The organism is Xanthocytophaga agilis (assembly GCF_030068605.1).
GTDB classification, from domain to species: domain Bacteria; phylum Bacteroidota; class Bacteroidia; order Cytophagales; family 172606-1; genus Xanthocytophaga; species Xanthocytophaga agilis.
Genome location: NZ_JASJOU010000013.1, coordinates 1 through 56,674, shown reverse-complemented (window position 1 = coordinate 56,674; position 56,674 = coordinate 1). Strand labels below are relative to the sequence as shown.

The following is a 56,674-nucleotide window of genomic DNA, read 5'->3' as shown; positions in this document are numbered from 1 at the left end:
GAGCTAAAACGAGGAAATTATGAGTTTGTTGAGCAGATTAGAAAAGACCAGTTTACCTATGCAGAAGCACAAGCACGAGTAGCTCATTTAAGAAAAGGATGAAGTAAAAATGGACAGTCTTTTGTCTTGGTTACAGTTATAACATTAATATCTCACAAATCTGGATTATATCTTGTTCATTAACGAGAGCTCATACATCATACAATTGAGGTGAATCGGCTATGTAAAGTTCAATGAATTCAGATAGTGAATCAGTTATAGGCTTAAATTCATCTCTATGTGGTATGATTCCTATAGTATACTTGTTATCCGCCTTTACTTCAACTCCATACCACCAACTTGCAGTCAAATAATCTGCGAATACATATAGAGACTTTTTCTCAGCCAGAATATGACCTGGAAATTTCATAGTAGAAGAAATAATGTCTTCAATAGGATAAAAGGAGAACCCTTGCTCATCATAGTCTATGGAGTAACGAATATCCATACCGTTTACTCTAGAATAAAGTTTTTTTAAATCGTCAGGAAGAACTATTTTATTAGTTTTTTCTATGTCCTCGATTTCAGCTATTGTTCGAGGTATAATTCGAATATTTTGTTTTTTCCAATAATCTATAAGAAGATTGATATGTATGTCTAGTGCATTCATATGCTAGCCTTGTACTTTGTTTGGTGTTTTTATGGAGTATCTTGTCTTTCAGAAAAGTAATCTGGTGACGTCAAATAGATAGTTGTAGGCTTGGTGAACTTACAAGTTCGATAAAATGGAAAAATGTACAAACATGATTACTTAAAAGCCAAATTTTCCAGATACACTAGTTTATACATTTCAGATGTGTCATTTATATATCGTTGATCGTCGTAAGGGGCTGGATAGGGGAGATTTACCAGATACTCATAGTCTATATGTTTTTTGGCTTCTTCCAGTAATTCCTTCTTTATTCTTTTATAGTTTTCCCGAAAAAATATCGAGATCGCTTCATATAACAAATCAACAAAATCTCGGACGAGGTTCTGCGATCCAAGAATATCTGCATAAGACAAAAAGAGTGTATATAATTTAACTCCTTGTATAGTGGATGAAGGTAATACTTCAATTGTACCTTTTTTTTCTTTTTTAAGAACAATACATAACATCACATCCGTTTTGGCATTCACAATTATATTTTTGGGAAACAGAATATGCTTTTCGATAAATTCCTCAAGATATTCTCTGATTTTATAAGAGACCCTGGGTCTGTCATATAAGTCATATGAGGACAATTCAATTTTAAATTTCATAAAAGTAGTTTATTATCTGGTAAAACATTTACTTCAGAGCTATCTCCCATCTAATGTCACTATAAGCTAATATTAATGATTTGAGCCTATAGGTACAAATCATCAATGTATTGTTGTTCTTCAAATGGAACTGGGTAACCGAAAGAATCTATATATTCAAAATCCATTTTATCTCGTAACTGATTCAAATCCTCTGGCGATACACTTTTATATTTTTTGGTGAAAAATAATGTAATAGCCTCAAATACAGATTCAGCGAATTTTACATTTGGCTTGCTTGAATTTATTATGTCTCCAAAAGGAATGAAAACGATTGTACTTTCGGCCTGTTCATTATATTCTTTGATGGATGGTAGTAATATATCAATTACATTACCAAGTGTATCTTCTTCAAAACAAAGCGTCAATACCACTTTCCACTTACTTTTAAGTATAATTCGTTTTGGGATAAGAATAGTTTGAATTGTTAATTGCTCAAGGTATTTGCATATTTTATGTGATACCTGAGGTCGATTGGGTGATTCTGCAAACTGTTCAATTTTAAATTCCATTTTTGAATAGATAGGTTAGTGGGAAAGGTCACTGAAAATAGTATAAAATAAAGATCCTGGCAAGTAACTTTGTTAGTTGTTTTCTAATGGGTTTATAAATAGCTGAGATACTGGTTATTCTATAAATAGTATGAAAAAGTTCTTTTGGAAATTAATTTTGAGGCTTTTTGCTGAATAGAATATCCTTACGGAGAATGAGTTGAGTGATTAAAGATTGCAGAAGTAAGCTTGCTGGATCGGTGTTTGTTTTGTATTTTTAAGGCCTGGTGTAAATAGCATTGGCTATTGTTTGTAAAGTCTTTTAAACAGCATTAGGTGCGTTTTAATGCATTTAAACAGGTGTCGATGAAGTATCCCACGGTTAATCTGTGATAGCGTTAAAAACGCTCTTATGTGTTTTGTGAAGGTCTCTTATTGTTTAATTCATTGTTCGTATATATTCCTTTTGATCCATGTCGTATTCCGATCCACTGTCTCAATCTCATGATGAATATCACAATAGTTACAGGTCTGCCTATCACCTTTTCCTGAAGATGCCAGAGCAATATGTAACAGCTTACAATCGCTTCTTACGTTGGTTACAGGCTCATCCGGATGGCGACCGGGTCAGGATGGTTGAATCCATGCGGGGTGTTGACAGACGCTATAGTAATATGCTCTACGACTTTTTTGTATACAGAGGCATTGTGGTCAACATTACAGGAGTACTCCAGAACAAGCAAGTGACCTACAGCTATCATCTGGCGCAGGACCGCAACCGCAACTACCAGATTTCCTCTGAAAGTGTAGATGAACTCAGTGGAGAAGGTTTTCAGACTCGGCTTGATGCGGAAGCGGCAGCTTTTCAGCATGCCTTTGCCTTACTTGAGCAATGGATAGCCGACCAGGCACATTTTGGTATTAACATGTAAGATGAATGCATTGTAATAGGAGTTTCTGAAATATACCTTGACAGGTGCGAAAATATACTAACAAAACAGCCGACTTTACTAGAGTCGGCTGTTTTGTTAGTAGGTTGGTTGTTTAGTTTATGCTCTTTCCAGTTCAAATAATGTAATTTCAGGGCGTACATTAAACCGAATCTGCCATAGGTTGCCCAGTGCTCTGTTGATGTATACTACTCGGTCATTACCCAGTTCAATTTTACCAGCTGTATATTTTTTGTTTTTTACAGGTAGGACAGGTGGTGGTAAAAAGGGTGGTTTACATTGACCTCCATGTGTATGGCCGGATAAAATCCAGCCTGCATAATTGTTCCATACATCCAGATCACATACATCCGGGTTATGACATAACACAATGGTAGGTTTGTTGCTATCATACTCTTTCATTGCACGTTTGGGAAGAAAGTTAAGGCCCCAGTAATCATCAATGCCGATAAAGGTAAGACCAGCAGTTTCTGTTTGTGCATTCCTCAAAACATATACACCATTCTGTTCCAGCATTTCTGAAATGTTATCAGCTACATTTTGCTGAGACCAGTTTTTTCCATAATCGTGATTACCAAGAATGCCCACTGTACCATGTTTTCCTTTTACACAATGTGTAAGTACCTCGCTTAATTCCTGATAAAGAACCTGGTCTTTGTGTGTGCTTACATAGTCGCCTGTATATACAACAAAGTCAGGATTAAATGCCTGTGCTTTCTGAAAAGAATCAATCACAAAACGATGATCAAACCTTTTGCCTATATGAATGTCACTGATCTGCATGACGGTTTTACCAACCAGATTATTGGGTAAATTGCGGACAGGCATTTTCAGTTTTACAAACTCCAGCCAGAAAGGCTCAACCTGCCAGGTATATAAGCCACCCAGAATCCCAGCTCCTGTCAGATACATAAACTTTCGTCTTTTCATAAGATGCATAATGGGCAACGTGTTTCTATCTATTTGTCTGCTATATACCAGTATTTGTAACTTTATATACCTCAATAATCTGAAAAGTGAATGATAGGTATTCGCTTACAATGCACCAACATGAATCATCTCGAATTTTGAGTAAAAGCTGTCATGGAGAAAGTAATAACAAATGTCATAAAGAGAGTTATGATGACTTCAATCGTGGCAGGTGATGTAGGTGCGCTGGCGATCTTTTCTCCGCGAGGTTGGCTCTTGGCCTGCGGGCAGAAGGATCGGAGAAAAGTGTCCTTTTTGGGGTACTTTTTTGGACAAGCAAAAAAGTACCATGCCACAAGTAAAAGAAAGTTAGGGAATTTACGGAAAGAAAGGAAGAAAGCTGAACCAATAAAGGTAAAGGTCAATCAGACATAAACGCACAGTTGAAATTAAGAATGATTTGTATTCAGGACTAGTCTTCCTTGCGAAATAACTTCGCATCAGCCCAAAAGGTGCCAAACGGAATAATAGAAGCTACCAGTGCCAGTCCTGTTTTTCGGAAATTCCATCGGTGTTCAATTGCAACCATAATGACCAGAATCACATAGGCAATAAAGAGAAGTCCGTGAGCCATACCACATATTTTGTTGGCTTCCGGCATATGAAATATATATTTCAATGGCATGGTAACAAATAAGATCACAAGAAAGGATACACCCTCTATAAATCCGATTACACGAAGTCTTCCCAGAGAGGTAGATAATAAATCTGTCATAAAACAGTGATAGAAGAATAGAATGAAATAAAACGATAAAGACGGTTGCGAAAATATACAACAGTACGTTGACTGCCTACATTGTGTTCATTTCTTTTTCAGTTCAAACGGAGTAGCTGGCAGTCCTTCTTTGTTGATCAGATTGGCAGTTGCCGGATTGTCTGCCCATGCATAGCGAACTATAGTTGGGTTGCTTATCGTCTTATTAGATACTACCACAGTATTGCCTTTTATCTCCGCGTCTGCCCATACAAAGTTTTTTCCATCGCTGGAAATAGCAAACCCATTCAGCTTAGCATTCTTTCTGGTAAGTAATCCATTACCTGTATTTTGAAAAGTAATTGTAACTTGATTTGGTTTAAATATAGCCTGTTTTGCTGTGGGGCCGGAAGCTACCAGATTTTTCTCTCCATACGCTATTTTTCGGGCCTGTAAGGCCAATCGCTTGCCGACATCCTGTTTGTTTAATGGATGAATATCATTCCACTCACCAAGGTCTATGGTAACTGCCATGCCTGTATTGGGGAGTGATAACGTCTGATCCTGAGATTGTCTGAGTTTGGCCCAGTCGCTTTCCTGTGGAGTAGACCTTTCTTCCATGAAATTCGCAAGTTGTACGAATAGAAAGGGGAAGTTGCCCTGATGCCATTTGTCTCTCCAGTTTTTGATCATTGCAGGAAACGTTTGGGCGTATTCCTGAGGTGCACTGGCATTGGCTTCACCCTGATACCAGATCACCCCTTTGATGGAGAGGTTTAGTAAGGGGGCTATCATGTTGTTGTATAATCCGGCAGGCTTCCATCGGATAAATGTCTGACTTTGCAGGGGAGGTATAGATGTTCCCAATTTATATTTCCAGGTGCCTTTCAAGTCAATCGTGTCTGCTCCAACTGCCAGGTAGTATGGTTTGTCAGCAATAAACCCACCCCGGTCTGCATTGTTGATGACACGAACTACAATCGTATTCTGACCTTCTTTCAGAATTCCTGGTTTGATCTCATACCGGCGGGGAGGATATTGATAGCCAGTTGTACCTACAAACTGCCCGTTGACAAACACAGAATCCTGATCTACAATGCGTCCCATCCATAGTTTGACAGGTTTGCCCACAAACGAAGAGGGTATTGTGACTGTTTTGCGAAACCATACTGCTCCATTCTTTTTTCCCATTGGCCCGTCTGCCCAATAGCCAGGGATTGACATCTCTGCCCAGTCACTGTCATTTAGTTCAGGGGCTGTCCAGCGTGGTTGACTGGTAATACCCATGTCTGTTTGATTGAGTGACTGATACCAGGCAGCCGTTCTGGATCTGTCGCTGGCTTCAATTGCCTGAATAAGGCTGTCATTTTTAAATTTTTGTAATTCCTCATACGCTTTCGGAAATGGTTTTAAGGCATCTTCACTTATCCAGGCTTCTACGGGGGAGCCTCCTAAAGCGGAATTGACCAAGCCAATAGGAACATTGTGATAAGTTTGTAGTTCTCTGGCAAAAAAATAGGCTACTGCTGAAAAAGAAAGTACATTTTGTGGTGTAGCGGCTACCCAGGAACCAGATTCCAGATCTGTATGCGTTTTTTTGAAATCATATTTATCAGGTACCAGAAACTGCCGGATGGTTGGCTGGTTTGCTGTCGGAATAATCGAGCTATACTTTTCTTTTACCCGCTCCATGGGCAGTTCCATATTCGATTGTCCGGAACAAATCCATACATCCCCAAACAGCACATCCTGAATCTTCACCTCATTGCTTCCTTTGAATACCATCTCAAAAGGACCACCTGCCGAATGGGCTGGAAGTTGAAGCTGCCAATTGCCCGTTTGATCGGCTTTGGTTGGGTAGGATTTACCTTTAAAGGTAAGAGTGATAGCTTCACCCGCAGATGCCCAACCCCAAAGTTTTACTGGTTTATCCCGTTGTAAAACAAGTCCGTCACTAATGAGTCGGGGCAGTCGTATCTGGCCAAATACAGGAGTAGCTAATAATAGGAAAATGAGAGCGGTGTATCTATTCATTGACAAAGAGATATAGAGTCAATGCAAGGTAGATAATTCTGAAAGTCACCGCAAGTGGAATCAAACATGTAATAAGTAGGATGCGATCAATATAGTAGACAGAAGAGTTTCTCTAGTTTCCCTCTTGTCTGTTTTATTGTCTAATATACTCTCTCTGTCCTCCTGAAAGGATCTTTTGGCAAATAGAGATGCGTTTGGTGTCTGAGAGAAAAAATACACTTCAAAAGTAAAGACCGACAATCTTGTCACACCTGTCCCATAGTAGTGGGAGGTTCCTTTCAGGAGGACAAAAAAAGACTGGGAAAAAAGAGCCGTTCTTCAATTGACAATAGGAGGAAGTCATATGATTCACTTCCTGTCAGGTTAGATAAAACCTCTTATGAACAAACACAAGACTGTACACCCATTCCATTACCCGGCTTTTCTGCATAGACAGTAAGATAGAGCAAATCAGTTATTTCTTTTGGAATAGCCACTATTTCCTGTTCAGATAAATATCCATTCAACGTCAAATCTGTAAGAGAAACAGCCTGTTGCTGCTTGACCTGTATATTTTCAAATCCCAGCTTCTCAATAGCTACCAGATAATCAGACAGCTCTGCATGCTGAATAATCGCTGTAATAGCCGATCGACCTCCTGGTTTAAGTACGCGAAAGATTTCAGCAAAGACTTTTTCTGTGTTGTGTGCTAGATTCAGTACCTGACTGTTGGTAACAACATGTGCAGAAGATCCAGCGAGTGGCAATTCTTCTGGATTGCCCTGACGAAATTCGACACTTACAAAGCCCGTTGTTTGGCGTGTAACATCTGTTGTGGCAGATAGGGTTGTTGGTACAATTCCGATTACTTTGCCATAGGGAGCTACGATATCCTTGAAAACAACTATATTGGTATCCATATCACTAGTCAGATCAACCAAGATATCATTTTCTTCAATCTGGGCATATTTTGCAAGCAAACGTCCATCAATGGATTTTTTTTGAATTTCAGCACTTACTGTGTGTATAGCATTCATAAGATAAAGCATTTTGTATATAGAAGTGGGGATCTAGCCTTTATAAGATACCAGAAAAATCCCCAAAGCTATCTAGTATGATAACCTATCCAGATAGAGAGAAGTTCGTAAATTGTGGAAATTGCTCTTTGAAGTAAACGAATGGGGAGGAAAGGCATAGAATTTTTACATTTGTAACCATACTGCTGTATTATACGTTGTATTCAGCACATACATAGTACACTATACACTTATCCTTATACCGATATGAAAACATTGGTTGCTTATCTGAAATATGCTACATGCATAACACTTGTGTCCGGATTATTGCTTTCCTGTAATGAGGACAGAGACAAAACACGTACAGAAATGGCTTTAGAAGAAACGGGAGAGGCGATTCAGGAAGATGCCAAAGATCTGGCTAATGAAATAGAAGGGAAAACGGATTCTGTTGGTGACAGACTGGAAGAAAACAAAGATGAGTTTGTGGCAACCATGCAGAAAAAATCCAGAGAGCTGGATAATGAAATTGACGAGTTAGAAGCGAAGATTGATAGACAGGGTAAGAAGGCTGACAGAAAAGTAAAAGCAGAGATCGCAGCACTGGAAGTAAAACGGGATGAATTAAACAGAGATATTGAGAAATTACGCAGATCCTCGGGAAATGCCTGGCAGGATATGAAGGCAGGTATCCGAAAAGCGGTAGACGAACTCGACAGAGGCTTTGAAGAGGCCAAAGAAAACTTTGAGAAAGATTCTGACAACTAATTAAAGCCTTATTGAAATTTCTATAGATCTCCGTGAAGTATGATCAATATGATCATACTTCACGGAGATCTTCTAATTCTATACAGTTGAGCACAAAGCAAAAGTAGCCACTTGTGCTAGCACTTACAGGTAAAAATAGACTATAAAGAAAATATTGTTACCTGTAAGTGTGAGATAAATCTCTGGTAACTAATCAGGCATTAAAGCCTCCATCAATAGTTACCCATGAGCCCGTGATTTGTTTCCCCTCTTCGCTTGCCAAAAATGCTACCAGGCCTGCCACATCTTCCACTGTACCATACTTGGGTAGAGCCATCCGGCTGCGTGCATAGTCGGCGTGCTCAGTATCTGCTGGGTTCATATCCGTATTGGTTGGACCGGGCTGCACCAGTGTAACAGTAATCCCTTTTGGGCCTAGATCACGTGCCAGTCCACGGGTAAAACCTTGTAAGGCTGATTTACTCATCGTATAGAGTGTGGTTTGCGTTCCTATAGCGTTATCGGCCATGTTACTTCCTATGGTGATGATTCGTCCACCGGTTTTCAGGTGTTTTACAGCTTCCAATGTGGCTACATACACCGCTTTTACATTTACATCCATTATCTGGTCGTATTCATCAATAGTATGCTGGTGAAAGTCTTTACCAATGTAGATGCCCGCATTATTCACCAATATATCAAGGCCTCCAAATTCAGCAACAGTTTGGCTTACTGCCTGGATAATATCGGCTGATCGGGCACTATCTGCTCCTATGGCGATGGCATGACCACCGGCAGCATTGATTTCATTGGCTATGGTTTGGGCTTTCTCTGCTGACTGACTATATGTAAAAGCTACACTTGCTCCTTCGGCCGCTAAACGACGTACAATTGCAGCCCCTATTCCACGGCTTCCGCCAGTTACTAATGCTATTTTGTTTGCTAACTTTTTCATGATGATTTTTATTTATTTTCAACTCATGACACAAACGTAAGCGCATTACGTTACCTTTGCTAGTAAGCAACAAATTGTTAGGTACTAACAAAAAAGTAAGAAATGAGAAAAGAGAACTCAACCAACGCTTTGAATGAAAAACGCATTATAGACACGTGCGGTATGGCGGTTTCTTTACGGGTAATCGGTGGCAGATGGAAGCCAGCCATTTTGTGTCGGCTGGTGTATGGTACTATGCGTTACAGTGAGTTGAAAAAATCGATAGAAGGGATTTCTGAGCGAATGCTCGTGGCTCAACTGCGTGAACTGGAGCAGGATGGGATAGTGCGCAGAGTAGTATATGCCGAAGTTCCGCCAAGAGTGGAATATGAGATCACTGAGTTAGGGAATACCATGAAACCTATGCTGGGCGCGATGTCTGACTGGGGCAATGCTCATCGCAGTTTAACCGAACAAAAATCCACTTCCGATTCTGAATTGACAGAAGCTTAACTAGTGATAAGTATCCTCAGTCGCTACTAGTACAAGCTTGCTTTGAATTATTTATTCTAAATTTCTATTTTCGAGATATATCATCGTGAATGACATACTTTCGGTCAGTGACCTGACTCATGTGATTAAAGCCATTCTGGAAGAAGATCCGGACTTACAACAGATTTCAGTAAAAGGAGAAGTCTCTAACCTGACAATCCACTCTTCCGGACATGCCTATTTTACCCTGAAAGATGAAGAGTCGCAAATTTCCTGCGTGATGTTTCGCGGGCAGATTAGTCCACTGATACGACCTTTGCTCAAAGCAGGAGCCAAACTGGTGGTAGAGGGTGATGTGACTGTCTATGTATCTCGTGGTCAATACCAGATGCAGGTAACGAGTATCCGGGATGCAGGAATTGGCGACTTATTTCAACAGTTTTTATTACTCAAAGAAAAACTCAAAGAAGAAGGGCTGTTTGAATGGGAGCATAAAAAGCCCTTGCCTGCCTTTCCTCAGAAAATAGGTATAGTGACTTCGCCAACCGGAGCGGTGATACAAGACATGTTGCGGGTATTTGAACGCCGTTATCCCTGTGTTGAGGTGATACTGTCTCCCTCTCTGGTTCAGGGCGACTTAGCCGCCGAGTCTGTGATCCGGGCTTTTCGGCGACTTCAGGAAGAACCTGATCTGGATGTGATAATTATTGCCAGGGGTGGGGGTTCTACGGAAGATTTGTGGGGGTTCAATGATGAACGTCTTGCCCGAACCATTTTTGATTCGGCTATTCCTGTAGTGTCAGCGATTGGACACGAAACTGATTTTACCATTCTCGATTTTGTAGCCGATGTTCGGGCTGCTACACCTACAGCGGCTGCCGAACTCACCACGCCTGACCGGGCTGAATTACTGAATGCACTGGATAGTACCAAGATCTATTTTCTGGAACTATTGCAAAAGCAACTGAATGAAAGCGAACAGTTTTTGGATGACTTTACTGAACGGTTAGGGTGGCAGATGAGTCGTTTATTGCAAAACAACAAAAGCCAGCTGGATTTACTTGAAGCCCAGCTTCAGATATTAAATCCCAAAGCCTTCCTGACCCAGGGATATTCCATTACATTGAAGGATGGCAAGAAGATACTTTCTTCTGAGGAACTGCAGAAAGGGGATGAGATTGAAACCGTCTTACAGGATGGCCGTGTGACATCGATAGTGAAGTGATCATATTAAACGTTTGAATTAACATTTATTTCACTATGTATTATAGGTGAAATTATAATCTGGAATGAGGAGAGAATTATACGAAGCGTATTTTCTTAAAATACGTGAATATTTGATAGCTATTGATTTTGAGACAAACCCTGAAGGGTCTTCAAGCATTCAAATTGATTTGCTTCAGTCTGCCATTGGAAAACCTTTACCTATAGCTTACAGAGTATGGCTTCAGTATTTCGGGAATAGTATGTCTCATATACTATTTGAGGGAGACAAACTTACTGTCAGTGATTGTAAGAGTGCAAATGAAGAATTAAATAAAAGAAATTATGATCTTATCAACTATGATCTATTTCTTGCCATTAAGTATAGGAGCTATGCTCATGTATTTACTCTTATTAAATCAGAGAGTGAAGATCCTGAAGTAATTACGTTTGAAGCAAGTGATGTGTTATTGGATACAGAAAGTCACTTTACTATATGGATTAGAGAGGAAATCATCATTTTGTTAAAGCTTAAAGCAAGTTTAAAAGGGAAAGAGTGGGTAGAAAAAAAGCAATGGTTATCTATAGATACATTAGATTATAACAAGGGAAATGGTAATACAAGTACTTATCATGACTATGTTACTCGTCGGCAAGCCTTTTCAAACATAATTTATGAACAAGATCTGCAAAGAGGTGAGCTAACCTTGCCTGACGAGTTTGAAGATAAGTGGATTGCCTATATGAGAGCTAATCAGCTTTCCCATTATTTGAAGCTACCTGATTAGTACTTTTCCAATTGAATGACAACGCAACAATTGTCTCACTTCTCTGAATTACCTATCCGCAATACATCCAAAAGTTTTATACTTTTGCAGTGACCCGTTTTACTGGGTCACTGCAAACATCCTGATCTTAAAAAACCATACAGAATGGAACTCACTATACGCGATGCTACATCGGACGATGTACCTGCTATTCTTGCTATTATCAACCATGCTATAGCACATACTACGGCTGTGTATGATTATCAACCTCGGTTGCTGGATGTTCAGCAAGCCTGGTTTGATAAGAAACAAGTAGATAACATGCCTGTACTGGTGGCTGATTACAATGGAAAAGTAATAGGATTTGGGAGTTATGGTATTTTCAGACCCTGGGAAGGCTATCGTTTCAGTGTAGAGCATTCCATCTACGTTTCTGAAGAATCACGGGGAAAAGGAGTGGGGAAGATATTATTGGAAGTGTTGATAGATAGAGCCCGTAAGCAAGGATTTCATACCATGATTGCGGGTATTGATGCGGAAAACGTAGTCAGTTGTGAACTGCATCGGAAACTTGGCTTTCAGGAAACAGGACGGCTAAAAGAAGTGGGATATAAATTTGACAAATGGCTGGATCTGGCCTTTATGCAGTTATATTTGTAGCAACGCTATGTTATACTTATTTATTCTTTGTTTGTGAATTCCTCCGAAACCTTTAATCTCGAAAAGTCTCTCACTCGCATTCGCGACATCCAATCTTTACTACAGGAAGGCAATCAGCCTTTTGATGATTCTGTTGGTCTTTTTGAAGAAGCCACTCAGTTGATTAACGCATGTCGTTCGTATTTGCTGGAAGCTGAAGTGAGGCTTCAAAAATTATCTGAAAAATAGAAGAATAATTGGATAGGGTTTTACTATTTTTAGAAAGATGTACTGGGATATTTTCCAACAAACCTCTTTCTGAAAATAGCATCCTTCTCTATGCAAAGAAAACTACTGCTTCTCTGCTTCCTGGTATGGACAGGACATGCATTCTCTCAGAATGCAGCTGTGAATCCTGCACTATTGAAAAGTTACTGGCAGGCACGCTGGATTGTCTATCCTAACGTTTCCCAACAAGCGTATGGGATCTATCATTTTCGTAAAACCCTGGAGCTGACCAGTAAGCCATCTACCTTTATTGTGCATGTATCGGCTGATAACCGCTATCGGTTGCTGATAAATGGACAGCCTGTGGCCAGTGGTCCGGCACGCAGTGATTTGTTGAACTGGAACTTTGAGACCATAGATCTGGCTCCGTATCTGAAAGCTGGAAAGAATGTACTGGCTGCTCTGGTCTGGAATGCTGCCGAATCTCGTCCGTTTGCCCAGATGTCCTATCAGACCGGATTTATTATGCAGGGAAACTCTGTTGTGGAAGAGGTTGTCAATACTAATAGCACCTGGAAGGCATTTGATAACGAAGCCTACCAGCCATTGCCTATAGATAAAAAGCGGCTAAGGGCCTATTTTGTGGCAGGAGATGGGGACTGGGTAGATGGCAATGTATACCCGTGGGGATGGGAAAAGACAGATTTTGATGATACCTCCTGGCAAGCTGCACAAGCTACCTGGTTTACAGCTAAACCGCGTGGCCTTGGATCAGATGGAAACTGGATGCTGGTGCCTCGCGAAATTCCTATGATGGAGGAAAAATTGGAAAGACTAAAGACTGTACGAAGGGTCTCTGGTACAAAAGCAGACGATGCATTTCTCACAGGAAAACAACCTGTAATTATCCCAGCTAACTCCAAAGCCAGTATTCTGCTGGATCAAAGTTATCTGACCAATGCCTATCCCGAACTGGTAGTGAGTGATGGAAAAAATGCCAGCATTACCCTTACCTACGCCGAAGCATTATGGGATGCAAAACACCAGAAAGGGAATCGAAACGAGATTGAGGGGAAAGAAATGATTGGGATGCAGGATCGTTTTGTGACAGATGGAGGGGAGAAGCGGGTATTTCGTCCATTATGGTTTCGTACCTACCGTTATCTGCAACTGGATATTGAAACGAAAGAAAATCCACTGGCTATCAATGACCTGTATGGCATATTTACAGGCTATCCTTTTAAAGAAAATGCTTACTTCAAAACCACGGACCCAACACTGGCAAAGATATGGGAGGTAGGGTGGCGTACAGCCCGGTTATGTGCAGCCGAATCCTATTTTGACTGCCCTTATTATGAGCAGTTGCAGTATGTAGGTGATACGCGGGTACAGTCAATGATCTCACTGTATGTAACTGGTGACGACAAACTGATGCGTAAGGCTATTCTGGATTTTGACCATTCGCGTATTCCAGATGGACTAACACAGAGTCGCTATCCCTGTTATGACTTACAGGTGATTCCTACGTTTTCGCTGTTCTGGGTAGATATGGTGCATGATTATTGGATGCACCGCAAAGATGAGGTGTTTGTTAAAGAGCGTTTAAAAGGTGTTGCCAGTGTACTGGACTGGCATCGGCAGCGTCTGGCTTCCAATGGAATGCTGGGTAAACTAGAGTGGTGGAACTTTGTCGACTGGTCGTGGCCCTGGAATCCTGCCGAATATTTTGGCGGTGTACCCGCAGGGGGCATAACCGGAAATTCTTCTGTCTTAGCTCTGCAATATGCCTATGCCTTGCAACGAGCCGCACAGTTGTTTACAGCCTTTGGAAAAAATGAAGAGGCAAAGGACTATCAGCAGACAGCCCGGACAATCACAGAAAGTACCTATATACTTTGCTGGGATAATTCCCGAAAGTTATTGGCAGATACGCCGGATAAAAAACAGTTTAGCCAGCATGCCAATACAATGGCAATTCTTACAGATGCTATTCCTGCCGATCAGCAAAAAGAATTATTAGGTCGGGTCGCTACAGATACATCCATTACACAGTGTACCTATTATTATCGGTTTTATATTTTTGAAGCACTGAAGAAGACAGGACTGGGTGATCAGTATCTGAGTATGCTTACTCCGTGGAAAGATCAGTTGGCTATCGGTCTGACTACCTTTGCTGAAAATCCGGAGCCTACCCGTTCGGACTGCCATGCCTGGAGTGCTTCGCCTCTGTATCATTTTCTGTCGCTGGTGTGTGGTATCCAGTCCAATGCCCCAGGATTTGAAAAGGTAAAGATTGAGCCTAACCTTGGTAGTCTGACACAGATAGATGGACAGGTGCCACATCCTGCCGGAAACATTCAGGTGAAGTTTCAGAAGACCAAAACCGGAATGAAAGGGGAGGTAGTTTTGCCTGCATCTGTAACAGGTGAACTGGTATGGAAAGGAAAAACGCTTCCGCTGAAAGCAGGGAAGCAGACTATTACCTTGTAAAAAAACTCTCCAATAAAAAACACCATGGATACAACATATCCATGGTGTTTGAGCGTAATACAATCTATTCAATCCCTCAAACTGTTTTAGAATTTGAATCCAAGACGTGCATAATAATAAGCTCCCTGAAAGCCCATCTGGTAGTTTTCATACCCAAAGCGATTGCTGTCCGTCAGGGCAGGGAGGATACGGGTTGGATATACATCAAAGATATTTTCACCACCAACAGACAAATTCAGTCCTTTGAATATCGTATACCCTACACTCAGGTCCACTGTAGCACGTCCGTCCAGCTTATAATCATAGTATTGGCCTGTGGTTTCATCCGCATAGGCACTACGCGACCATACCGAACCATAGTAAATAGTACGTGCCATAAACGTCCATTTTTTAGGCATAAAGGTGGCTGATAAAATGTATTTTTGACGAGGATTGCCTTCCTCATAGTTGCCCCTTACAGAACGACTCAGATACAGATCAGATATTTGCTCTGGGGTCAGAGTGGCATCCGGGCCAAGCTTTAATTTAGCCGGATGTACAGCTACAAATTCAACTTTGTTCCAGTTGGCCGCCAGAGAAAGAATTAACTTGGAGTTTCCAAGTGTTCTGGTGTAGTTCGCTACCAGATCCAATCCTTTGGACTCCACATCGGCACCATTGGTGAAGAACTGAGCTGCACCTGCTCCAATCACATTTTTAAAGTTTCCACCTACGGATGGTCCATCAAAGTTGCCTGTTAGGATAATTTTATCGGTTACACGGAACCAGTAGGCATCCGCTGTGATCTCAAAGCCCTGCATAGGTTCGAAGGCAATACCAAAGCTTACGTTTTTAGAGTTTTCTTCTTTTAACTGAGGAATACCCAATGCTTTGGCTGCTGAACTCTGGTTGGTAAAGAAGCCTACGTCAAAGGGTACACCTTCTGGTGTAAATACGGTAGATGTCTGAGCATAATACAGTTCGTGTAAGCTTGGTGCACGGAAGCCTGTGCTGGCAGATCCACGCAAGTGAACATTCGCCAGGATAGAATAACGAGCTGCGATTTTTCCTGTGATTACACTTCCGAAGTCACTATAATTTTCAAAGCGAGCTGCACCAGAGATCGTAAACTTATGGCTTAAATCAGCTTCCACATCTATATAGCCTGCTGCTACATTGCGATAGGCATCTGCCTGCTGTTGTGGGGTAAATCCTCTGAAACACTGGCAGTTGGGAGAGTAGTTGTTGAAGTCATATACATAGCCTCTGTAGGGTAGTATGATATCAGAACCATCGGCATTTTTAGCATCTGCATTTATGCTTTGGGTATAGTTGTAATTGTCGGAAGGCGAAGTGAAGGTACCATATGTGCCTTTGGTATATGACTCAACCTGACCTGGGGTGATCTGGAAGTTTTCGATACGCATCTCTGCACCAAACGCCAGGTTAATACCTTTGATCTCACTGCCAAACGGATTGTTGAAATAATGCGAGAAGGCTAAGCTGGTAGTGTTTTGCGTAAAGATGTTATCACCCAGGCGCATGGTAGTTGGAGACTCAGGGCCATAGGAAGCGTTGAGGGTGTTGACCATGCCATACCGGAATTTACTGCTACCAAATGTGTTGCTGAAATCTACATCAAACACACCCAGCTTCCCTTGAATACCTGCTGTAACAGATTTGTCGGTAATGATAGAGGTCAGCTGAGGCAGGAAGCCATTGGGATATACTTCATAAATTACCCGGTCTGTCTGACGAGGAAAGCGATAGTAGCAACCACTTAATGTATTGCGGTAGTTGATTCCTCCAAAAGCATAAAAACGACTCTTATCACTTAATGGAACACCGGCATTGAAGAACAGCGAAGAATTAGTCATTTTGCTAAGACCGTTGATCATCTGGAAGTTTTTACGGGTTAATCCACGTGCTTCCATTAAACCATCATCTGTAAGCAGGGCAGAATTGGTAGGGTTGGCAATAATTTCCGGATTGGTAATAATGGATTGTCCATTGGCATCTTTGAAGCGGTTGTTCAGATAATCATCACCATACACAACACCATCATATCCTCCATCCGGAGTACGGGTGGTGCTTCCTCTGGAAGTAATTTCACCTGTCATGTTAATGAATCCTCCGTTTTTACCCAATGGCAGGCCATAGTTAGCCATAAGTTGGTGAGTTACTCCGTCACCTTCTTTGTAAATGGATGTATAGTAGCTGGCTGATAGCTCATTGACCGATTTTCTGAGGTTAATGTTCATTACACCTGCAATGGCATCAGATCCATATTGTGCTGCCGCTCCATCCCGCAGGATTTCTACTTTTTCAACGGCCAGGGTAGGAATTGTCATCAGGTCGGCAGAGGTAGACGGACCTGTACGGTTATACAATTGTAAAAGAGAGGATACATGCCGTCTTTTACCATTTAATAATAACAAAGTTTGATTGGGTGGCTGATTGCGTAACTGTACCGGAGTTACGTGAGAGTCCAGATCGCCACCTACCTGTTGAAGGGCATTAAAAGACGGGGCTACCTGCTTGAGCATCTGACTTAAATCCGGTTGAGGCATGCTTTGTGCCATCTGGTTGACAGAAATAATATCCACCGGGGCTACAGATTCCAGCTGAGTCCTGTTGGCGTTCCGTGAACCTACTACCGTGATTTCACTGAGTTCGAGTCCGTCACTAAGCAGACTAACATCGATCTCTGATTTGGAGCCTACGGCTACTTCCTGTGCGGTATAGCCCACCGAGGAGAAAATCAGTACCGCATCATCGCCTGGAACCTTGATTGAAAAGGCTCCCTTTTCATTGGTGACAGTACCCGTGGTCGTGCCTTTTACTACCACCGTTACACCTACCAGTGGTTCAGCCTTGTCGGTAACTTTTCCGGTAACTGTTTTGCTTTGTGCAACAGCCGCACTATGCCAAAGCAATGCAAAAAGACAGATGAGAGATAGTTTGTAGAGTTTGTGTTTCATAAAGATTGTACAGTTGGTTTTTAAATAGATAAAGCATACCCAGTCCCTCTTGAAAAAAAGGGCAGATAGTGTGTTTGTAAATGAAAAAGGAAATAAAACAGTAATGAAAAAAGTACAAGTTTTACCCACGCAATTGCACAGGCATATCCGATTTAGAAAGCTTGTTTGCGGCATTAAGCTTGTTCGTAAATCGTAAACTAAAAATGAATTCTTGTTGAGTAAATAAACTAACTATTGTTGATTAATGCAAATTATATATCATAAATTTTATTAAATATAATATATAATTCTACTAATGTGTGTAATATCGGAATAAGATGTTGTTTTGGTGTTTGTGTGTTTATAGGATATGGTTGCGCTCTGTAAACGGTAGCCTAAGCAGAGATATATAGAATCGATTTATTGGAAAAATATAATGTATAGTTGAATTTTTAATATAAGTAAAGAAACTTTACCGTCTTTTTTACCTCTACAGAAGCATAGTATTGAATTTACTAACATCAAGAAACCGGATGGGGTAGATATTATCCTATAACTATTCTGGAAATGGTATCTGTAAAGAAAGCCTCTGACATAGGTGTATACCAATGCCCGTTTTGAATTGTCCGCTCGATGCTGTTAACTGAAGGGAGAAGTACATACATAGAAAACTTGTCCCGAAAGGATCATTGTTCCTTTCCTGTCTTCCTGAAAGAAACATCATTACCTTTTTGTCCTCCTGAAAGGACCTCATGACAAATAGAGCCGCGTTTGGTTTGTGAGAAAAATACTTCTCTCCAGTCGGAAAGGCCGCCGGTCTTGTTAAGAGATCCTTTCAGGAGGACAGGGAGAGTGTTTTTTCTTTCGTTACAAACCATATTTCTAGAAAAGATATGGGAAAAGATAAGGATCAAAAATCAGCTGCCTGTGGATTTGAAGTGTATTACATGAAGATGGCGATATAAGAAGAAAGATCAATAATCTGAATAAAGTATGAAGAGATCTCCCAAGTAGAGAAGTGGGAAAATCTAAGTAAAACGGAATAAAAGATATTTTAAAAACAAAGCCTGCATTCTTATAAAAGTGCAGGCTCTGATTAATTTTTAGAATTTTAATTGAATATCTCCTTTAAAAGTCAAGAAGCATCTTTTCCCGCTTTTTTTCATAAAACCTGCGACAAACAAACTGGATAGACCGGTAAGAAGAAGCTGCCAGCTCCATTGCCTGTGCCTCACGTACCCACACAATCTGTTCAATGCCTTCCTCTTTCTGAGGAGTTACACGGCTATCATCCAGATTGGTCATGGCATACCATTTCGTTTGTTTTAGTATCCGGTTGCCGTTTTGGGTATAGGTGTGCCAGGTAGTACATATCTTGTGTTCGAGCTGTACTTTTACATTGCATTCTTCCTCTACCTCACGTAGAGCAGTCTCTTTAAACGACTCGCCTTTATCCATCTTGCCTTTAGGAAGGTCCCAGGCTCCCAGACGGAAAATCATTAGTATCTTGTCATCTTTCTGAACTACGCCACCTGCTGCTTCCACGATCTTGTACTGACCTTTGATAACATCAGTCAGAATTTTTTTGTCAGGTGAAGCTAATACAAGTGTATTTAGTTTTTTTAATTTTTTGTCCCGTAATAACGCAAAGAGCCTGTAAAGCAAAACAACGGAGGGATTGACTACTGCCACATCTCCTACCAGTTCTGCTGCCGTAACCTCAAGGGTTTGTCCGTCAATAATGTAATTGTAGCCCGATTGACTTGCTGCGAAGGTATCCATATTGATTACTTTCACATGCTTGTCGTTAACAAAGAGGTTCATGAGGATGCAGAACTGTATGGTTTACAATAATGATGATACAAAAGAAACATATTTTTAACAAAACCACAAAAAACAAATTTCGGTTTTAGGAGGATATACATAGAAAAGTGTGCCAGGGTACACAAAGGTGGGTTTGAAAATATCTGAGAATCAGGTGCAAGTGGTTTGTATAGAGATTGTTCGAACAGTTAACTAATAGGTAAAATAGGAGGTTATGGGTATAATTACCTGTCTTACTCTGGGATTAATACCTGAAACCTAACTTACAGTAACCCGTGTGATGAAACGAGAACTAAAATAAAGTGTTAACGAACTACTGGTAACTTTTTCTTAATTTCGCCGCATGATGATTCAAGATACAACCGAAACCATTGCCCGGCAAGTGGCAGCGTCTCTGCTGGAAGTAGGCGCGATCCGTTTACGTCCTTCAGATCCTTTTACCTGGAGTTCCGGATGGAAATCTCCTATTTATTGTGATAACCGTCTGGCATTGTCTTATCCTGCTGTCAGAACTTATATCAAAAATGCTTTGGCAGAGCGGATTCGTCAGACGTTTCCAGGCGTAGAAGCCATTGCAGGTGTCGCTACTGCTGGTATTCCACAGGGGGCTCTGGTAGCTGATGTACTTGAATTGCCTTTTCTGTATGTGCGCTCCAAACCCAAAGAACATGGTATGGGCAATATGATAGAAGGCAAAGTGGCTGAAGGACAGAAAGTAGTGGTAATCGAAGACCTGATTTCTACAGGAGGAAGTTCCTTAAAAGTGGTGGATGCCTTACGTGAGGCAGGAGCAGACGTATTGGGTATGGCGGCTATCTTTACGTATGGATTTGCAGTGGCAAAAGAGAACTTTGTAGAGAAGAATGTTGAGCTGTTGACTCTTAGTGATTATGCGTATCTGCTTACAGAAGCATCGAACCTGAATATTATTACCGAAGCAGACAAAATTTCTCTTGCTTCCTGGCGTCAAAGCCCTGAGACTTGGGGAAAATAGAACAGATAGTTGATAGTTACCAGGAGCCGGATGCTCATAAAACATCAGGACTGGCAATATGGATATTTAGTAAGAACGTATGACCCGTAAATTAGGAATCATTGTAGTTGTTGCTTTACTCGTAGGCTCTATTGCGTTTTCGATCATGGGAGGTTTTTCCAAACCAGAAATCTCAACTGCACAAGCTCCGGAGTATATTGTAGCCGGAAAATTATTTAAGGGAGGGGCTACCAGTGATACCTTAATGACTATCTTCTCAGAAATTAAAGACCTGAATACCAGTAAGAAACTACCTGGTACACTGGCTGCTGTCTATTATAGTATACCCGAAGAAGCCAAAGGGAAACTGGAGGTTTGGGTAGGAGTACTGGTATCGGATACAACTATTGTTTTACCGGAAGGTTACTTTTTTCGGAAATTCCCATCAAGTAATGTAATACGGGCAGAAATAAAAGCCCATTACATGGTAGCTCCTGCTCCAGACAAGGTCAAAGCTCAGTTGTATGAATTTGCCGCCGAACAAAAAGTAAAACCCGGTGGGTATGTCATAGAGAAGTACCATAATGAACAGGATATTACCATGGAAATTCCGGTAACTAAACTTTAACTAAAACAATGGAAAAGACTCTCAGACGTTCGTTTGCCAACAGTGTATTTTTAGGTGTGTGTGGTGGCTTAGGTGAATATATCAATATGGACCCGGTATTGGTTCGGGTGTTGTTTGTACTGGCATTCTTTTTCGGCTTTGGTTCACCTTTGCTGGTTTATATTGTTCTTGCTTTCTTGATGCCAAAGGCCTATTAATACATGCTGTAATTATACAGCGAAACCACCTGCCTGCATGTGTACTCATGCAGGCTTTTTTATTTAAGGGATATTACACAACCCCCAGTGTTTTCATAACCTCAGCTTTGTACTGGCGCCCAATGGGTAATTCTGAGTCGCCTACTTCGATATAGGTACTGTTAAAGGATTTTATTTTAGCCAGAGAAATAATAAACGAACGATGGATGCGGAGGAATTTATCGTCAGGTAGCTTTTCTTCCAGATAGGTAATGCGCTGATAGGTAATAATCTCCTGATCCTGTGTTTTTACTTTTACATAATCTTTCAGGCTTTCTATGTAGACAATATCTTTCAGAAACACCTTTACCATTTTTTTGTCGGCCTTCAGATAGATAAAAGCTTCTGCAAACATATCATTGCCTGCTGACTGGATCATAGCTGGCAACTGAGCAGATGGGTCATACAGGGTGTGGTATTTATTAATGGCAATCAGGAACCGTTCGAACGAAATAGGTTTCAGCAGATAATCCAGTGCGTTCATATCGAATCCTTCCAGTGCATATTCGCGAAAGGCTGTGGTGAAGATGATCCTGGGCCGGTTTGACAGGGTTTTCAGGAAATCCAGACCTGATAGCTTAGGCATCTGAATATCGAGAAAGAGCAGGTCGATCTTGTTTTTCTGCAGGAATATTAATGCATCTATGGCATTATCACATTTTCCCTGAAGGGATAGTGTATCGAGTTGGCTTATGTATCGCTCCAGAATGTCTATAGCCAGTGGTTCATCGTCTACAATCAGGCATTTTATCTTATGGATTGCCATGTCAGTTAACTCATTTTTATTTTTAAATCAACAAGATAGCGGTCTGTCTCTTTTTTTATGGCCAGTTCATGGTCGTTGGGATACAGAAGTTTTAGTCTGCGGGCAATATTCTGCAAACCCAACCCATTATGGTTATTGGAAAGCGAACTTACCAGTTCATCACCTGTATGGCTATTTTCTACTTTTACACTTAGCCAGTTGTCCTTTACTTTTATATCGATAGTAACCCAGATTTGATTTGTCTCGTTGCTGACACCATGCTTAAATGCATTCTCCACAAAGGGAATGAGCAGGAGTGGGGCAATCCGTTTGTCATGTATATCGCCAGACACATTCAGCGAAAGATCCAGCCGACTGGTATAACGAAGTTTTTCCAGTTCTATGTAATTCTGTATATGGGAAATTTCTTTGCTTAACAGAAGAGTGTCTGACTGAGAATCGTACAGCATATAACTCATCAACTCGGAAAGCTTTAGCACAACTCTTGGGGCGACAGGTGAAGCTTGGAGAGTCAATGCATAGAGGTTGTTGAGTGTGTTGAACAGGAAATGGGGTTGAACCTGGGCTTTTAAAAAATTTAGCTCTGTTGCTAGTTTTTCTTTGGCCATTTCCTGATTGTACTGTTCCTGATCAACCCACTGCCTGAATACTTTAAGCACAAGTGTAAATAACAATATGGGACTCAGAAACCACAACATGCTTTTGAGTAGAAGATATCCTATGAAAACCTCTTCAACCACGGTTGTATCAGCATAGAAGAGAGGTTCGATGACTCTTTCAATTAGTGCACGGCCAACTACGGAGGCTATAAATAATAACACGATTGCCCATAGGCTGTAGGCCACATATTTCCTTTGTATAAAGAACAACGGGAACAGGACATACATATTGACGTAGGCTACCAGTATAGCGGGTGGGAGCTTTTGTAACTCGATCTGAAAGTAGGTTAGAAAAAAATCTTCTCCGTCAGCGTGGACGCCTGTGTATACGAGGAGGTAGGCTATCCAGAAGAGGATATGGGTGAGTGGGCGGTTGTTAGCTATGTAGAAGGGTTGTTTCATTTTTTTCCATTATACAAGATACATCGTTTCCTATTGTGTCTTAACGCTTTTGCTTGTCTTTTCCTGAGTTTGTTTATTGTCTCTTGCATTGTTCTTCCACTAGCTTCTTCTTTTTTTGCTTGTTTGTATCCAAAGTTGGTCTATAGTCCCAAACCTATCTCTTCTTATCGCCCTGTCACTTTTTTTGCTTGCCCAAAAGAGGGCACTTTTCTCCGATCCTTCTGCCCGCAGGCCAAAGGCCAACCTCGCGGAGAAAAGATTGCCAGCGCACCTACATCACCTGCCGCGATTGAAGTCATCATAACTCTCTTTGTACCGACTAAGATCTCTTCTTCTCTGTCCTCCCGTAAGGAATACTCCTCCCTTTTTGTCCTCCTGAAAGGATCTCGTGACAAGACCGGCGGCCTTTCCGACTGGAGTTTGTTTTTTCTCTCATAGTACAAGCACCACTCTATTTGTCAGGAGTTCCTTTCAGGAGGACAGAGAAAAGGATAAGGACAGCAAAAAGAGTATGAATAGTATACTCTGTCAAAAGATAACTCTGTCAAAAGGTAACTCTGTCAAAAGATAACTCTGTCAAAAGGTAACTCTGTCAAAAGGCAAATTAATCATAAATGGATAGTGGGGAATGGTATTTCGATAGACAGCAGTATTTGGCTTGTTTTCGGCAGGTTTTTCGTGGTGTATGACTAAATGAGTGGTGTAAAGGTACTATTGGGGGTGTTTCGGGTAGTTGGGCTAAAATAAAAAAACGGACTGTTTTTATCGTATTGATTTGTGCCAGATAACAAATCCTACGTCATGATACATCCTTTTCTCCGCGTTCTATCCGGTTGCTTGTGTTTTATAGCAAACTGTGTTTCTATACGTGTAAGAGTACAAACAAGGTTGATAATTCTGTTATTGCTGCTTGGTACTGGCTTTGTACCCTTACTGGCTCAGGAAGGTGCTATTGCAGGAGCTGTTGCCAACGAAGCAGGAGAGATGCAGCCTGCTATTACCATCACTTTGCGGAAAATGCCTGATTCGAGTAGTGTAAAGTCTACGCTTACTACTGTGGATGGGAGATTTGAGTTTTTGCATATTCAGGAAGGGAGTTACGTGTTACAGGCTTCAGGTGTAGGGTTCCAAAGATATACAGAGCCTGTATCGGTTTCATCCAAAACGGCTTCTTATGTCCATATACAGCTAAAAACAGAGGTAGTTGGTTTAAGGGAAATAAGTGTAACAGCCCAGAAACAGGCAGTAGAACGGCAGATTGACCGAACGGTGATTCATGTAGATGCTATTCTTTCCAATGCGGGCACAAATGCCTGGGAAATGCTGGAACAGTCATCGGGGGTACAGGTTGTGAATGATAATCTGAGTGTAAAAGGAAAGCAGAATGTATCTGTATTTGTAGACAATAAACCGCTCTATTTGCAGGGAAACGATCTGGCAAACTATCTGAAGTCTTTACCTGCCAATACATTGGATAAGATTGAGATTATTCCCAACCCACCTGCCGGCTATGAAGCGGCTGGCAATGGAGGTATTATCAATATACGGCTAAAGAAGAATGACAGAATGGGATTTAATGGCAATATTCTTTCTGAAAATATACGTGGAAAACGTTCCCGTATCTCACAAAGCCTAAATGCCAACTTTCGCATTCAGAAGATAAATGTATACGGGAATGTGTCTAACTACAATGGTACAGGACTTTCGGTTAGTACCAGTGAACGAATCTATCAGGCAAATGAAGCTAACTCCCTGGCTTCTGCCACACAAAATATGTCTGTCAGCAACCCTAATCATCGGGTGTTCGGAAAGCTGGGAGTGGACTTCTACGCTTCTCCTAAAACCACATGGGGGATCTCTGCCAGCCACCTCTACCGGGATATGCTGGAGAAAACGACACTGATAAATACACAGGTATACAACAGAAACAATGGGTATACTCTTGTAAAAGCAGATAATCGTGCTAATACCCTAACCAACAACACGAATGTTACCCTGAGCTTCCGGCATGTATATGATACCACTGGCCGGGAGCTAACAGCTGATGCGGATTATATTACCTACAGACAGGGATATAACTTTTCAAATAGCAGTGCTGCCTATGGCTATAATCCTAAATTGGAGACTTTTACAGGAGATTTACCTTATAGTATTGCCATTTATGCGCTAAAAATAGATTATACACACCCATTCCGCAATGGGTCTAAACTGGGAGTGGGGTATAAGTCCAGTTTTACGCATGTGAATAGCCTGGCAACTTATACCGGAGATAACCCTCAGCTTAGCGATTTGTCTAATCGCTTTACTTATCAGGAAACTATTCATGCACTGTATCTGAGTTATTCGCTAACTTATAGAAGATTGTCTCTGCTATCAGGTGTCCGGATAGAGAATACACTTTCCAGTGGCAAGCAGCAGTCCGTTACCTCTTCGTCTTTTGAACGGTCGTATCAGAATGTGTTTCCGACAGTATATGTATCCTATACATTGGATTCGCAAAAAGAGCATTTGTTGCATTTTTCGTATGGGAGGCGAATTGACAGACCTGAATACTCGATACTGAATCCGTTTGCCATGCCTCTGGATAACTATACATATAAGCAGGGGAATCCGTTTTTAAAGCCACAGATTTCCCAGAACCTTGAGTTTTCCTATGTGTATAAAAACAGATTGACTCTGAGTTCTTTTTATACAAGGTCAAGAGACATTGCTCAGGAAACTATTCTGGTAAAAGAAAATATGTTTTATCGTCAGCCTGCCAACCTGGGGCAGCAGGAGATTATTGGGTTTTCAGCGGATGGAACCTGGAATCTGACCCAGTGGTGGACGGTCAATCCTGTGATCACCTATACTTCTTTACGCTCTGTCTTAGATACCGACAAACTACAGGTGAAAGGGAGCAATTGGAGTGCTGCTGCTGTCAGTCAATTCAGTTTTCGGAAAGGATGGACTGCTGAGGTAATTACAGAGTATATGGCACCACAGCTCTACATGCAATACATACAGGGTGCCAGTTGGTATACACACATGGGTGTTGGTAAAAAAATCTGGAAAGATAAGGGTATTGTGAAAGTAAATATCCGGGACCTCTTTTATTCGAGAGTAGACCGGCAGGACTTACATAATCTGACAGGTGTGATCGGGTATAGTAATCGCAAATGGGATACCCGAAGTGTTACGCTGGCTGTAAGCTATAGGTTTGGTAAAAGCCTGAAAGCAAGTAATTCCCCTAAAACAGAAACTCCGGATGAGAAGAAGCGGTTAGGGAATCAGTAGTGAGTTGTAGTCCGGTTATTTTGAGTAGGTCATAAACAGTTGTTGCGTAGTAGTATCAGGCTGAACGGTAGGAAATAGGCTGCCGGTGATAGCGCCAACGATGGGAATAACGCGGGCCTGCTGCATGGCATGAGACAAAGTCTGGCAGCTTACTCTTCCCCAGGTTGGTGTTATCATCAATCTGAACGCTGGGAAAAGACGGGTTGTGAATCCGTCCTCCTATGTTATTTAGGGTCTTTCATGGAGAAGAAACCCACTGTTGAAACAAAAGCCAGCAGCGAAACGAACGACTGTGTATCCATCCGGTTAGCCAGCCAGAGTATGTAACCTGAGAAGGTGAATAAACCCAGGGTTGAGATTTTCCAGTTATTTAATACAAACTGAATGTAATCGTATATCGATTTTGCCATAGGGTTTTAAGGATTAGAGTTGTGATACTGTAGGGGCGACGGTCAGTCGCCCTGATTCCCCACCAAACGACTGGAATTATTCCAAACCGATGCAGGATGCCTTGTATATTTCATGAGGTTTTTCCTTGGTATGTCCACGTCCGTCATGAACTGGTTGAGGTTCATAGTATAGGTTACCTTGTGGTTTGTATTTTGTGACTTTTCAGAAAGAGGTCCTTTTCGGAGTTTGTAAAGATATTTTTTTAAACAACTATCGTACGTTTAGGTTTCTATCTAAGAGAGAAGATAAAACAACTAGTGAAAGGACCTATAATGGAAGAACTCATACAATTTATCAAAGGAATCGTCTGGATAGATGATATGGATTTACAACTTGTGCTTTCCAAATGTCGCGAACGACAAATTCCCAAAGGCAAACAGATTTTACGAAAGGGACAAATTGCCAATCAGTATTTTTTCATTGTATCAGGAGGTGTCCGTTTTTTTTATGAAGCCCATGACCAGGAAGTAACAAGCTGGGTGATGTTTAAAAATGAGTTTTTTACCGAAATTTCAAGTCTCCATCCCCAAGTACCATCCCGGTTTAACATTGAAGCTGTAGAAGAAACGAAACTCATCGTGATTGATAAAAAAGACATGGACTTTTTATATAGTCAAATTGCTGCCTGGGAAGCGTTTGGCAGAAAAATATGGGAAGGGATGGCCGTACGAATGATAGACCAGATTCTGAACTTCCAAACGTTATCTGCTCAGGAAAGGTATCAATCCTTTATGACTAATCCGGAACTTATACAGAAAGTTCCGGTTAAGCAACTGGCTGCAGTGCTTGGTATCACTCCCAATGCGTTAAGCCGGATAAGGAAAAAAATCCGGTACTAGTCATTATCTACCATTTGGTAGTTTTGACAGTTCGCCATCAGTGTACTTTTGAGTCACTAAACAATGAAAGCAATGACTCAACCTAAGCAGAACACAATGGTATCTCGGAATGTGTATTCTGATGATGATTTAATTAAAAATCTTCCTGGCTTTATCAACCACTATGCAACCGTTAACGGAGTGCGGTTGCATTATGTAGAAGGAGGGACTGGCATGCCCCTGATTTGTTTGCCAGGTTGGCCACAAACCTGGTATTCGTATCAGCCTGTGGCGACAGAACTCGCCAAAAAATACCGTGTCATCATTTTAGACATACGAGGTATGGGTAGCTCAGACAAACCCCTGTCAGGCTACGATAAGAAAACGATGGCAGCAGTTGTTGCAGCCTTGGTGCAACAACTGGGATTGTCAAAAATTTATATCATGGGGCATGACATTGGCGGGATGGTTGCGATGAGCTTTGCTTTTAATTATCCTCAATTCACAGAAAAGCTGGTTGTTTTGGATGGTTCGCATCCAGGCGAAGGAATGATGCAGATGCCTTTAATACCCGCTCCGGGTACATTTACGGAAAAGATGGATGCTACCATGCCGTATGCCTGGTGGATGGGATTTAACCAGGTAAAAGGACTGCCGGAAAAGCTACTGGAGGGGCGCTTTCAGTACCTGCTGGACTGGCTTTTTCACTATGTCATGATTGATGATCGCCACATGTCTTCTTTTGAGAGAGAGGTATATGCGTCTTTCTATAATGACACAGAGAGTATTCGGGCTGCCAATGCCTGGTATCAGACCTTTCCGCAGGATATAGAAGATGCCAAAGCCTATGAGCCTCTTGCAATGCCGGTGTTAGGGATTAGAAGCTACATAAGCTACAACTATATGAAAATGGGATTGCCTTATGTTGCCAATAATTTACAAATGGTCGGAATTTTAGACAGTGGACATTATCTGTTCGAAGAGCAGCCTGCAAACGTGGTGAATGTGGTTCTGAACTTCCTGGCAGACTAATTCCGATAAACTATATTACATACTTAATTAAAAAAGAACAGAAATGAAAAAAACAATAATAGTCTTTGGCGCTACCGGCAATTTAGGAAACAGGATTGTTCGTGAACTACTGAAAAGAGGAGTAGATGTGTGTGCTATTGTCCGAACTTCTACTGATCCGCAAAAAATGAATTCTCTCAAACAGATGGGAGCTACTGTTCAGGAAGTAGATTTGTCTAACGTAGATACACTTGCCAAAGTAAGTGCAGGTACCAGCTGCGTTGTATCTGCTCTGGCTGGCCTGGGCGATGTGATTATGGACTTACAGAAGAGAGTTGTAGAGGGAGCCATACAAGCGGGTGTTTCTAGATTTATTCCCTCTGACTTTTGTACCGATTACACAGATTTAGTACCAGGCGAAAACAGGAATTTTGATTTGCGAAGAGACTTCAGAAATTATCTCGATAGTACTTCTATACAAGCTACGTCTATTTTCAATGGTGCTTTTGCTGACATATTGCAATACAATACACCGGTTTTAAACCTGAAAGAAAAGAGCATTGGGTATTGGGGAGACAAGGCTGACTGGAAACTGGATTTTACAACAATGGATGATACTGCCGCCTTCACAGCAGAAGTTGCGCTAGATGATACAGCACCGAGAAACTTACAGATTGCCAGTTTTCAGGTTAGTCCCAAGATGCTATGGCAGGATATAAAACAGGTAATGAATCAGGAATTCCGGCTTTATCAGTTATCTAGTCTTGAAGAGTTTGCACAATTTATCAAAAAGCAAAGAACTGATTATCCGGCAGGGGAAAATGAGTTATATGCAAAATGGCAACAAGGACAGTATATGTATTCAATGTTCACAACCCACCATACTCAACTAGCCAATGACCGCTATAAAGACCTTACCTGGACAACCAGTCTGGATTTTATACGATCATTTGTTCACTAAACATTGGTTTAGGTACATCTGACTAGATGTGTGTAAGATAGCCATCTGCGGTGATTGGTGCTTATAAATCATTGGTTTCTAAAGAATGTCTGACGATTTTTAAATTCAAAAATGATATGATGAGCAACTTATGACAATGTAATTTTACGACGGACACATCATCTGCAATGCCCATACATCATCATGAGACAGTTCAGGTTTATATTGTAGAGTATGTGCAGGCTGTAGATATTCTTTTTTCCACCTATTGAGCATTTGAACCCGAATGCCTAAATCTTCAGCTACTTGTTGGGAGGCTTGCCCGTTCAAACATAGTTCGACTGCCATTACTTTAAAGGCTCTGTCATAGAGTTTTCGTGTGCTACTCATCTTGCTTACAGATTAAGTTCAACCATACAATAAGGATAGCAATTGATCTTAACTTGATGTCTACTTAAAGATAGCAACTATAGTCCTAAACTCTTAGAATCAGATAGGGCTTGACTAGTTGCTATTCTTATGTACTCAATATGTTCTACAATAGTTAGTTTTAAATTTCCAGCTTTCACTCTTACTTAAATGGTATCCAAAATTTTATTAGAGAGATCGAGAAATTCCCTAATGTTTAAACTCTAACAGTTAGCCAATGTTAGTTATAGATGGTCATCCCAAAAATTACTTTTACAATTTTGTTTCCGTTTTTATCAAAGAAGAATGTATAAACAGGGAATTCTCCTCCTGCAAAGTCCATGATTTGAGGGTAATCATCATAATACATTTTTGGAAAAATATGAGTCTGGATAATCCGTGAGTTTACTCTGGTAAAAAAGATTACTAGATGAGTATCATAACCTGGTGATAATTTAACCCAATCATGATTGATTTTTACGTGATAATTTGTTTCTCTGTTTGCCAAATTTATTAAAGTATCCTTAATAATACGTTTTATCTGTTCCGGTTGAGTTGACTTGATAGTAAAAAAGTCTACCCATTCCTGCTGGGTAAGATTTCTGAAAACTGCTTCATTTAATCTGTAATCCCGCCAGGCAATTGCCAAGTCTACGTCTATTAACTGGTTATTTTTACGTTTGTACATATAGTCCTTATCTGTAGAGTCAGAAAAGTTACGTAGAGAAGAATCTTGTTTTAAATAGATTAGTACCTGTAGAAATTGAGTCGAATCCAGTTGATAAATTGTGTTTACCTGAACATGATCAGAACAGGAAAAAAATACAGAACCTATCATTGTAAGCCAGTATATGACGCCAAAATTTATAGTTGCAAGTGATTTCATTGTGGTTTTGTGGCTAAAGATTATCTGTTTTTACCTATCGTTGTTTCCTTTCAGGCAAGTTGGTGATAACATACAATCTCGGAAAGGAAAATCTGTGAAATTCAAGTAATCTGTACTTCAGACAATTTTGCGGTGAACTACACGCAACACACTATCTGCAGTTTATTCTATGTAAAATAACTCTTGCGGTTTATTCCACCAAAAACTTTTGTAATCGGAATAAGTTGTATGCTCTCTGCTGTAGGAAACATGTATAGAACAAACCGCAAAACCGTCCATGCGTTGAGTTTACCGCAAAACAACTCATAAACCGCACATAATTTTTTGTGTCACCCTCAAAGGCATTGAATGTACTACTACTAACTTTGGAATGATTCGTGAAAGTTTGTCGTTAAAGTATAAAATCTAATTTGTAACATCGCATCAACAAAACTAATCCGCCATGTCAGCTTTTGATATGGCTTTCTATGTACTCATTCTTATGGCAGAAACACTCGTTATTCCTACTACCACTGATCGTAAAGAGATATATGATACCCTGATCCCTCAGATTGCTTCACTGATTGACGGGGAAACAGATCTGATTGCTAACCTGGCAAATATAGCAGGAGCTTTAAAACAGGCATTTGACTTTTTCTGGGTAGGCTTTTACCTGACAAAAAACAACCAACTGGTACTGGGACCGTTTCAGGGACCTATCGCCTGTACCCGGATAGATTTTGATAAGGGAGTTTGTGGCTATTGCTACCGTATACAAGAAACTGTGCTAGTACCAGATGTAGAACAGTTTCCGGGACATATAGCCTGTTCATCTGATTCAAAATCAGAGATTGTAGTGCCTATCTTTAAAGACGGACAGGTGTTTGGTGTACTGGATGTTGATAGCAACCAGTTAAACGACTTTAGCGAAACAGATAAAGAAGGACTAGAACAAATTATGCGACTACTGGAAAAAACAGTGTAGTATCCTGTTTGTCACAGCAAACAAAGAGAGCCATGATGAAATTTATGGCTCTCTTTGTTTTTACCAGATACACTATGATAGCTATTTCATTACCTTCAGTTCAGTAAGAGGTCTGATAATCTATAAGGATGCCTTAGTCCGGGTATGTGGGCTATGCCGTTCCTGTTTTTTATCTTTATCAGATAATCAAGTGGTTAATGCTTATAGCCTACTTGGGAACGGGATGCAAAGGTGAGTTACTTCAGGTGAATTTTACTATTTTTTACACCACACAGATTTGAATATACCGACAGTATGAAATCAATCGTAGTAATTCTCTTAGTCGTATTTCCTGGTATAACATTCGGACAAAACCAGGAAAAAGAATTCCTGAAATATCTTGGACAAAACAGACCCGGTTTAATGTCAGCGAAATTTGCACCTAATCTTGTATCATTAAATGAGCAGTATGAATTCGGTTCGATATTCTCCGGTAACGGAACTGAGTTCTACTATGCTATTGATATTTCTGGCAAAGCCGAAATCAGGTTTATGAAGTTACACAAAAATCAGTGGACAAAACCAGTCACTCTGCTTTCTGATAAAGTCTTCAGTTACAATGATCCAATGCTGTCTGTAGATGGAAACAAGTTGTTTTTTATCTCTGACAGACCACTGGCCAAATCAGGCGAAAAAAAAGATTATGACATTTGGTACATAGAACGAAAGGGTAATGGCTGGTCAGAACCTATTAATGCTGGTTCTATAATAAATTCGGATAAGAATGAATACTATATCTCCTTTTCAAATAAGGGTACCCTCTACTTTTCATCCAATAGAAAGGGAAAAGACGAACGGGCAGATAACTATAACATCTATGCTGCAACAGCAAAAGGTGAAGAATTCGCTCAGCCTGTATCTCTGGGAGACTCAATTAATACACCACACTATGAGGCGGATGTCTTTGTGGCAGGTGATGAGTCGTATCTTATATTCAGTGCCAGTCGGCCTGATGGGTATGGTGCAGGCGATCTTTACATAAGTTTCAAAAAAGCAGATGGCACATGGACCAAAGCAAAGAACATGGGAGAGACCATTAATACACCAGGCCATGAGTTATGCCCCTTTGCAAGCAAAGATGGGAAATATTTTTTCTACACCAGTTGTCAGGATATTTACTGGGTCGATGCCCGGATACTGGATAACCTAAGATAGCCTAAAGTTTCAAAAGGCTCTGCCTCCTCTCTGTTCTTCTGAAAGAATCAGTCTATCCTTTTGGAAAAATCATGTCCCTTCCTGTCCTTCTGAAAGAATCTCTTGACAAGACCGGCGGCCTCTCCGACTGGAGTATACTTTTCTCTCAGAAACCAAGCATGGCTCTATTTGTCACAAGATTCTTTCAGAAGGACAGAGAGGAGGTATTTCGTTCAGAAGGATCCCGAAGGGGAGGAGGATAGGGGAGTGGCGAGAAAGAAGACTTCCTTTCAGAAGTAAAAAAGGTGAGAGCGGAAAAGAGAATGGGACAACCAGAGAGGGTTGAGGGGTGAAAGTTGGTACAACTTGTGCGACTAAGTATTTAGCTACAAAGAGAGCAAAATTGCCTTCAATCGTGTGCGGTGGTGTAGGTGCGTAGGCAATCTTTTCTCCGCGAGGTTGGCCTTTGGCCTGCGGGCAGAAGGATCGGAGAAAAGTGCCTTTTCTTTGGTTATCACGCTGTGGCGTGACAAAGAAAGTGACATGGTAGGAAGAGTGATCTTTGGAAAAATAAACTCTTTAAGCAAGCAAAAAGTGAAATACTAGAAAGAGTTATCTTTGAGGAAATAAAGGAAACCTAATAAGCAAAAAAGTAACATGGTAGAAAGAGTGATGTCTTGGACTATAGATAAGAATGGAAGTATGCAAAGAATAAAGATATTAGATCAGGACTATAAACAAATTCACATGAAGAGATATCTCTAAAGTATCAAACGTAGAAAAATAATAGAGGAGAAAGTAAGAAATACTTAAAAAAGCAACGCCTGTACTCTTTTAAAAGTACAGGCGTTGTTAGTCCTTTTATACTGCAGTGAAGATATATCTATATCTGTTGCTGAAAACCTCTGATTATTTAGTCAACTCTGCAATCACAGTCACACCACCCTTGGTCTTATCTCCAAGATTTACCAGAATCTTTGCATCCAGCGGTAAAAATAAGTCTACTCGTGAACCGAATTTAATAAAACCAAATTCCTGTCCTTGCGAAACCAGTTGTCCCTCAGCTATATACCAGCGAATGCGTTTAGCCAATGCACCTGCAATCTGGCGAAGAAGTATCTCAGTGCCACTGTTTGATTTGATAACCAGCGTAGTACGTTCGTTTTCTGTACTGGCTTTAGGATGCCACGCTACCAGGTATTTACCTGCATGGTATTTAAAATATTGAACCATCCCTTCAATAGGTGTTCTGTTAATATGCACGTTGATCGGTGACATAAAAATAGAAACCTGACGGCGGGGAGTATTGAAATATTCTGTTTCGATAACTTCTTCAATCACCACAACCTTCCCATCCGCTGGTGCAATCACCTGAAGATCAGCCTTTGTCAGTAAACGGTACGGATTACGAAAGAATTGTAGAATCAACAGATAAAAAACAACGGAGATCACTAGTACGATCCAGGTCCAGGGCGCAGCAAAGAAATTGAAGAGAATGCCATTCAGAATAATCAGGAATAGCAAAGAGACCAGCAATAAAATACGTCCTTCTTTATGGATAGTCATACAGGTTCAGATTTTTCGGGTTGGTTTAATTTCTGTTCAGATTATTGGATTGTATAGGTATAAAGAATAATGTGCTTCCTCACAAGGTTGATAGTCAGTTGTATAGTTCTGATCTCAGATGCGTAATCACAACATATATAATGGCTCTTCTTTTGACAGAGAAAGGATCTATTCAGTATAATAACACCAATCCGGTTTTTTTTGAATGCACGAAAATAGCTACTTTTGGGCAATTGACAATATGTTGGTACAATTTCAGCATACAAACCGTTCATGAGTGATCAGAAATTACCCTTGCAGGATACTCCTTCACACACAGATTCATGGGGTGATCCACTAGGAGATGCATTAAAAGAGTATCTTTCAAACCCTTCTTCTTCCGATACAATTCTTGTACATATTGATATTGCAGAAGAAGAATATCTGCCTGTGGCACACTTTTTCCGAAACGAACAAACTATCTCTGAGCTTGAGAAGCAGGCCCTTACTGCCTGTCGGGGCCATGTCCTGGACATTGGAGCCGGAGCTGGTAGCCTTTCGCTGATACTGCAATCTAGAGGCCTGACTACTACCGCTATTGATGTTTCAGAAGGGGCTGTCTGGGTTATGAATCAACGTGGCGTTCAGAATGCCCATTGCGTGAATATACTGGACTTCGGAGACGAAAAATATGATACCCTCCTGATGATGATGAATGGACTGGGAGTAGTAGGGACGCTGGATGGATTGGCTAATTTTTTGGAGCAGGCCAAAGATATGCTGAAACCGGATGGCCAGATACTGCTGGATTCAGCTGACATCCTATATATGTATGAGGATGAAGAGGGAGGATACTGGATTGATCTGAATGGTGCATATTATGGTGAAGTTACCTACCAAATGGAATATAAACAAGTAAAAGGAGAGCCTTTTGCCTGGTTGTTTGTAAGCTTTGATGTACTTTCTGAGTATGCAGAAACAGCAGGGTTTACCTGTGAATTGTTATTTACAGACGAAAATGACCAGTACCTAGCACGATTAACACAACTGCATTCATAGCAGGGTTATTTACTGTATATCCCCACTAATACCTGGGTGAAAGACTTTGTGTTGCTTCGTTACTACTACCGGACTGGAATAAATGGCACCGTTGGTACTGGAAACCCATTTCTTCTGTCCGGTTATTCCATCAATGGCATATACCTGACCTGAAAGGTCGCCTATATACACTATGCCATTGGCAACCACCGGACTGGAGAATAAATAGCTGGTAACCGTAGTAGACCATTTCTCTGTGCCAGTTACTGCATCCAGGGCGTATAGTGTACTACCGGCATGAGAGGCAATATACACAATTCCCTCTGCTACAAGTGGACTAGAATAGATAGAGCTATTAGCCGTAAACTTCCATTTCAGTGTCCCTGTGGCTGCATCAACAGCATACAGGGTTTTGTCATAACATCCTACATAGACTATTCTATTGGCTACTGTAGGACTCGAATAGATAAAGGAACCTGTTGCCATTTTCCATTGTAAGGCACCTGTACTGGCATTAAATGCGTAAAGTGTATCCTTGCCAGATCCAATGTATACTGTTCCCTCAACTACTGCCGGACTGGAAAATGAAGCGTTTATATTGGAAACTTTCCATTTCAGATCTCCCATTGTTTGATCCAGTGCATACAAAACTCCATCTTTTCCTCCAATGTAAACCAATCCATTGATGGCTACCGGACTGCTTTCAATATCCTTACCTATATTCTTTTTCCAGTTGATGGTGCCACTCATGGCATCCATTGCATACATCGTGTCACTGCGACTACCCAGATATACGTTGTTGTTAACTATTGTCGGGGTGGAGAATATAAATCCATGAGTAGGAGCCTTCCATTTGGTGCTACCTGTAGTGGTATCCAGGGCATAGAGATTGCCATCGGAGCTTCCTACATATACCCATCCGTTTGCTATCGTAGCACTGGATTCTACATAGTTACCTATCTGAGTCTTCCAGTGTAATTTGCCTGTAAGGGCATCAAACGCATATTCATATCCATCATCACTACCAATAAATACAGTCCGGTTTACATCAGGTTTCGGATCATCCGTTTTACAACCAGATACAAGTATCCATATAAATAAACAACAGTGCAGAGAGAGTAGAGCTGATTTCATGCAGACAAAGGTAGAGTAGGTGATGGCTGTTTATACTGAATTCTGACGTAAGCTAAATATACTACCTTATTTGTTGAAAACAGTGCCTGAAAGTGAATTAGATGTTTCGCTTATTTAGCGCTTTTCTTTAGACTGCTTACCAGATATTCCAAACAAAACCAGAGCCTACACTCTTTTAAAAAGTGTAAACTCTGGTTTCAATACTAATAGTTAAAACTTTGAAATAACTCTTGTTTAGCAAACTGTTTTATTTTCTTCGACTCAACGCCTTTTCCTGGTCTGACTCTTGAGACACAGGATATTTTTTGAAAATAGCTATTACTGCTTTTTCAACTTGTCGGTTCAATGTGCGGGGATTATCTACAGTGCCTGCAATTGACCCTCTCCAGGCCAGTTGATTGGTGCTTGCATCTATGATATCAATAATAAGGGTTCCTTCTGTATAAGAATAACTTTGCCTGCCAGCATACGGAAAGGGAGATATTCCCCAGGGATAATAACGCCAGCCCCAGCCACCATACATCATTGGATAGTAATTATTTCCAGTACTCCGTTTTTTTTCAGTATAGGTATGATACGCAACTTTTACATCCGGATTGGATGTAGTTTGTTGCATCCCGCGATCTGTAAGTTCCCTGGCGATAGAGGCATGGAGATTTTGTTCAATAATCTCATTCTCAAACAATGGATTCTCACTTCCTTTGTTAGTATTATCAACATCGGCAAACTGAAATGTACGATATTTACTTAGATCAACGTCTCTGCTTTGATCTGTAACAACCTGAGACCCTGCACAACCTCCCAGCCAGATCAGTAGACCAAGCATAGGAACAATTACTAAGTTTTTCATAAGAGTTCGTATTTAATAAGCTAAAAATCACATTGTGTTTCCTGAATAGAATAGGGGACACACATACCCAACCCAACTACTATAAAATACAATAAAACTATGCCACGCTTTACCCTGTAGAATAATGAGGATTTTGCTGGAAGTCAGTTGTTTTTATATAAACATACTTACGCAGATATGTAATGTTGCCAACATAAGAGATTTTCAGAGAGACAATCTGCTTTTACTTCTTCACAAGAAACCTGCCTTACAAAAAAAGAATACCACTCGTTGTCCTTCTGAACGAAATACCTCCTCTCTGTCCTTCTGAAAGAAACTTGTGACAAATTAAGCCATGTTTGTTTTCTGAGAGAAAGAATTTACCCCAAAAGGAAAAGCTGCCCGTCTTGTCACGAGTTCCTTTCAGGAGGATTGGAGAAAAGGGCCCTTTTTTGCTCACGCACAAATCTGGCTCACTAAATTCTCATTTGGTGCCCTGTTTTTTGGGCAAGCAAAAAAGGAAGAAGCTAGTGGAAGAATAATGTAAGGGTCTATACACAAATGACAGGAGAGATTCTTAAAAATTAACACAAGCCCACATTTTCAAAAATATAGGCTTGTGTTTCACTCAAATCCAACATTCGGGATGACTTATGTTTTATACTTACATCCAACATGTGGGATAAAAAATAAGTGATTGAAGCCTTATTTTTCCGCTGGCAATGCCAATAGAGGCGTTTTGGTATGAAATGCCATCTTCGTGATATTATTCCTATCAAACATGCGTTCAAAAAATGAATACTTGTGTGGTATCATCACCAGCAAATCACTATGCGATTCACACACACTCTGATCTATACCTCTCTGAATGTCCTCTCCATACAGATAGGTGTATTCCAGCTTAACTCCTGACAGCTGATTTTCAAAATTAGTATAGCTGGCAGTTCTTTCCGGCGAATGGCCTGCTGGCATAGGTTGTGGCAAGCGTAATACCTCTACCTGAGCACCAAAAGCCTCTGCCATGTCTCGGAGAGGTGTAAGAGAACAGGAAGAATCAAAATCACTGGCAAGCATAATATGTTTGATGCTTTTATACGAAAAGTCTCTGGGTATCACCAGAATCGGAAGATCCCCACGTTTAAGCAGAGTAGAAGTTACACTGCCCATAAGCAATTTCCCAACTGGATTTGTTCCCCGCAAACCCATAATAATCAGATCTGCCTTTTCCTCTGTGAAGTATCGGGTCAATACTTCTGCCACAGCCCCTAGACTAAGTTTACAGGTTACCTGTATGTGATACTTATTGATTAGCTGAGTCTTTATTTCCTGCAGGCGAGCCATATGATGCCGGTTGAGTTCATCCAGCGAGGGAAGGTCTACAGGAACTTCTGTTGTGATCAGGGGAAGGTCTACAGCATGGAACAAGATAATACCAGCATTGGTCTTCTGTGCTACATGAGCGGCATATTCGGTTGCGTACCAGGCGTTCTCAGAGTAATCGGTTGGTACAATAATGGTTTTCATACTAGTCTGGTGTTAAAAAATTTATGGAATCTACTTCTTCTCAGGACTCTTTTCAATGATATATCTCACTTGTATGCATGCGTTTTTTGGATTTATTATCTATCGTTGCTGACCTGTATGGTACAGTAGTGATTACAGATGAATCAGCTATCTAAGTTATAAATTTTTTCTTGTTTTTCCTTTGATTTTTACAACTTTATCGGTTACTTTTATTCACTTTTTTTATAGCCACAACTACTTGTCTCATATAAGAAAAAGAAATGGATATGTGTCTGAAGTACAATTTTAGACACAAGGAAGTTTCTGGTAATCAGTGTTTTACTTTTTTTATTTCTATTGAGGTATTGTGCCTTTGATACCTTGGTTTATACATGAATATCCAATCTGTAATGGTAACTTTTACCAGAATATGTATCGAGTGACCTGTTTGTATAATTATTGCCAGTATGATGAAGATCATCTGCTGGAGTATATGATGTCATAGCATCCCTGTCTTCTTTCAAAGTATTTTTGTTTTGTTTATTTTTTAGCTAATAGCATTGCTCGCAGGAGGGGCAATACCATGACTACTATCATCGAAGCACACTTTGACGAAATTCATCCGGAATTGGTTGATCTGACCAGAGACTTACATTGGGAACGAGATCCTGAAAAAGGAGTTCGTATATTACGAACTGTCCTCCACTCACTGAGAGATCTTCTTAAGCTGGATGATGCCATTGCAATTCTGATGTTGCTGCCTCATCCTATGAAAGCTTTGTTTATTGAAAACTGGAATACAGCTGATCTACCTTCTGTCCCTCCTGAAATGTGTAACTTTGTGGATTTGATCCGTAAGAAAGCTGGTAAGCTGGCCTTTTTTGATTTTGCAACTCCTGCAGATACCGAGAAGTCAATAGAACATATATTTTGCTATATACAAGAAAAACTGGATATTGATCAGGTGCGTGAACTGCAACGGTATTTGCCTGCTATGGTACGACCGTTTCTCTGTCTTCCCAGTTTTGCAGGATAGGTTTCTTTACAACAGTCTTATTGTTATAAGAAGAATGTATTCCTCCTTGCTCTGTTTTGTCACTAGTAGGTGGCAGTGGTCTGTTATGTATAGACTACACTGCCACTTTTTGTATAAAAATCAATAGATTAAACTATGAAGAATTATTCCCTGCCTTATAGTGTAGAAATGAATATAGTGACTGATAAAAATAGAAATGTAGATTATTTGTCGTGAGAGAGTGGAGTCAAGCAGCAATGTTAACCAACTAAGAATAAAGGAGCGCAAGTTTCGGGTTTTGGAACGGTGTCTGGCCTGCTATTTTTGTATCATCTAATTCATGATAAGATGAACACACAGGAACAGATTCACTATAATCGCATTGCAGAGGCAATAGATTATATACGACAAAACTTTAAAGACCAGCCTAACCTGGATGAGGTAGCAGAAAAAGTACACCTGAGCCCTTTTCACTTCCAACGTCTTTTTACAGACTGGGCAGGAGTGAGTCCTAAAAAATTTCTTCAGTATATCAGTATAGAACATGCCAAGCAGATCTTAAAGAATAGACAAGTATCTCTATCCGAAGCTGCCTATGAAACCGGATTATCCGGTACAAGCAGACTACACGACCTTTTTGTAACCATAGAAGGAATGACACCCGGAGAGTTTAAGAACGGAGGGGAGAATCTATCTATTAACTATAGCTATGCAGAAAGTCCTTTCGGCAATATCATTGTGGCCTCCACAGCCAAAGGCATTTGTTATATGGCATTTGCTGAGAATGAACAGATAGCCTTACAGGATCTGCAGCAACACTTTCCTAACGCCCGCTTTCGACAAATGCTGGATCTGCTTCAGCAGAATGCCTTGTATATCTTTACCCATGACTGGAGCAAGCTGGATCAGGTTCGGTTGCATCTAAAGGGTACAGACTTTCAACTCAAGGTGTGGGAGGCCCTTTTACGTATTCCTATGGGACATTTATCTACCTATGGAGAAATAGCAGGCAAAATCAATCAGCCAAATGCTTCCCGTGCTGTTGGTACTGCTATTGGCAGTAATCCTGTTGCCTTTCTGATTCCCTGCCACCGGGTGATTCAGGCAAGTGGAACTATTGGAGGCTATATGTGGGGATCAACCCGTAAAACAGCTATGATTGGCTGGGAAGCGGCCAAAACAATTATCACCGATTGACTAACCAGAGGAATATGCAATCTATAAAAGAAAAGATTGATGCACTGAACTGGCAGTCAATCACTACAGAGATGAATGAAAAAGGCTTTGCCTGTCTATCTGTTTTGCTGTCTGAGACACAATGCGAAGAACTAATTCAACAATACGATGATCCTTCCCTGTATCGCAAGACAGTTGTTATGGAGCGTTACCGCTTTGGATTAGGGGAATACAAGTATTTTCAGTATCCCTTGCCGGATACCATACAAACTATACGGGAATCTGTGTATGAACACCTAGCACCTGTTGCCAATGGCTGGATGAAAGCCTTACACATAGATAAAATCTTTCCCGATACATTTGCTGAATTGCAGTCGCTTTGCCATTTGCATGGACAGCAGAAGCCAACCGTGCTGATACTGAAATATGGCAAGGGAGGACATAATACACTGCATCAGGATTTGTATGGAGAGATCTTTTTTCCTATTCAGATTGTTTTATTTCTGAATGAACCGGGACAGGATTTTACAGGTGGTGAATTTGTGTTGATGCAACAAACTCCACGTGCTCAATCCAAAGCTATGGTACTAACTCCACGAAAAGGAGATATGGTGTTATTTACGACCAGTTTTCGTCCGGTGAAAGGGAGCAAAGGGTATTACCGGGCAGCTATGAAACATGGGGTAAGTGAACTTCACAGTGGCGAACGCCATACCTTGGGAATTATTTTTCACGATGCACTAAGCTGACTTGTATGATATCACATAGTATGCTGACAGATCGTCTTTTGTGGCATAAAATCCGACATCGGGAGATTATATTAGGAGGTAATGCTAAACTGAAAATTTATGGAACTTTACATTGTGCATCCGGTAAGCGAATGAAAAGAGAGAACCGTGTGTTTTTCAGATCAGAGGAGGATGCTATCACACATGGTTACAGGCCTTGTGCACATTGCATGAGGCATACTTATCAAAAGTGGAAAAATGGACTTATTTAATACTGACCCTATTGTAAATATATTACCTGCAGATGGAATTGCACACTACTATGGAAAGATTCTGTCTGCAACGGATGCCCGCTACTACCTGAATCAACTACTTCAGACTATTGAATGGAAAAATGATGAAGTAGTTATTTTTGGTAAACACATTGTTACCAAACGGATGGCAGCCTGGTATGGAGATGAGAAATTCGAGTATACTTACTCAAATACTACCAAGCAGGCCCTACTCTGGACTTCTGATCTGCTAAAATTAAAAACATTGGTTGAACAAATAACCGGATCAACCTTCAATTCCTGTCTGTTAAACCTCTATCATACTGGCAACGAAGGCATGTCATGGCATAGCGATGATGAGAAAGCCCTGGGACCCGATACCGAGATTGCCTCTCTGAGTCTGGGGGCTGAACGTAAATTTTCTTTCAGACACAAACAAACCAAACAGACTACTTCTGTAATTCTGGAGAATGGTAGCTTGTTGGTGATGAAAGGGACAACTCAGACATACTGGCATCATGCACTACCTAAAACTAAAAAAGTTTCCAGACCCAGAGTTAATCTGACCTTTCGCACAATTATATTGTAACAAAGCTATCTCTTGTGGCACAACTTACATATGTCATTTTCGATGCAGAGGATGCTTTTTGTACACTATTCCTGCGATTATATTTGAGAAGGTGATAATCGTATATTCTGCAATAGTGATGTTATTTCTTAACAAGTCAGGACTTAGTATTAGGCAGCAGATACAATCAGTCAAAAAACGACTTGATTCTTCTGTTTTTAATAGGAAACCCCAACTGCTAAAAGAAGATGATTGTTACACATTTATTATATTTCCCCAACTGGAATCTTATATCATTCCCTTTACTCTTGCTTTGTTTTCAATTGGTTTTGGGGTCATAATAATACCATTTCTAACTCTTCTTATTTTGTGTTCAATTGTCTATTTGAGAAGGACTTCGCTAGCGTTTTATCCAGCTGAAGAAAGAATAGTTATTACAAGATTACTGTTAACTAAAACGCTTTCTTATAAGTATTTCTATTCTACAGGGCCATTACAATTATATATATGTCAGGAAGATGAGGAGAGTGCATGGACCCTAAATGTCAAAGGTTTAATATGATCCGGATGCTGAATTGCTTACTGCTAATTCCTTATCTGTATTAATGGAATTAAGAGAACTGATTAATGAAAATGAGTTGTATTATGCAGGTGCCCGAATAGAAATTCTCTATAAATGTTTACTTGCTAATGCATCAAGTAAACATTTAACGTAAAATATCTCTATGATTGATGCTTTGATTTCCATCTCTCATACTTACCACGCAAAAGTGACACAGCATTAAGACCCCCTCTTTTCTGACCAAAAAACTGCAAAACCAGATAGGGCTTTCGTTTGTCCGTGGGTTTGGCTACCATCAGAAACGCACTAGTGGCTCGTTGTTCGCCACAGCGTTTGTCTCCTCCCGCAGTAGAACCAGCTTCCAGTGCACGCATCAGAATTTCATCAATACGCAGAGAATCCTGTTGTCCCTGTATCACAGCATCCAGAATAGCTTTTAATTCTTCCTCTGAAGCCAAAGTATTGCCTTGTACAGAAACGCCTGCAGCTGTCAATGTGCCATGAGAGGTATGGGTAGCCGCACCTGTATATGTGGCAGGTGTAGCGAGGTGGGAAAGAGTAACAACAGCATATTGTTGTTTTTCGGGATCAAATAACGGATCATGCAAAGCTGCAATAATTTTTTCGGGAGACGCTCCAGCTTCAATCATGTTAAGTCCTTTACGTCTGGCATCTTTGTTACTCATCGCTTGTACTATAATAGCACCTTTACCTGGTATAATCTGTCCAATGCCATAGCAATTATAGGTACAAGAGGCTCCTGCTATGCCAATTTCTTTTGTAACAGGATCTACAATAATAATAGACCAGGTGGCTAAGGTCGTTGTGGAAATACTAAGAAAACAGGCCAGAAGTACACTAAATCGCATAGGATCAGATTGGTATAGTTTCCCTGTAGATGCGTGATGCTGACTTTCAGTTGCATGAAGTTTGTATTTTTTCAATTAGCTGAAATTAGACTATTTACCGGGATTCCAAAGAACGCTTGGTAGTTAATGGGTAAATTGAGTACTTTGCATCGAAATTCTTAAACATATTTGATACCACATTAACCTATCAAATCTATTCGAATGATTATTGAACCTAGAATACGTGGTTTTATCTGTCTGACAGCACACCCGGAAGGATGTAAGCAGAATGTAGTCAATCAGATTAATTATGTCAAATCCAAAGGCGCAATCAACGGGCCTAAGAAGGTGTTGGTTATTGGGGCTTCTACCGGGTTCGGCTTAGCTTCGCGCATTACCAGTGCTTTTGGAGCAGGTGCTGCTACCATTGGAGTATATTTTGAAAAGCCTCCTGCAGAAGGCAAAACTGCTTCGCCCGGCTGGTATAATACAGCTGCTTTCGAGGCAGAAGCTCAGAAAGCAGGACTATATGCCAAAAGTATCAATGGGGATGCTTTTTCGGACGAGATCAAACAGAAGACCATGGATCTGATCAAGGCAGATCTGGGAACTGTAGATCTGGTGATTTATAGTCTGGCTTCACCAAGAAGAACACATCCTAAAACAGGAGTAGTCTATAATTCGGCTCTGAAACCTATCGGACAAACGTTTACTAACAAAACGGTTAACTTCCATACAGGAGTTGTTTCTGAAATTAGCATCACGCCTGCTTCAGAGGAAGATATTACCAATACTATTGCCGTAATGGGTGGTGAAGACTGGGCGATGTGGATTGAAGCATTAAAAGGTGCTAATCTGCTTTCTCCTGGTGCTACTACTGTGGCTTATTCATACATTGGACCTGCACTGACAGAACCTGTATACCGTAAAGGAACTATTGGTCGTGCCAAAGATGATCTGGAAGCTACTGCTTTTACCATTGCAGATAGCCTGAAAGATATCAATGGACAGGCATATGTTTCTGTAAATAAAGCATTGGTAACCCAGGCCAGCTCTGCCATTCCTGTAATTCCATTGTATATTTCCCTGCTATATAAGGTGATGAAAGAGGAAGGTATCCATGAAGGTTGTATCGAACAGATGCAGCGTTTATTCCAGACTCGTTTGTTTGCAGGATCTGCTATACCAACTGATGAGAAAGGTCGTATCCGTATTGATGACTGGGAAATGAGAGAAGATGTGCAGGCTAAAGTCGCTGCTTTGTGGGAACAGTCTACTACAGAGTCATTGCCTGAGATTGGAGATCTGGCTGGCTATAAAGCCGATTTTATGAATCTGTTTGGGTTTGATGTGGCAGGTGTAGATTATCAGGCTGATGCCAATGAAATGGTTCAGGTACCTGGATTGGTAGAATAATTGCTATTGAACTATAAACATCCTATGAGTACCATAGCTACTATGTATTCATAGGATGTTTTGCATGTATAATGAGTGATTCCTTCCTTTAAAGGCTTACTTACTAAAGCTCTGATTATATTCATAAATACGCTGTATTTCCTGAGAGTACTCTTCTATCTCTGCAGAAGTAAAGTGATGCTCCCGCAAAAAGTCAGTTGTCATCTTGACCGTATTTCCTAACTGGTCAGGATCAAGGATAGTACAGAGTGCATGATCTCTGAGTAGTATATATTGTTTACTCTCGTTGGCAGATGCACCAAAGTGGTATACTCCTACAGATTGATTTTGCAATAGTGTCTGATTACGAATTTCCAGAATATCTGGCTTTTGTGGGTCGCTATCGTTCTTCTGAAGATTTTTACTTACCAGGAACGCTTTGATTTGTTTCAAAATCTGATCCGATTCCTCTGTTCGTAATGAAGCAAGAGTTTGTGCCTTCACAGATATATTTACAAAGACCAGCACTATACAACTTATTATCCAGATTAGAAACTTGTTGCTTTTATACTGGTCATTCATAACTATTCTGAGATTAGACAGTTAAAGATGGCATATAGGAAACTAGCTTGCCAGTTGTACACTGACAGCACTAGGCCCTTTTTCCCGTTGTTCAATCAGAAAGGTTACACGATCATTCTCTTTGATAGGCTGACGGAGTTCTTTTACATGTACAAAAACACTTTGCTGACTGTCTGAATCTTTGATAAACCCATAGCCTTTGGCTTCATTAAAGAAAGTGACTTTGCCTTTTCTCACATCCAATGCCGGATCAGCAGGAGCCTGTCTGGCTACTCCAATCACAATCTCATCCTGCTTGATGGCTCTTTTTTGTTTGGGATCTGGTGGGATAGAGGTAATATTACCATCTGCATCTACATAAGCAAACATTTCTTCTACACTTTTTCCTTTATCTGAGTGGGTCTTTCGTTCGGCTCTTTTTTCTGCTTTATCCTGTTTCTTTTTTTGTTTTTTTACTACGTTTTCTTTCTTATTATACGTTTCTCTGGATTTTGCCATAAGGGATTGATTTGTTGTTTTAAGGTGATATAAATACGGTAGGCCTTCATATACCGGGTAAAGAATTGAAACGAATACCCGTAAAAAAATGCGTTGCTGTAATAATAACACTTTATTACTCTAATTAGTTTGGCTTTGCATCAATATATCCAATTATATAGACATATATTACACTATTTTTTGGATAAATAGCTATTTTGGTGATTTTCTTTTTTGTTGACGAAACTGCGTTGTTCCAGGGGCTTATTTTCAAAATATATATTAATGTAAGTTTTTTATTTTCAGTTAATTACCATACCTTTAAAGATGTCATTTTAAAAAACTGTTTAATGCAACAAGGTACCGTAAAATTTTTTAATAATCTGAAAGGATTCGGATTCATTAAGTCAAACTCTTCCAATGAAGAGATTTTTGTTCATGTTTCAGGCTTGATTGATGAGATCAAAGAGAACGATAAAGTTACCTTTGATGTAGAGAAAGGAAAGAAGGGTTTAAATGCCGTGAATGTTCAACTGGCTTAATATAACCTACTTTAGATTATATTATCTCAAACAAATAAACCCCTTCTCAGGGGTTTATTTGTTTGAGATAATTCTTATTGAAAATACTACTACTAAATTTTTTCTATCAGAACATTCCCTGTTCCTGTCAATAGCCAATTAATATTGACATCGTATACCTGTTGAAATTTGTCAAGTAACTTCGTGCTAGGCTTACGTATACCTCGCTCCAATATTGCGATATTGACAGGTTTACTGCCTAGTTTCTGTGCAAAGTCAGTCCGTGTCAAACCCGCAATTCGGGTACGAAGGTAATGGATACGGCTTGCAATCGTATTGCTGGCGTTATCCATTGATGGGTTTTTTATAGATGTCATATTACTTAAACGTTTGTACTGACAAATTAGTATACATGCTACTCTATATCTGTAAATTGATAAGAGTAATATACCTGGTTTAAATTACATAGACAGACCTAATTCAATGCCGAATTTTGTTCTTAAAAGCTTTTTTAAGTGGTTATCATCTGTAATTGTATCCTCAAATCGCCGACTGGTTGTTTTTTCGATGAGTTTATTATTGAATATGGTTACTCTACCTGTTTTTGTGGGCTTCGTGCAGATTGTATTTTTGACGAAGTAAGACTCTGGGTTCGTCTGCTTGTATAGGCAAATTTCCTCAAATGCATCTGGGGTGACATGCATCAGATTAAAGATATACTTTTTTTGAAATTTAATCCCATTCGGTGACATAGAAAGTAGAAAGTTTTCATCATTGTATTTTTCTATCTTAAAGAAGTTTCTGCCGTCACTTTGAACACCCGCTCGTATCTCGAGTGGACGAATGAACAAATCGCCGTATCCTACATCTGCAAGGTAATCTTTGTCTGTTTTTACATGTACCAGCATATGGTCAAACTCAGGGCCGGGATTGCCTGCATCGTCAAAAATGCGGGAAGAAATGAGTTTACTTGAAAATCCTATCTTATTGAGAAGCCAGTTGAAAATAAGGTTAAGCTCATAACAAAAGCCACCCCTCATTTGGGTAACTATCTTTTCATATACCTTTTCCAGCTGTAAATCAAAAAGTTGGTTGTAACGAACGTCTAAGTTTTCAAAGGGCACCTGATAGATATGTTGTTCGTGAATAGCTATCAGAGTTTGAGTATCAGGTACAATAGGACCCGAAAAAAGGATTCGTTGTAAATAGCTGGTAATATCCATAACGCTTGATTGCCAAGAAGATAGGAGTATGATATCTATGACAAATAGTAAAAAATGTTATGCCAAAACCGGATGGCTTTTTACAAAAATGATTATTTAGTGTCCTACTTGTCAAGCAATTATGTATGAAAGGAAACTGGTTTTATTCCTTTGTCTCATATTCAGGTACAGAATGTTGCGTGGCATATAGTGCAGCAATGATAAGAGAAGTGACAGTACCTGTCAGAACATATATGAGACTGTTACCCGCTCCTTTGTAATAATACAGGAAGTCAGCACCCTCACGAATATACATGCCCGATTCCAGATAACCTCCTACCAGTATAAAAAAATGAAGGCATAGCAGTGTGTAGATACTATAAAAAGCTTTGTCAGAGCGTGTAAATTGAAGATCGTTTTTGAGGTGTGACAGAACAGGTAAGACAATATATACCAGACTATAACTCATGACGGCTAGCAAAAGTCCAAACATAGTAAAGTCAAAAAGGCTATAAGGAGATGAAGTGGCAATGAGAGGGTATTCATACACCAGGCATAATAAGCCTGTTGGAATGCTGGTAATCAAAAAAGAAAGAACAACTAATTTAAAACTTGTCATAAGTGCAAGATGAAAAACAATAAAAAGGTTTTATCTTCAAGATACATAAGTAATGTACTTTAGCCTCTATTTATAGGAAAGATAAATATCTGGTTAAAAGTATTGAAAGAAACAATAAATCACAATGGGATGAAAGTTGCTGTGTAAACTTTTATACCCAAACAGCTTTGCCTCGTATAACCTGTACTAACATAGAATGAATTTTCAGACTATAGTTCCTGATAAATCGATTGCTCTTTTTGTAAAAACCATCTGGGTATTTGAAAATATAGATTCTGATATCAAAACCAATCTACCTTTCTTTGCCGATGGTTATCCCGGATTACTATTTCAGCAAACAGCCAATGGCCTAATCGTGAATCCTCACAAAAAGCAGATGCCAGTGTTGTTTCTATATGGACAAACACTTCATCCCATTGAGATGGAAATAGATGGAACCTATCAACTGATTATCTACCAATTGTATCCTTTTGTCTTAAAGAGTTTTTTTGGAGTCACTCCTAGGTCTATTAACGATAATTGTTACGACCTGGCACAACTGAAAGAATTTGATACTCCCACTTTTACCAAACAATTGCTGGCCTGTTCAGAGCTTTCGCAGAGAATAGAAGCATTAACCTCTTTCCTGTATCAGATGTTTCAACTCAAAAAACAAAGTCTCGATTTGACAATCAGACAGGTAATTGAGAAAATTGTTCTTACCAAAGGACAGGAGCCGATTCGAGCTATTGCAGAAGAATTAGAACTTAACCCACGTACCCTTGAACGAAGATTTGTCAGCGAAACAGGATTATTACCCAAACAGTTTGCTCAGATTATTCAGTTTCAGTTGTCACTGGAACAGCTCACGATAAAAGATTATAATAAGCTTACGGATATTGTATACGAAAACGGTTTTGCTGATCAGTCACATTTTATCCGTGTTTTCAAAGCCTATACTGGAAAAACACCCAAAGTTTTTTCAAAAAAATAAGCACAAAATCACCAGCTGTCGTTTTTATTCTATTTTCCGCGTTCCCCATGCACCAACTTTGTGGTATAACTTAAACTTCTTACCACTATGAAGCTCATTATTTTTGGTGCTACCGGGAGTGTAGGCTCCCAACTTGTGAAACAGGCATTAGAACAGGGACATTCTGTAACAGCCTTTACCCGTTCTCCTGAAAAGCTGGCAACTTTTGCTCATAATAATCTGCAAATCGTCAAAGGTGATCTCCAGAATGCCGATGATGTAGAAAATGCCATCCGAAATCAGGACGCGGTATTGTGCGCCATTGGAGATGGTGCCAGTGGAAAGGTACGGGCAACAGGTACCCGACACATTTTGGATGCCATGCAAAAAACGGGTAGTAAACGTTTTATCTGCCAGACTACACTGGGGTTGGGGAACAGTGCGGGTAATCTGAATTTCTTCTGGAAATACATCATGTTTGGCTGGTTGCTCAAAAAGGCTTTTCAGGATCATCAGATACAGGAACGTTATATTTTTGACAGCTCACTGGATTATACTGTTGTACGTCCCAGTGCCTTTACCAATGGTTCGGTGACCAATACCTACAAAGTGGATTTTGATGGAAAGTATAAAAAGCTAAGCCTCAAAATTTCCAGAGCAGATGTGGCGAATTTCATGTTACAGCAATTGCAGAACAGACTTTATTCCCGAAAGGCTGTTAGTATTTCCAACTAGTACATGGTAAAAATCAATTTAGACTTTCTCTACAGTGCATCCTATGAAGTTCCCTGATGCGATCTTACTTGTGGCAACAACCCTGACTGCATTGATGGCAGGGTTGTTTTTTGCCTATTCTGTTTCTGTGTACCTTGGGTTGCAGAAATTGTCTGATATAGAATATATCAAAGCTATGCAATCTATTAATCGTGAAATTCAAAATCCATTGTTCTTTAGCTGCTTCTTTGGAGCGCTACTATTACTTCCCTGGGCTTGTATTCAGCAGTATTCTTTGAATAAGTCCGCATTTCTGGTTTTGTTAGCAGCTTCTGTAGTGTATGGCATTGGTGTGTTTGGGGTAACAATAGTAGCTAATGTTCCATTGAATAACCAGTTGGATGCTTTCTCACTTTCAACTGCTAGTTCGGAACAGATACACACACAAAGATCTTTATTCGAAGGCCGATGGAATATCTGGAATCATGTCCGGACAGTGGCATCTGTAGTAGCTGTAATGGCAGCTATTGGAGCTTGTCTGGTTCGTAAAGGGAATTAGTTTTACATTTGTCGTATGGAAAATATTCCCATACGAAGTATTACCACTGTCTCTAAGGAATCGATTCTGTCGGATAGCTTTAGTATACGGGATGTACAGGATGTGTTTGGTGGCAAAGACAGCATGCAGGATACACACAGGCATACATTCTTTTACATGTTGGCTTTACAGAAAGGAGCAGGATCTCATGAGATAGACTTTATTCCGTATGAAGTCTCTGACAATACTATTTTCTTTATGCGCCCTGGCCAGGTGCATAAACTTACACTAAAAGCTGGTAGTACAGGATATCTGATGCAATTCACAATAGCTTTCTATTCGCCTCAGGATCATAAAGCCAGTCATGTATTACGTAGGGTAGGATCGATTAATTCTTATCAGTTGAATGACCAGAATTTTGAGAAACTGTTTTCTGTATTGAGGTATATATTTCAGGAATATACTGACCAACAAGAAGGATTTCAGGAAGTGATTAAGGCAAATCTGGGCATTTGTTTTATTGAACTTCTTCGACAGAATAATCAAAAGAGTTCGGCGAGTACAAACCTGTATGGACAAGAACGCCTGGAGGAATTACTTGAATTGTTAGAAACCCATGCTACCACTCATAAGCAGGTATCTGACTACGCAGATATGTTGAATTTGTCTGTCTACCAGTTAAATGCTATTACCAAATCCATGTTGGGCAAAACTTGTTCCGAACTCATTACAGACTACTGTATTCTGGAAGCTAAACGCTATCTGCTGGCTACTTCCAATCAGGTCAATCAGATAGCGTATTATCTGGGATATGAAGATACTTCCTACTTTATCCGGTTCTTTAAAAAACACACAGGCTATTCACCAGAAGCCTTTCGGCATAATTTCAGATAAGTGCTGTTGAACTGCATTTTTGTCCTATCATACACTTACTCATTGATACTACTTTTGAGATAAATAAAATGATTCTCAAAAGCAATTTCCTGTGTATGAAAACAAAGTTAAAATTAATTGCATCTTTCAAGATCTGGATTGTTATCTATCCTTCCATTACCCTATTTCTTTATTTCTTCGGTGAGGCATTGGCGGCATTGCCTTTGTATCAGCGGACGTTTTTACTAACCATATCATTAGTCCCCTGGATGGTGTTTGTAGGTGTACCTTTTGTGGAGTCTGTCCTTCGACTAATTGTTACACGAGATGATAAAAGCTAAATCACAAAGAAACTACACGAATAGTTTGTATGTAGTCAATTCTTTATTCACTGACAACTTAACCATTAGTATAAAACACCATGAATATAAATCCGAATTGGGACGAACGATATAAAGAGCAAGAGTTTGCCTATGGCAAAATACCTAATCTGTTTTTTAAGGAGTGGCTTCTGAAGTTTATGCCTGGCACTATCCTAATGCCCGCAGATGGAGAAGGTCGCAATGGGGTATTTGCAGCACAGCAAGGATGGAAAGTCACTTCCTTTGATCAAAGTATAGAAGGACAAGCCAAAGCCCTGCAACTGGCAAAGGAAAATAGCGTGAGTCTGGAGTATATTGTAGGGGATTTGGAACACCTTGCGTTTAAATGCGAGTCATTTGATGCTATTAGCCTTATCTATGCCCATTTCTCCGCTGAAAAGAAGTCCCTATTTCACAAAAAGCTGGACACGTTTCTGAAACCGGGTGGAATCGTAATTCTGGAAGCATTTAGCAAAAAACATATACACCTTGTGAAACAGAATCCCAAAGTGGGAGGACCAAAGGATGTGGCTATGCTGTATTCTAAAGAAGAGATACTGGCTGATTTTCAAAACTATGAATTGCTATTACTAGAAGAAGAAGATGTTATGTTAGAAGAAGGGAAATACCATAACGGCAAAGGATCTGTAATCAGATTCGTTGGGAGAAAGATGGTTTAGAGTATAGATAAAGAATGTGAGTTACTTTTGCAAACCAGTAGTATACATTTGTGTAGTACTGGTTTGTATTGGTCGTGGTATATAACTTTTGTAGTCCTTTAATAGAAATGAACCTTCTGATTCTTCTACACTGTCTGTTGAGTTTTAATTTTGCTACTAATCCTGTTAATATCAGTACGAGGTATTTTACACAGAAAAAGTATTTCTTCTCGGACCAGAAACATGCAGATACTTTCTGTCTTCAGATGATTGTCAATTCAACAGATTATGAGAATGCAAAGGTTTATTTTTATATCAAAGATTATAAAGGAAAACGCATTTTCGCTGACACATTAAAAGGATTGTCTCTGTATACCTACTCTGCACAAACTAATGAAGAGAATCCTGGTTTAACCAAAGAAAAACTGCTAAATGGATTCTATGACTTTTTTGATAAAAAGCATTTCCATAAACTTCCTATACAAAAAGATATAGAATATGCAGAAGAGGAGGAACTGGTAGATCGTCAGACATGGGAGGCTATACAAAATAATCCTAATCAGGTTGCCTTTACGTACACTATTTTAGAGGAATCTATTGTCAGTATAGTTTATATAAAAGCTGCCAGGAGAGTAGTTAAATTTTAAGTGTTCCCATCAGTAACATTTGATCAAAGCGGGGAGTAACGCGATCATCTTATGCAGTAATAAGCTCAGCAATTACATTGTTTTTGCTAACAGCAACTCCTTGCGGATTATTAGTGAAAGTGTTTTCATCTTTTTGAAAAGTTAAAAAGAGCCAGTCTGATAACTGTAATTTTACTTAACTACTCGTTTATGGCAATTGATAAATAATTCGGGCTCAAGCTTGTCTATGTCTTTCCAAACACTAAACGCAATAATGTACCTTTGAGTACTCTCGTCTTTTTTCGCAATACCTAATACTGCCCCTTTTTTGATGACCTCTCCTTTCTGAAAAAAAACTTTTTTTAGTTTAGAATACACAAAAAGTTGTTCTTTTTTCTTTATACCTACTAGTAATAACCCTGTAATTTCGGCTATTACTAGTAAATGTCCTTCATGTGTATTTATAACCAGAGAATCCTTATCAGATTTAATCATAGCATTTCTGGATGGTTGTCCCATATAAAATAAAGGCTCTTTTCTAATTTCTATATATCCATTTGAAATTGGACAACTACATTCAGAATATGTTTGGAACGTTGCAGGAAGGGTGGTTATAAAGGGAATAATAAAAAATAGAGACAAGTAGTGTTTAGACGTCATTCTTTGATTGGTAGATAGTAGATTGTGTTTGTATAAAGTACTAAAGACTATTTCTGTCTATCTATGATTTAAATGATTTTTTTTAGAAATACTTGCAACCTTTGGGGTTTAGTGTGGGTCATGATAAAAAACGACAAAAACATGAAACACCTGTTTTTCGTGGCTATACTTTTAGCCTTTACCCAATGTAATACAAATTCTGTTTCACCAGCAGAAAAATATTCCAGTACAGACTTGGTTGGACGCTGGGTATGGGTGCAATCATCAGGGGGTATTGCAGGTACTACTAATACTCCTGCATCTACCAACGAAACAATTGAGGTGGAATTTACAACGGATGCGCATCAGCGTATCTATAAAAATGGTCAGTTAATTTCAGATCTCACTTACCAGATTATACAAGATACCAGTATGTATACAGGCAAAATAGCCTCTCAGATTGACTATGGTCACGGAGGCTTTAGAACAAGTTATGATTTTGACAAAGGTGACTTAATTCTTGCACAAGAGTGCTTTGATTGTTTTGTGAGCCGATATACTCGTAAAACATCTGGTAATGATTAAAGGGTAGAAGATTCTTTCAAACAGCTATACATTTTTCTTTACCCACTAAATAAAATATACTTTATTTAGTGGGTATTTTTGTTGTCTTATAGATAACAAATACTATAAAGTCCTCATTTTTTGATTGAACTGTAGGTGTTAACTTTTTTCAGTTATGTATTTAGAGGTTACTTATAAAAAGAACCCTAAATACACTAAGACAAAAGATTTACTGTTTTCCGCCAGGAAACAAACTCATATCCGGTTTGTATACCCATGTCTCGGATGTACAGGATACTATAATCTGACTTTTGAGTTTATCTTCAATACCTGCCAGATCATCCTGTATATTTTCGGTTTGAGCAAATTCTTCAAAGCTTTCCAGCCCTATAAAAATAGTTAGCAGATTGAGTTCAGTTCCATCTACTGCTTTAAAAACGAGAAATGTCTTAACTGGGCGAGTGGAATAAACGGCCTTGAGCTTCTCAATTACTTGCTGACCCTGGTCTATGTGAGTGACCTGAAGCGTTATGACCCGTAAAAAGCGTGACTTTAGGCCATTAGTGGTGTTGATGCTTAACTGAGGCAGAGCTATTAGCTTATATCCTGTCAGATAGTCGCCAAATGGAAATGTGTGCAACTGGTTGTCTGCCTGATCGTCAGCGGGCTTGATGGAGTTGTCAAAATCTTTCCAGCTGTGATCAAAAGTGGCGTCTACAAAATATCCGTTTCTTGGCCCCGACAAGACATACCATCCATACCAACTCCACGGGTCTTTATTGGCCTGATGCCATAACAAATGTTTCTTATACCCCTCTTCAAATTTGTGCTCCTGCTGGGAATTGGGCTTCCATACTGAAAAATGAGCAATAGCACCTTGAGCCAGTAAATACTCGGGTAGTGTCAGAAGCAGAAAATACAAAATACCTTTCATTTGTGATTTGTTTTTTCAGCAAAGAAACCGTCTGAAACAGTATGAAAATTGTATAAAAATGAACTAGTAACCCTGTGCGAAATAGGTACTGATTGTGTGAGGCGTATGAAAATAGTTCTTGGGAGACTGGCCTGTAAAAGTTTTGAAGATGCGTATCAGGTGTGATTGATCAAAAAACTGATTCTCATAACTGCATTCTGTCAGTTTCTTTTCCGGATGTTGTTGTCTGTAGTCAATAAAGTGGTTGATCTTTATAATGCTACTAAACTCTTTAGGTGTAATACCTACCCATTGCCGAAAAATAGTGTCCAGATAGCGTTGTGAAACACCTGTTTTCTGACGGATTGACTCTACTTTTATATTCCCTCTTATACTACTAGACAATTTGCAAAAAGGATAAAAAAATAGAGTCAAAAAGGAGAGCTTTGTAGTGACCAAACTAACAAAACTATTCCCGATGACTCTATTGGATAAAATTACACGATTACCAGGA

Annotated in this window: 63 protein-coding genes (1 of these 63 cut by a window edge); 34 read left to right on the top strand and 29 right to left on the bottom strand. The window is 40.0% G+C overall.

Annotation, left to right across the window (positions count from 1 at the left end; translation table 11 throughout):
* Positions 1-102 carry the final stretch of a DUF4844 domain-containing protein gene (locus tag QNI22_RS29050; protein WP_314516405.1) on the top strand. It extends 537 nt beyond the left edge of the window, so 102 of the gene's 639 nt are visible here — the last part of the coding sequence; its start codon lies beyond the left edge, outside the window; its stop codon occupies positions 100-102.
* 88 nt (positions 103-190) lie between these two features.
* Here QNI22_RS29050 and QNI22_RS29045 read toward each other — a convergent pair whose 3' ends face one another.
* The 3 genes from QNI22_RS29045 to QNI22_RS29035 all read right to left on the bottom strand — a co-directional run bounded on the left by QNI22_RS29045 (position 191) and on the right by QNI22_RS29035 (position 1,832).
* Positions 191-649: an SMI1/KNR4 family protein gene (locus QNI22_RS29045; RefSeq protein WP_314516402.1), complete on the bottom strand. Its 459-nt coding sequence runs from the start codon at positions 647-649 to the stop codon at positions 191-193.
* Between the two features lie 137 nt (positions 650-786).
* Positions 787-1,281 (bottom strand): hypothetical protein, encoded by a 495-nt coding sequence (locus tag QNI22_RS29040; RefSeq protein WP_314516401.1) that lies wholly within the window; start codon positions 1,279-1,281, stop codon positions 787-789.
* Between the two features lie 86 nt (positions 1,282-1,367).
* The gene (locus QNI22_RS29035) at positions 1,368-1,832 is read right to left on the bottom strand and encodes a hypothetical protein (RefSeq protein ID WP_314516399.1); all 465 of its coding nucleotides are present in this window, start codon (positions 1,830-1,832) and stop codon (positions 1,368-1,370) included.
* A gap of 452 nt (positions 1,833-2,284) precedes the next feature.
* Here QNI22_RS29035 and QNI22_RS29030 point away from each other — a divergent pair, with 452 nt between their 5' ends.
* Positions 2,285-2,743: a hypothetical protein gene (locus QNI22_RS29030; protein ID WP_314516397.1), complete on the top strand. Its 459-nt coding sequence runs from the start codon at positions 2,285-2,287 to the stop codon at positions 2,741-2,743.
* Between the two features lie 117 nt (positions 2,744-2,860).
* Here QNI22_RS29030 and QNI22_RS29025 read toward each other — a convergent pair whose 3' ends face one another.
* The 4 genes from QNI22_RS29025 to QNI22_RS29010 all read right to left on the bottom strand — a co-directional run bounded on the left by QNI22_RS29025 (position 2,861) and on the right by QNI22_RS29010 (position 7,486).
* Positions 2,861-3,691, bottom strand: a complete 831-nt coding sequence (locus tag QNI22_RS29025; protein WP_314516396.1) for a metallophosphoesterase — start codon at positions 3,689-3,691, stop codon at positions 2,861-2,863.
* A gap of 451 nt (positions 3,692-4,142) precedes the next feature.
* Positions 4,143-4,445, bottom strand: a complete 303-nt coding sequence (locus QNI22_RS29020; RefSeq protein ID WP_314003895.1) for a DUF3817 domain-containing protein — start codon at positions 4,443-4,445, stop codon at positions 4,143-4,145.
* 87 nt (positions 4,446-4,532) lie between these two features.
* Positions 4,533-6,458, bottom strand: a complete 1,926-nt coding sequence (locus QNI22_RS29015; protein ID WP_314516394.1) for a sialate O-acetylesterase — start codon at positions 6,456-6,458, stop codon at positions 4,533-4,535.
* A gap of 377 nt (positions 6,459-6,835) precedes the next feature.
* A complete protein-coding gene (locus tag QNI22_RS29010; RefSeq protein WP_314516392.1) occupies positions 6,836-7,486 on the bottom strand; it encodes a methyltransferase domain-containing protein in 651 nt (216 codons plus the stop codon).
* 234 nt (positions 7,487-7,720) lie between these two features.
* Between QNI22_RS29010 and QNI22_RS29005 the strand changes: the two genes are divergently transcribed.
* Positions 7,721-8,221: a sll1863 family stress response protein gene (locus tag QNI22_RS29005; RefSeq protein WP_314516390.1), complete on the top strand. Its 501-nt coding sequence runs from the start codon at positions 7,721-7,723 to the stop codon at positions 8,219-8,221.
* Positions 8,222-8,414: 193 nt separating this feature from the next.
* On the opposite strand, the gene QNI22_RS29000 is transcribed toward QNI22_RS29005, so the two are convergent.
* Complete coding sequence (locus QNI22_RS29000) at positions 8,415-9,155, bottom strand: SDR family NAD(P)-dependent oxidoreductase (protein WP_314516384.1); 741 nt, start codon at positions 9,153-9,155, stop codon at positions 8,415-8,417.
* Positions 9,156-9,257: 102 nt separating this feature from the next.
* Here QNI22_RS29000 and QNI22_RS28995 point away from each other — a divergent pair, with 102 nt between their 5' ends.
* The 6 genes from QNI22_RS28995 (at position 9,258) to QNI22_RS28970 (ending at position 14,953) form a co-directional block, all read left to right on the top strand.
* Entirely contained in the window at positions 9,258-9,647 is a 390-nt protein-coding gene (locus tag QNI22_RS28995; protein WP_313987066.1) for a winged helix-turn-helix transcriptional regulator, read from the top strand.
* 85 nt (positions 9,648-9,732) lie between these two features.
* Positions 9,733-10,851, top strand: a complete 1,119-nt coding sequence (gene xseA, locus QNI22_RS28990) for an exodeoxyribonuclease VII large subunit (protein WP_314516379.1) — start codon at positions 9,733-9,735, stop codon at positions 10,849-10,851.
* A gap of 64 nt (positions 10,852-10,915) precedes the next feature.
* The gene (locus QNI22_RS28985) at positions 10,916-11,617 is read left to right on the top strand and encodes a hypothetical protein (protein WP_314516376.1); all 702 of its coding nucleotides are present in this window, start codon (positions 10,916-10,918) and stop codon (positions 11,615-11,617) included.
* A gap of 144 nt (positions 11,618-11,761) precedes the next feature.
* On the top strand, positions 11,762-12,256 hold the full coding sequence (locus tag QNI22_RS28980; protein WP_314516374.1) for a GNAT family N-acetyltransferase: 495 nt from the start codon (positions 11,762-11,764) through the stop codon (positions 12,254-12,256).
* Between the two features lie 33 nt (positions 12,257-12,289).
* Entirely contained in the window at positions 12,290-12,484 is a 195-nt protein-coding gene (gene xseB / locus QNI22_RS28975; RefSeq protein WP_314516372.1) for an exodeoxyribonuclease VII small subunit, read from the top strand.
* A 90-nt stretch (positions 12,485-12,574) separates the two neighbouring features.
* A complete protein-coding gene (locus tag QNI22_RS28970; protein ID WP_314516369.1) occupies positions 12,575-14,953 on the top strand; it encodes an alpha-L-rhamnosidase-related protein in 2,379 nt (792 codons plus the stop codon).
* Positions 14,954-15,039: 86 nt separating this feature from the next.
* Here the strand turns inward: QNI22_RS28970 and QNI22_RS28965 are convergent, their stop codons facing one another.
* Positions 15,040-17,913 (bottom strand): TonB-dependent receptor, encoded by a 2,874-nt coding sequence (locus QNI22_RS28965; RefSeq protein ID WP_314516368.1) that lies wholly within the window; start codon positions 17,911-17,913, stop codon positions 15,040-15,042.
* A 1,107-nt stretch (positions 17,914-19,020) separates the two neighbouring features.
* Complete coding sequence (locus tag QNI22_RS28960) at positions 19,021-19,716, bottom strand: NUDIX hydrolase (protein ID WP_314516365.1); 696 nt, start codon at positions 19,714-19,716, stop codon at positions 19,021-19,023.
* A 343-nt stretch (positions 19,717-20,059) separates the two neighbouring features.
* On the opposite strand from QNI22_RS28960, the gene pyrE reads away from it, so the two are divergent.
* The 3 genes from pyrE to QNI22_RS28945 all read left to right on the top strand — a co-directional run bounded on the left by pyrE (position 20,060) and on the right by QNI22_RS28945 (position 21,514).
* Entirely contained in the window at positions 20,060-20,710 is a 651-nt protein-coding gene (gene pyrE / locus QNI22_RS28955) for an orotate phosphoribosyltransferase (protein ID WP_314516362.1), read from the top strand.
* 79 nt (positions 20,711-20,789) lie between these two features.
* Positions 20,790-21,317 (top strand): hypothetical protein, encoded by a 528-nt coding sequence (locus QNI22_RS28950; RefSeq protein ID WP_314516359.1) that lies wholly within the window; start codon positions 20,790-20,792, stop codon positions 21,315-21,317.
* Positions 21,318-21,325: 8 nt separating this feature from the next.
* Entirely contained in the window at positions 21,326-21,514 is a 189-nt protein-coding gene (locus tag QNI22_RS28945; RefSeq protein WP_313978505.1) for a PspC domain-containing protein, read from the top strand.
* A gap of 73 nt (positions 21,515-21,587) precedes the next feature.
* On the opposite strand, the gene QNI22_RS28940 is transcribed toward QNI22_RS28945, so the two are convergent.
* The gene (locus QNI22_RS28940) at positions 21,588-22,319 is read right to left on the bottom strand and encodes a LytR/AlgR family response regulator transcription factor (RefSeq protein WP_314516357.1); all 732 of its coding nucleotides are present in this window, start codon (positions 22,317-22,319) and stop codon (positions 21,588-21,590) included.
* Positions 22,320-22,324: 5 nt separating this feature from the next.
* On the bottom strand, positions 22,325-23,380 hold the full coding sequence (locus QNI22_RS28935; RefSeq protein WP_314516352.1) for a sensor histidine kinase: 1,056 nt from the start codon (positions 23,378-23,380) through the stop codon (positions 22,325-22,327).
* Between the two features lie 888 nt (positions 23,381-24,268).
* On the opposite strand from QNI22_RS28935, the gene QNI22_RS28930 reads away from it, so the two are divergent.
* Positions 24,269-26,656 (top strand): TonB-dependent receptor, encoded by a 2,388-nt coding sequence (locus QNI22_RS28930; protein WP_314516349.1) that lies wholly within the window; start codon positions 24,269-24,271, stop codon positions 26,654-26,656.
* Positions 26,657-26,671: 15 nt separating this feature from the next.
* Here the strand turns inward: QNI22_RS28930 and QNI22_RS28925 are convergent, their stop codons facing one another.
* Both QNI22_RS28925 and QNI22_RS28920 read right to left on the bottom strand, forming a co-directional pair.
* Positions 26,672-26,833 (bottom strand): hypothetical protein, encoded by a 162-nt coding sequence (locus QNI22_RS28925; protein WP_314516346.1) that lies wholly within the window; start codon positions 26,831-26,833, stop codon positions 26,672-26,674.
* Positions 26,834-26,880: 47 nt separating this feature from the next.
* Positions 26,881-27,066, bottom strand: coding sequence for a hypothetical protein (locus tag QNI22_RS28920; RefSeq protein ID WP_314516345.1), 186 nt, complete (start codon positions 27,064-27,066; stop codon positions 26,881-26,883).
* Positions 27,067-27,363: 297 nt separating this feature from the next.
* Here QNI22_RS28920 and QNI22_RS28915 point away from each other — a divergent pair, with 297 nt between their 5' ends.
* The 3 genes from QNI22_RS28915 (at position 27,364) to QNI22_RS28905 (ending at position 29,896) form a co-directional block, all read left to right on the top strand.
* On the top strand, positions 27,364-27,945 hold the full coding sequence (locus QNI22_RS28915; RefSeq protein WP_314516343.1) for a Crp/Fnr family transcriptional regulator: 582 nt from the start codon (positions 27,364-27,366) through the stop codon (positions 27,943-27,945).
* A gap of 63 nt (positions 27,946-28,008) precedes the next feature.
* Positions 28,009-28,956 (top strand): alpha/beta fold hydrolase, encoded by a 948-nt coding sequence (locus QNI22_RS28910; RefSeq protein ID WP_314516340.1) that lies wholly within the window; start codon positions 28,009-28,011, stop codon positions 28,954-28,956.
* A gap of 43 nt (positions 28,957-28,999) precedes the next feature.
* Positions 29,000-29,896, top strand: a complete 897-nt coding sequence (locus tag QNI22_RS28905; RefSeq protein WP_314516336.1) for an NmrA family NAD(P)-binding protein — start codon at positions 29,000-29,002, stop codon at positions 29,894-29,896.
* 144 nt (positions 29,897-30,040) lie between these two features.
* On the opposite strand, the gene QNI22_RS28900 is transcribed toward QNI22_RS28905, so the two are convergent.
* Both QNI22_RS28900 and QNI22_RS28895 read right to left on the bottom strand, forming a co-directional pair.
* Complete coding sequence (locus tag QNI22_RS28900) at positions 30,041-30,265, bottom strand: transposase (RefSeq protein ID WP_314516334.1); 225 nt, start codon at positions 30,263-30,265, stop codon at positions 30,041-30,043.
* Positions 30,266-30,524: 259 nt separating this feature from the next.
* The gene (locus tag QNI22_RS28895) at positions 30,525-31,169 is read right to left on the bottom strand and encodes a hypothetical protein (RefSeq protein WP_314516332.1); all 645 of its coding nucleotides are present in this window, start codon (positions 31,167-31,169) and stop codon (positions 30,525-30,527) included.
* A gap of 481 nt (positions 31,170-31,650) precedes the next feature.
* Here QNI22_RS28895 and QNI22_RS28890 point away from each other — a divergent pair, with 481 nt between their 5' ends.
* Entirely contained in the window at positions 31,651-32,133 is a 483-nt protein-coding gene (locus QNI22_RS28890) for a GAF domain-containing protein (protein ID WP_314516642.1), read from the top strand.
* Positions 32,134-32,427: 294 nt separating this feature from the next.
* Positions 32,428-33,327, top strand: a complete 900-nt coding sequence (locus QNI22_RS28885) for a hypothetical protein (protein WP_314516330.1) — start codon at positions 32,428-32,430, stop codon at positions 33,325-33,327.
* 888 nt (positions 33,328-34,215) lie between these two features.
* On the opposite strand, the gene QNI22_RS28880 is transcribed toward QNI22_RS28885, so the two are convergent.
* The gene (locus tag QNI22_RS28880; RefSeq protein ID WP_314516327.1) at positions 34,216-34,872 is read right to left on the bottom strand and encodes a phosphatidylserine decarboxylase family protein; all 657 of its coding nucleotides are present in this window, start codon (positions 34,870-34,872) and stop codon (positions 34,216-34,218) included.
* A 273-nt stretch (positions 34,873-35,145) separates the two neighbouring features.
* On the opposite strand from QNI22_RS28880, the gene QNI22_RS28875 reads away from it, so the two are divergent.
* On the top strand, positions 35,146-35,910 hold the full coding sequence (locus QNI22_RS28875) for a class I SAM-dependent methyltransferase (RefSeq protein ID WP_314516326.1): 765 nt from the start codon (positions 35,146-35,148) through the stop codon (positions 35,908-35,910).
* Between the two features lie 9 nt (positions 35,911-35,919).
* Here QNI22_RS28875 and QNI22_RS28870 read toward each other — a convergent pair whose 3' ends face one another.
* The 3 genes from QNI22_RS28870 to QNI22_RS28860 all read right to left on the bottom strand — a co-directional run bounded on the left by QNI22_RS28870 (position 35,920) and on the right by QNI22_RS28860 (position 39,376).
* Complete coding sequence (locus QNI22_RS28870) at positions 35,920-37,023, bottom strand: outer membrane protein assembly factor BamB family protein (protein ID WP_314516325.1); 1,104 nt, start codon at positions 37,021-37,023, stop codon at positions 35,920-35,922.
* A gap of 247 nt (positions 37,024-37,270) precedes the next feature.
* Positions 37,271-37,873, bottom strand: a complete 603-nt coding sequence (locus QNI22_RS28865) for a DUF4136 domain-containing protein (protein ID WP_314516324.1) — start codon at positions 37,871-37,873, stop codon at positions 37,271-37,273.
* A 684-nt stretch (positions 37,874-38,557) separates the two neighbouring features.
* A complete protein-coding gene (locus QNI22_RS28860) occupies positions 38,558-39,376 on the bottom strand; it encodes a universal stress protein (RefSeq protein ID WP_314516322.1) in 819 nt (272 codons plus the stop codon).
* Between the two features lie 562 nt (positions 39,377-39,938).
* Here QNI22_RS28860 and QNI22_RS28855 point away from each other — a divergent pair.
* From QNI22_RS28855 to QNI22_RS28835, 5 genes are all read left to right on the top strand, one after another.
* Positions 39,939-40,391, top strand: a complete 453-nt coding sequence (locus tag QNI22_RS28855) for a DUF2267 domain-containing protein (RefSeq protein WP_313978469.1) — start codon at positions 39,939-39,941, stop codon at positions 40,389-40,391.
* Between the two features lie 327 nt (positions 40,392-40,718).
* The gene (locus tag QNI22_RS28850; RefSeq protein ID WP_313978464.1) at positions 40,719-41,567 is read left to right on the top strand and encodes a bifunctional helix-turn-helix domain-containing protein/methylated-DNA--[protein]-cysteine S-methyltransferase; all 849 of its coding nucleotides are present in this window, start codon (positions 40,719-40,721) and stop codon (positions 41,565-41,567) included.
* Between the two features lie 14 nt (positions 41,568-41,581).
* Positions 41,582-42,295, top strand: coding sequence for a 2OG-Fe(II) oxygenase (locus QNI22_RS28845; protein ID WP_314516319.1), 714 nt, complete (start codon positions 41,582-41,584; stop codon positions 42,293-42,295).
* 5 nt (positions 42,296-42,300) lie between these two features.
* On the top strand, positions 42,301-42,546 hold the full coding sequence (locus QNI22_RS28840; RefSeq protein WP_314516317.1) for an Ada metal-binding domain-containing protein: 246 nt from the start codon (positions 42,301-42,303) through the stop codon (positions 42,544-42,546).
* Entirely contained in the window at positions 42,533-43,135 is a 603-nt protein-coding gene (locus QNI22_RS28835) for an alpha-ketoglutarate-dependent dioxygenase AlkB family protein (RefSeq protein WP_314516315.1), read from the top strand. The genes QNI22_RS28840 and QNI22_RS28835 overlap by 14 nt, the downstream gene beginning before the upstream one ends.
* A gap of 702 nt (positions 43,136-43,837) precedes the next feature.
* Here the strand turns inward: QNI22_RS28835 and QNI22_RS28830 are convergent.
* The gene (locus QNI22_RS28830; protein ID WP_314516313.1) at positions 43,838-44,620 is read right to left on the bottom strand and encodes a DUF1028 domain-containing protein; all 783 of its coding nucleotides are present in this window, start codon (positions 44,618-44,620) and stop codon (positions 43,838-43,840) included.
* Between the two features lie 126 nt (positions 44,621-44,746).
* Here QNI22_RS28830 and fabV point away from each other — a divergent pair, with 126 nt between their 5' ends.
* On the top strand, positions 44,747-45,940 hold the full coding sequence (fabV, locus tag QNI22_RS28825) for an enoyl-ACP reductase FabV (RefSeq protein WP_313978454.1): 1,194 nt from the start codon (positions 44,747-44,749) through the stop codon (positions 45,938-45,940).
* Positions 45,941-46,036: 96 nt separating this feature from the next.
* On the opposite strand, the gene QNI22_RS28820 is transcribed toward fabV, so the two are convergent.
* Both QNI22_RS28820 and QNI22_RS28815 read right to left on the bottom strand, forming a co-directional pair.
* Complete coding sequence (locus QNI22_RS28820; RefSeq protein ID WP_314516310.1) at positions 46,037-46,501, bottom strand: hypothetical protein; 465 nt, start codon at positions 46,499-46,501, stop codon at positions 46,037-46,039.
* A gap of 42 nt (positions 46,502-46,543) precedes the next feature.
* Entirely contained in the window at positions 46,544-46,999 is a 456-nt protein-coding gene (locus QNI22_RS28815) for a cold-shock protein (protein WP_314516307.1), read from the bottom strand.
* A gap of 329 nt (positions 47,000-47,328) precedes the next feature.
* Here QNI22_RS28815 and QNI22_RS28810 point away from each other — a divergent pair, with 329 nt between their 5' ends.
* On the top strand, positions 47,329-47,520 hold the full coding sequence (locus tag QNI22_RS28810; protein WP_314516304.1) for a cold-shock protein: 192 nt from the start codon (positions 47,329-47,331) through the stop codon (positions 47,518-47,520).
* 92 nt (positions 47,521-47,612) lie between these two features.
* Here the strand turns inward: QNI22_RS28810 and QNI22_RS28805 are convergent, their stop codons facing one another.
* From QNI22_RS28805 to QNI22_RS28795, 3 genes are all read right to left on the bottom strand, one after another.
* Positions 47,613-47,876 (bottom strand): helix-turn-helix domain-containing protein, encoded by a 264-nt coding sequence (locus QNI22_RS28805; protein WP_314516303.1) that lies wholly within the window; start codon positions 47,874-47,876, stop codon positions 47,613-47,615.
* Between the two features lie 84 nt (positions 47,877-47,960).
* Positions 47,961-48,722 (bottom strand): arylamine N-acetyltransferase family protein, encoded by a 762-nt coding sequence (locus tag QNI22_RS28800; protein ID WP_314516301.1) that lies wholly within the window; start codon positions 48,720-48,722, stop codon positions 47,961-47,963.
* 142 nt (positions 48,723-48,864) lie between these two features.
* Positions 48,865-49,320, bottom strand: a complete 456-nt coding sequence (locus QNI22_RS28795) for a hypothetical protein (protein ID WP_314516299.1) — start codon at positions 49,318-49,320, stop codon at positions 48,865-48,867.
* A gap of 196 nt (positions 49,321-49,516) precedes the next feature.
* On the opposite strand from QNI22_RS28795, the gene QNI22_RS28790 reads away from it, so the two are divergent.
* The 7 genes from QNI22_RS28790 to QNI22_RS28760 all read left to right on the top strand — a co-directional run bounded on the left by QNI22_RS28790 (position 49,517) and on the right by QNI22_RS28760 (position 54,065).
* Positions 49,517-50,293, top strand: a complete 777-nt coding sequence (locus QNI22_RS28790; RefSeq protein WP_314516296.1) for a helix-turn-helix domain-containing protein — start codon at positions 49,517-49,519, stop codon at positions 50,291-50,293.
* A gap of 87 nt (positions 50,294-50,380) precedes the next feature.
* Positions 50,381-51,007 carry an NAD(P)-dependent oxidoreductase gene (locus QNI22_RS28785; protein ID WP_314516292.1) on the top strand — a complete coding sequence of 209 codons (627 nt, stop codon included), beginning with the start codon at positions 50,381-50,383 and terminating at the stop codon, positions 51,005-51,007.
* Positions 51,008-51,050: 43 nt separating this feature from the next.
* The gene (locus tag QNI22_RS28780; RefSeq protein WP_314516289.1) at positions 51,051-51,545 is read left to right on the top strand and encodes an anthrone oxygenase family protein; all 495 of its coding nucleotides are present in this window, start codon (positions 51,051-51,053) and stop codon (positions 51,543-51,545) included.
* A gap of 15 nt (positions 51,546-51,560) precedes the next feature.
* Positions 51,561-52,418, top strand: coding sequence for an AraC family transcriptional regulator (locus tag QNI22_RS28775; RefSeq protein WP_314516286.1), 858 nt, complete (start codon positions 51,561-51,563; stop codon positions 52,416-52,418).
* Positions 52,419-52,513: 95 nt separating this feature from the next.
* Positions 52,514-52,738: a putative antibiotic biosynthesis monooxygenase gene (locus tag QNI22_RS28770; RefSeq protein ID WP_314516284.1), complete on the top strand. Its 225-nt coding sequence runs from the start codon at positions 52,514-52,516 to the stop codon at positions 52,736-52,738.
* 80 nt (positions 52,739-52,818) lie between these two features.
* Positions 52,819-53,439, top strand: coding sequence for a class I SAM-dependent methyltransferase (locus tag QNI22_RS28765; protein WP_314516282.1), 621 nt, complete (start codon positions 52,819-52,821; stop codon positions 53,437-53,439).
* 107 nt (positions 53,440-53,546) lie between these two features.
* Positions 53,547-54,065, top strand: coding sequence for a hypothetical protein (locus QNI22_RS28760; protein WP_314516280.1), 519 nt, complete (start codon positions 53,547-53,549; stop codon positions 54,063-54,065).
* A gap of 171 nt (positions 54,066-54,236) precedes the next feature.
* On the opposite strand, the gene QNI22_RS28755 is transcribed toward QNI22_RS28760, so the two are convergent.
* Positions 54,237-54,539, bottom strand: coding sequence for a hypothetical protein (locus tag QNI22_RS28755; protein WP_314516278.1), 303 nt, complete (start codon positions 54,537-54,539; stop codon positions 54,237-54,239).
* A 306-nt stretch (positions 54,540-54,845) separates the two neighbouring features.
* Between QNI22_RS28755 and QNI22_RS28750 the strand changes: the two genes are divergently transcribed.
* A complete protein-coding gene (locus QNI22_RS28750; RefSeq protein WP_314516276.1) occupies positions 54,846-55,268 on the top strand; it encodes a hypothetical protein in 423 nt (140 codons plus the stop codon).
* A 208-nt stretch (positions 55,269-55,476) separates the two neighbouring features.
* Here QNI22_RS28750 and QNI22_RS28745 read toward each other — a convergent pair whose 3' ends face one another.
* Both QNI22_RS28745 and QNI22_RS28740 read right to left on the bottom strand, forming a co-directional pair.
* Positions 55,477-56,181 (bottom strand): hypothetical protein, encoded by a 705-nt coding sequence (locus QNI22_RS28745; protein WP_314516274.1) that lies wholly within the window; start codon positions 56,179-56,181, stop codon positions 55,477-55,479.
* 63 nt (positions 56,182-56,244) lie between these two features.
* Positions 56,245-56,674, bottom strand: a 430-nt coding sequence (locus QNI22_RS28740; RefSeq protein WP_314516271.1) for a helix-turn-helix domain-containing protein, incomplete at its 5' end; no start/stop codon positions are given.

Excerpts from the sequence above, each read along its gene's own strand:
- QNI22_RS29045 (WP_314516402.1), bottom strand. The coding sequence starts at position 649 with ATGAATGCACTAGACATACATATCAATCTTCTTATAGATTATTGGAAA.
- QNI22_RS29040 (WP_314516401.1), bottom strand. The coding sequence starts at position 1,281 with ATGAAATTTAAAATTGAATTGTCCTCATATGACTTATATGACAGACCC.
- QNI22_RS29035 (WP_314516399.1), bottom strand. The coding sequence starts at position 1,832 with ATGGAATTTAAAATTGAACAGTTTGCAGAATCACCCAATCGACCTCAG.
- QNI22_RS29030 (WP_314516397.1), top strand. The coding sequence starts at position 2,285 with ATGTCGTATTCCGATCCACTGTCTCAATCTCATGATGAATATCACAAT.
- QNI22_RS29025 (WP_314516396.1), bottom strand. The coding sequence starts at position 3,691 with ATGAAAAGACGAAAGTTTATGTATCTGACAGGAGCTGGGATTCTGGGT.
- QNI22_RS29020 (WP_314003895.1), bottom strand. The coding sequence starts at position 4,445 with ATGACAGATTTATTATCTACCTCTCTGGGAAGACTTCGTGTAATCGGA.
- QNI22_RS29015 (WP_314516394.1), bottom strand. The coding sequence starts at position 6,458 with ATGAATAGATACACCGCTCTCATTTTCCTATTATTAGCTACTCCTGTA.
- QNI22_RS29010 (WP_314516392.1), bottom strand. The coding sequence starts at position 7,486 with ATGCTTTATCTTATGAATGCTATACACACAGTAAGTGCTGAAATTCAA.
- QNI22_RS29005 (WP_314516390.1), top strand. The coding sequence starts at position 7,721 with ATGAAAACATTGGTTGCTTATCTGAAATATGCTACATGCATAACACTT.
- QNI22_RS29000 (WP_314516384.1), bottom strand. The coding sequence starts at position 9,155 with ATGAAAAAGTTAGCAAACAAAATAGCATTAGTAACTGGCGGAAGCCGT.
- QNI22_RS28995 (WP_313987066.1), top strand. The coding sequence starts at position 9,258 with ATGAGAAAAGAGAACTCAACCAACGCTTTGAATGAAAAACGCATTATA.
- QNI22_RS28985 (WP_314516376.1), top strand. The coding sequence starts at position 10,916 with ATGAGGAGAGAATTATACGAAGCGTATTTTCTTAAAATACGTGAATAT.
- QNI22_RS28980 (WP_314516374.1), top strand. The coding sequence starts at position 11,762 with ATGGAACTCACTATACGCGATGCTACATCGGACGATGTACCTGCTATT.
- QNI22_RS28970 (WP_314516369.1), top strand. The coding sequence starts at position 12,575 with ATGCAAAGAAAACTACTGCTTCTCTGCTTCCTGGTATGGACAGGACAT.
- QNI22_RS28965 (WP_314516368.1), bottom strand. The coding sequence starts at position 17,913 with ATGAAACACAAACTCTACAAACTATCTCTCATCTGTCTTTTTGCATTG.
- QNI22_RS28960 (WP_314516365.1), bottom strand. The coding sequence starts at position 19,716 with ATGAACCTCTTTGTTAACGACAAGCATGTGAAAGTAATCAATATGGAT.
- pyrE (WP_314516362.1), top strand. The coding sequence starts at position 20,060 with ATGATGATTCAAGATACAACCGAAACCATTGCCCGGCAAGTGGCAGCG.
- QNI22_RS28950 (WP_314516359.1), top strand. The coding sequence starts at position 20,790 with ATGACCCGTAAATTAGGAATCATTGTAGTTGTTGCTTTACTCGTAGGC.
- QNI22_RS28945 (WP_313978505.1), top strand. The coding sequence starts at position 21,326 with ATGGAAAAGACTCTCAGACGTTCGTTTGCCAACAGTGTATTTTTAGGT.
- QNI22_RS28940 (WP_314516357.1), bottom strand. The coding sequence starts at position 22,319 with ATGGCAATCCATAAGATAAAATGCCTGATTGTAGACGATGAACCACTG.
- QNI22_RS28935 (WP_314516352.1), bottom strand. The coding sequence starts at position 23,380 with ATGAAACAACCCTTCTACATAGCTAACAACCGCCCACTCACCCATATC.
- QNI22_RS28925 (WP_314516346.1), bottom strand. The coding sequence starts at position 26,833 with ATGATAACACCAACCTGGGGAAGAGTAAGCTGCCAGACTTTGTCTCAT.
- QNI22_RS28920 (WP_314516345.1), bottom strand. The coding sequence starts at position 27,066 with ATGGCAAAATCGATATACGATTACATTCAGTTTGTATTAAATAACTGG.
- QNI22_RS28910 (WP_314516340.1), top strand. The coding sequence starts at position 28,009 with ATGAAAGCAATGACTCAACCTAAGCAGAACACAATGGTATCTCGGAAT.
- QNI22_RS28905 (WP_314516336.1), top strand. The coding sequence starts at position 29,000 with ATGAAAAAAACAATAATAGTCTTTGGCGCTACCGGCAATTTAGGAAAC.
- QNI22_RS28900 (WP_314516334.1), bottom strand. The coding sequence starts at position 30,265 with ATGAGTAGCACACGAAAACTCTATGACAGAGCCTTTAAAGTAATGGCA.
- QNI22_RS28895 (WP_314516332.1), bottom strand. The coding sequence starts at position 31,169 with ATGAAATCACTTGCAACTATAAATTTTGGCGTCATATACTGGCTTACA.
- QNI22_RS28890 (WP_314516642.1), top strand. The coding sequence starts at position 31,651 with ATGGCAGAAACACTCGTTATTCCTACTACCACTGATCGTAAAGAGATA.
- QNI22_RS28885 (WP_314516330.1), top strand. The coding sequence starts at position 32,428 with ATGAAATCAATCGTAGTAATTCTCTTAGTCGTATTTCCTGGTATAACA.
- QNI22_RS28880 (WP_314516327.1), bottom strand. The coding sequence starts at position 34,872 with ATGACTATCCATAAAGAAGGACGTATTTTATTGCTGGTCTCTTTGCTA.
- QNI22_RS28875 (WP_314516326.1), top strand. The coding sequence starts at position 35,146 with ATGAGTGATCAGAAATTACCCTTGCAGGATACTCCTTCACACACAGAT.
- QNI22_RS28870 (WP_314516325.1), bottom strand. The coding sequence starts at position 37,023 with ATGAAATCAGCTCTACTCTCTCTGCACTGTTGTTTATTTATATGGATA.
- QNI22_RS28865 (WP_314516324.1), bottom strand. The coding sequence starts at position 37,873 with ATGAAAAACTTAGTAATTGTTCCTATGCTTGGTCTACTGATCTGGCTG.
- QNI22_RS28860 (WP_314516322.1), bottom strand. The coding sequence starts at position 39,376 with ATGAAAACCATTATTGTACCAACCGATTACTCTGAGAACGCCTGGTAC.
- QNI22_RS28855 (WP_313978469.1), top strand. The coding sequence starts at position 39,939 with ATGACTACTATCATCGAAGCACACTTTGACGAAATTCATCCGGAATTG.
- QNI22_RS28850 (WP_313978464.1), top strand. The coding sequence starts at position 40,719 with ATGAACACACAGGAACAGATTCACTATAATCGCATTGCAGAGGCAATA.
- QNI22_RS28845 (WP_314516319.1), top strand. The coding sequence starts at position 41,582 with ATGCAATCTATAAAAGAAAAGATTGATGCACTGAACTGGCAGTCAATC.
- QNI22_RS28840 (WP_314516317.1), top strand. The coding sequence starts at position 42,301 with ATGATATCACATAGTATGCTGACAGATCGTCTTTTGTGGCATAAAATC.
- QNI22_RS28835 (WP_314516315.1), top strand. The coding sequence starts at position 42,533 with ATGGACTTATTTAATACTGACCCTATTGTAAATATATTACCTGCAGAT.
- fabV (WP_313978454.1), top strand. The coding sequence starts at position 44,747 with ATGATTATTGAACCTAGAATACGTGGTTTTATCTGTCTGACAGCACAC.
- QNI22_RS28820 (WP_314516310.1), bottom strand. The coding sequence starts at position 46,501 with ATGAATGACCAGTATAAAAGCAACAAGTTTCTAATCTGGATAATAAGT.
- QNI22_RS28815 (WP_314516307.1), bottom strand. The coding sequence starts at position 46,999 with ATGGCAAAATCCAGAGAAACGTATAATAAGAAAGAAAACGTAGTAAAA.
- QNI22_RS28810 (WP_314516304.1), top strand. The coding sequence starts at position 47,329 with ATGCAACAAGGTACCGTAAAATTTTTTAATAATCTGAAAGGATTCGGA.
- QNI22_RS28805 (WP_314516303.1), bottom strand. The coding sequence starts at position 47,876 with ATGACATCTATAAAAAACCCATCAATGGATAACGCCAGCAATACGATT.
- QNI22_RS28800 (WP_314516301.1), bottom strand. The coding sequence starts at position 48,722 with ATGGATATTACCAGCTATTTACAACGAATCCTTTTTTCGGGTCCTATT.
- QNI22_RS28795 (WP_314516299.1), bottom strand. The coding sequence starts at position 49,320 with ATGACAAGTTTTAAATTAGTTGTTCTTTCTTTTTTGATTACCAGCATT.
- QNI22_RS28790 (WP_314516296.1), top strand. The coding sequence starts at position 49,517 with ATGAATTTTCAGACTATAGTTCCTGATAAATCGATTGCTCTTTTTGTA.
- QNI22_RS28785 (WP_314516292.1), top strand. The coding sequence starts at position 50,381 with ATGAAGCTCATTATTTTTGGTGCTACCGGGAGTGTAGGCTCCCAACTT.
- QNI22_RS28780 (WP_314516289.1), top strand. The coding sequence starts at position 51,051 with ATGAAGTTCCCTGATGCGATCTTACTTGTGGCAACAACCCTGACTGCA.
- QNI22_RS28775 (WP_314516286.1), top strand. The coding sequence starts at position 51,561 with ATGGAAAATATTCCCATACGAAGTATTACCACTGTCTCTAAGGAATCG.
- QNI22_RS28770 (WP_314516284.1), top strand. The coding sequence starts at position 52,514 with ATGAAAACAAAGTTAAAATTAATTGCATCTTTCAAGATCTGGATTGTT.
- QNI22_RS28765 (WP_314516282.1), top strand. The coding sequence starts at position 52,819 with ATGAATATAAATCCGAATTGGGACGAACGATATAAAGAGCAAGAGTTT.
- QNI22_RS28760 (WP_314516280.1), top strand. The coding sequence starts at position 53,547 with ATGAACCTTCTGATTCTTCTACACTGTCTGTTGAGTTTTAATTTTGCT.
- QNI22_RS28755 (WP_314516278.1), bottom strand. The coding sequence starts at position 54,539 with ATGATTAAATCTGATAAGGATTCTCTGGTTATAAATACACATGAAGGA.
- QNI22_RS28750 (WP_314516276.1), top strand. The coding sequence starts at position 54,846 with ATGAAACACCTGTTTTTCGTGGCTATACTTTTAGCCTTTACCCAATGT.
- QNI22_RS28745 (WP_314516274.1), bottom strand. The coding sequence starts at position 56,181 with ATGAAAGGTATTTTGTATTTTCTGCTTCTGACACTACCCGAGTATTTA.